Source organism: Massilia genomosp. 1 (genome assembly GCF_011682185.1).
Classification (GTDB): Bacteria; Pseudomonadota; Gammaproteobacteria; order Burkholderiales; family Burkholderiaceae_D; genus Telluria_A; species Telluria_A rubra.
The window spans coordinates 1-55242 of record NZ_WHJF01000023.1; the positions used below are offsets into that span (position 1 = coordinate 1).

General features: G+C 65.0%; 58 protein-coding genes and 1 pseudogene (1 of these 59 only partly in view). 18 read left to right on the top strand and 41 right to left on the bottom strand.

The genetic code is table 11. The features are described 5' to 3' along the window. Both F1735_RS35665 and F1735_RS10955 read left to right on the top strand, forming a co-directional pair. Positions 1-203, top strand: a pseudogene (locus tag F1735_RS35665) (IS630 family transposase); the annotation flags it as partial. A 31-nt stretch (positions 204-234) separates the two neighbouring features. Beyond that, positions 235-981 (top strand): hypothetical protein, encoded by a 747-nt coding sequence (locus F1735_RS10955; protein ID WP_167236954.1) that lies wholly within the window; start codon positions 235-237, stop codon positions 979-981. An 89-nt stretch (positions 982-1070) separates the two neighbouring features. Here the strand turns inward: F1735_RS10955 and F1735_RS10960 are convergent, their stop codons facing one another. Further along, on the bottom strand, positions 1071-1394 hold the full coding sequence (locus tag F1735_RS10960) for a suppressor of fused domain protein (protein ID WP_229505717.1): 324 nt from the start codon (positions 1392-1394) through the stop codon (positions 1071-1073). A gap of 274 nt (positions 1395-1668) precedes the next feature. Between F1735_RS10960 and typA the strand changes: the two genes are divergently transcribed. After that, positions 1669-3504 carry a translational GTPase TypA gene (gene typA, locus F1735_RS10965; protein WP_166894942.1) on the top strand — a complete coding sequence of 612 codons (1836 nt, stop codon included), beginning with the start codon at positions 1669-1671 and terminating at the stop codon, positions 3502-3504. 149 nt (positions 3505-3653) lie between these two features. Continuing rightward, a complete protein-coding gene (locus F1735_RS10970) occupies positions 3654-4583 on the top strand; it encodes a prolipoprotein diacylglyceryl transferase (protein ID WP_167236956.1) in 930 nt (309 codons plus the stop codon). Positions 4584-4668: 85 nt separating this feature from the next. On the opposite strand, the gene F1735_RS10975 is transcribed toward F1735_RS10970, so the two are convergent. The 13 genes from F1735_RS10975 to flgB all read right to left on the bottom strand — a co-directional run bounded on the left by F1735_RS10975 (position 4669) and on the right by flgB (position 15362). Next, a complete protein-coding gene (locus tag F1735_RS10975) occupies positions 4669-4977 on the bottom strand; it encodes a hypothetical protein (RefSeq protein WP_167236957.1) in 309 nt (102 codons plus the stop codon). 451 nt (positions 4978-5428) lie between these two features. Then, positions 5429-6448 carry a hypothetical protein gene (locus F1735_RS10980; protein ID WP_229505718.1) on the bottom strand — a complete coding sequence of 340 codons (1020 nt, stop codon included), beginning with the start codon at positions 6446-6448 and terminating at the stop codon, positions 5429-5431. Between the two features lie 4 nt (positions 6449-6452). Next, entirely contained in the window at positions 6453-7364 is a 912-nt protein-coding gene (flgL, locus tag F1735_RS10985; RefSeq protein WP_167236958.1) for a flagellar hook-associated protein FlgL, read from the bottom strand. Positions 7365-7374: 10 nt separating this feature from the next. After that, positions 7375-8745, bottom strand: a complete 1371-nt coding sequence (gene flgK / locus F1735_RS10990) for a flagellar hook-associated protein FlgK (protein ID WP_167236959.1) — start codon at positions 8743-8745, stop codon at positions 7375-7377. A gap of 84 nt (positions 8746-8829) precedes the next feature. Beyond that, positions 8830-9222 (bottom strand): rod-binding protein, encoded by a 393-nt coding sequence (locus tag F1735_RS10995; protein WP_167236960.1) that lies wholly within the window; start codon positions 9220-9222, stop codon positions 8830-8832. Positions 9223-9233: 11 nt separating this feature from the next. Next, positions 9234-10319, bottom strand: coding sequence for a flagellar basal body P-ring protein FlgI (locus F1735_RS11000; protein ID WP_187364218.1), 1086 nt, complete (start codon positions 10317-10319; stop codon positions 9234-9236). Positions 10320-10408: 89 nt separating this feature from the next. Next, positions 10409-11065, bottom strand: coding sequence for a flagellar basal body L-ring protein FlgH (gene flgH, locus F1735_RS11005; protein WP_167236962.1), 657 nt, complete (start codon positions 11063-11065; stop codon positions 10409-10411). Next, a complete protein-coding gene (gene flgG, locus F1735_RS11010) occupies positions 11065-11853 on the bottom strand; it encodes a flagellar basal-body rod protein FlgG (protein WP_187362720.1) in 789 nt (262 codons plus the stop codon). The genes flgH and flgG overlap by 1 nt, the downstream gene beginning before the upstream one ends. Before the next feature lie 42 nt (positions 11854-11895). Further along, on the bottom strand, positions 11896-12621 hold the full coding sequence (locus tag F1735_RS11015; RefSeq protein ID WP_167236963.1) for a flagellar basal body rod protein FlgF: 726 nt from the start codon (positions 12619-12621) through the stop codon (positions 11896-11898). A gap of 53 nt (positions 12622-12674) precedes the next feature. Next, on the bottom strand, positions 12675-13865 hold the full coding sequence (locus tag F1735_RS11020) for a flagellar hook protein FlgE (protein WP_167236964.1): 1191 nt from the start codon (positions 13863-13865) through the stop codon (positions 12675-12677). Positions 13866-13877: 12 nt separating this feature from the next. Beyond that, positions 13878-14573 (bottom strand): flagellar hook capping FlgD N-terminal domain-containing protein, encoded by a 696-nt coding sequence (locus F1735_RS11025; RefSeq protein WP_167236965.1) that lies wholly within the window; start codon positions 14571-14573, stop codon positions 13878-13880. 4 nt (positions 14574-14577) lie between these two features. Continuing rightward, positions 14578-14997, bottom strand: coding sequence for a flagellar basal body rod protein FlgC (flgC, locus tag F1735_RS11030; protein WP_167236966.1), 420 nt, complete (start codon positions 14995-14997; stop codon positions 14578-14580). Positions 14998-14999: 2 nt separating this feature from the next. Then, positions 15000-15362, bottom strand: a complete 363-nt coding sequence (flgB, locus tag F1735_RS11035) for a flagellar basal body rod protein FlgB (RefSeq protein ID WP_167236967.1) — start codon at positions 15360-15362, stop codon at positions 15000-15002. A gap of 98 nt (positions 15363-15460) precedes the next feature. On the opposite strand from flgB, the gene flgA reads away from it, so the two are divergent. Continuing rightward, positions 15461-16201 (top strand): flagellar basal body P-ring formation chaperone FlgA, encoded by a 741-nt coding sequence (flgA, locus tag F1735_RS11040; protein WP_167236968.1) that lies wholly within the window; start codon positions 15461-15463, stop codon positions 16199-16201. Positions 16202-16214: 13 nt separating this feature from the next. Here the strand turns inward: flgA and F1735_RS11045 are convergent, their stop codons facing one another. The 17 genes from F1735_RS11045 to F1735_RS11125 all read right to left on the bottom strand — a co-directional run bounded on the left by F1735_RS11045 (position 16215) and on the right by F1735_RS11125 (position 29968). Beyond that, complete coding sequence (locus F1735_RS11045) at positions 16215-16943, bottom strand: glycoside hydrolase family 73 protein (RefSeq protein ID WP_167236969.1); 729 nt, start codon at positions 16941-16943, stop codon at positions 16215-16217. Beyond that, positions 16930-17358, bottom strand: coding sequence for a flagellar export chaperone FlgN (gene flgN / locus F1735_RS11050; RefSeq protein WP_167236970.1), 429 nt, complete (start codon positions 17356-17358; stop codon positions 16930-16932). Before flgN ends, F1735_RS11045 begins: the two co-directional genes overlap by 14 nt. Further along, positions 17355-17645 (bottom strand): flagellar biosynthesis anti-sigma factor FlgM, encoded by a 291-nt coding sequence (flgM, locus tag F1735_RS11055; RefSeq protein WP_167236971.1) that lies wholly within the window; start codon positions 17643-17645, stop codon positions 17355-17357. The genes flgN and flgM overlap by 4 nt, the downstream gene beginning before the upstream one ends. Positions 17646-17680: 35 nt before the next feature. Beyond that, entirely contained in the window at positions 17681-18646 is a 966-nt protein-coding gene (locus F1735_RS11060) for a flagellar motor protein MotB (protein WP_167236972.1), read from the bottom strand. After that, complete coding sequence (motA, locus tag F1735_RS11065) at positions 18630-19562, bottom strand: flagellar motor stator protein MotA (protein WP_167236973.1); 933 nt, start codon at positions 19560-19562, stop codon at positions 18630-18632. The genes F1735_RS11060 and motA overlap by 17 nt, the downstream gene beginning before the upstream one ends. Before the next feature lie 57 nt (positions 19563-19619). After that, positions 19620-20318, bottom strand: coding sequence for a FliA/WhiG family RNA polymerase sigma factor (locus F1735_RS11070; protein WP_167237022.1), 699 nt, complete (start codon positions 20316-20318; stop codon positions 19620-19622). Positions 20319-20447: 129 nt separating this feature from the next. Beyond that, complete coding sequence (locus F1735_RS11075) at positions 20448-20909, bottom strand: flagellar basal body-associated FliL family protein (RefSeq protein WP_167236974.1); 462 nt, start codon at positions 20907-20909, stop codon at positions 20448-20450. Next, positions 20906-22306 carry a flagellar hook-length control protein FliK gene (locus F1735_RS11080; protein WP_167236975.1) on the bottom strand — a complete coding sequence of 467 codons (1401 nt, stop codon included), beginning with the start codon at positions 22304-22306 and terminating at the stop codon, positions 20906-20908. The genes F1735_RS11075 and F1735_RS11080 overlap by 4 nt, the downstream gene beginning before the upstream one ends. Further along, complete coding sequence (locus F1735_RS11085; protein ID WP_167236976.1) at positions 22306-22629, bottom strand: hypothetical protein; 324 nt, start codon at positions 22627-22629, stop codon at positions 22306-22308. Before F1735_RS11085 ends, F1735_RS11080 begins: the two co-directional genes overlap by 1 nt. After that, positions 22622-23011: a flagellar export chaperone FliS gene (fliS, locus tag F1735_RS11090; RefSeq protein WP_167236977.1), complete on the bottom strand. Its 390-nt coding sequence runs from the start codon at positions 23009-23011 to the stop codon at positions 22622-22624. Before fliS ends, F1735_RS11085 begins: the two co-directional genes overlap by 8 nt. A gap of 15 nt (positions 23012-23026) precedes the next feature. Next, complete coding sequence (gene fliD / locus F1735_RS11095) at positions 23027-24406, bottom strand: flagellar filament capping protein FliD (RefSeq protein WP_167236978.1); 1380 nt, start codon at positions 24404-24406, stop codon at positions 23027-23029. A 28-nt stretch (positions 24407-24434) separates the two neighbouring features. Next, positions 24435-24869, bottom strand: a complete 435-nt coding sequence (locus F1735_RS11100; RefSeq protein ID WP_166894990.1) for a flagellar export protein FliJ — start codon at positions 24867-24869, stop codon at positions 24435-24437. Beyond that, the gene (gene fliI, locus F1735_RS11105) at positions 24866-26182 is read right to left on the bottom strand and encodes a flagellar protein export ATPase FliI (protein ID WP_167236979.1); all 1317 of its coding nucleotides are present in this window, start codon (positions 26180-26182) and stop codon (positions 24866-24868) included. The genes F1735_RS11100 and fliI overlap by 4 nt, the downstream gene beginning before the upstream one ends. Continuing rightward, entirely contained in the window at positions 26179-26865 is a 687-nt protein-coding gene (fliH, locus tag F1735_RS11110; protein ID WP_166894994.1) for a flagellar assembly protein FliH, read from the bottom strand. Before fliH ends, fliI begins: the two co-directional genes overlap by 4 nt. After that, positions 26862-27890, bottom strand: coding sequence for a flagellar motor switch protein FliG (locus tag F1735_RS11115; protein ID WP_167236980.1), 1029 nt, complete (start codon positions 27888-27890; stop codon positions 26862-26864). The genes fliH and F1735_RS11115 overlap by 4 nt, the downstream gene beginning before the upstream one ends. Continuing rightward, complete coding sequence (fliF, locus tag F1735_RS11120) at positions 27871-29568, bottom strand: flagellar basal-body MS-ring/collar protein FliF (RefSeq protein WP_373888501.1); 1698 nt, start codon at positions 29566-29568, stop codon at positions 27871-27873. Before fliF ends, F1735_RS11115 begins: the two co-directional genes overlap by 20 nt. Before the next feature lie 43 nt (positions 29569-29611). Then, positions 29612-29968, bottom strand: a complete 357-nt coding sequence (locus F1735_RS11125) for a flagellar hook-basal body complex protein FliE (RefSeq protein WP_187364216.1) — start codon at positions 29966-29968, stop codon at positions 29612-29614. 438 nt (positions 29969-30406) lie between these two features. Here F1735_RS11125 and F1735_RS11130 point away from each other — a divergent pair, with 438 nt between their 5' ends. The 7 genes from F1735_RS11130 to F1735_RS11160 all read left to right on the top strand — a co-directional run bounded on the left by F1735_RS11130 (position 30407) and on the right by F1735_RS11160 (position 36735). Continuing rightward, complete coding sequence (locus tag F1735_RS11130; protein ID WP_308627217.1) at positions 30407-31279, top strand: hypothetical protein; 873 nt, start codon at positions 30407-30409, stop codon at positions 31277-31279. Positions 31280-31359: 80 nt separating this feature from the next. Then, positions 31360-31671: a FliM/FliN family flagellar motor switch protein gene (locus tag F1735_RS11135; RefSeq protein WP_166895022.1), complete on the top strand. Its 312-nt coding sequence runs from the start codon at positions 31360-31362 to the stop codon at positions 31669-31671. Continuing rightward, complete coding sequence (gene fliP, locus F1735_RS11140; RefSeq protein WP_167236982.1) at positions 31668-32435, top strand: flagellar type III secretion system pore protein FliP; 768 nt, start codon at positions 31668-31670, stop codon at positions 32433-32435. Before F1735_RS11135 ends, fliP begins: the two co-directional genes overlap by 4 nt. 28 nt (positions 32436-32463) lie before the next feature. Further along, the gene (locus F1735_RS11145) at positions 32464-32733 is read left to right on the top strand and encodes a flagellar biosynthetic protein FliQ (RefSeq protein WP_167236983.1); all 270 of its coding nucleotides are present in this window, start codon (positions 32464-32466) and stop codon (positions 32731-32733) included. Positions 32734-32739: 6 nt separating this feature from the next. After that, on the top strand, positions 32740-33516 hold the full coding sequence (gene fliR, locus F1735_RS11150; RefSeq protein ID WP_167236984.1) for a flagellar biosynthetic protein FliR: 777 nt from the start codon (positions 32740-32742) through the stop codon (positions 33514-33516). Next, the gene (gene flhB / locus F1735_RS11155) at positions 33509-34651 is read left to right on the top strand and encodes a flagellar type III secretion system protein FlhB (RefSeq protein WP_167236985.1); all 1143 of its coding nucleotides are present in this window, start codon (positions 33509-33511) and stop codon (positions 34649-34651) included. Before fliR ends, flhB begins: the two co-directional genes overlap by 8 nt. After that, the gene (locus F1735_RS11160) at positions 34648-36735 is read left to right on the top strand and encodes a flagellar biosynthesis protein FlhA (protein WP_167236986.1); all 2088 of its coding nucleotides are present in this window, start codon (positions 34648-34650) and stop codon (positions 36733-36735) included. Before flhB ends, F1735_RS11160 begins: the two co-directional genes overlap by 4 nt. 265 nt (positions 36736-37000) lie before the next feature. On the opposite strand, the gene F1735_RS11165 is transcribed toward F1735_RS11160, so the two are convergent. The 7 genes from F1735_RS11165 to F1735_RS11195 all read right to left on the bottom strand — a co-directional run bounded on the left by F1735_RS11165 (position 37001) and on the right by F1735_RS11195 (position 44263). Next, positions 37001-37903 (bottom strand): flagellar hook-length control protein FliK, encoded by a 903-nt coding sequence (locus F1735_RS11165; RefSeq protein ID WP_167236987.1) that lies wholly within the window; start codon positions 37901-37903, stop codon positions 37001-37003. A 93-nt stretch (positions 37904-37996) separates the two neighbouring features. Then, complete coding sequence (locus F1735_RS11170) at positions 37997-38851, bottom strand: flagellin N-terminal helical domain-containing protein (protein WP_167236988.1); 855 nt, start codon at positions 38849-38851, stop codon at positions 37997-37999. A 207-nt stretch (positions 38852-39058) separates the two neighbouring features. Then, positions 39059-39913: a flagellin N-terminal helical domain-containing protein gene (locus F1735_RS11175; protein WP_167236989.1), complete on the bottom strand. Its 855-nt coding sequence runs from the start codon at positions 39911-39913 to the stop codon at positions 39059-39061. A 228-nt stretch (positions 39914-40141) separates the two neighbouring features. Then, entirely contained in the window at positions 40142-41002 is an 861-nt protein-coding gene (locus tag F1735_RS11180; protein ID WP_167236990.1) for a flagellin N-terminal helical domain-containing protein, read from the bottom strand. 225 nt (positions 41003-41227) lie between these two features. Beyond that, on the bottom strand, positions 41228-42085 hold the full coding sequence (locus F1735_RS11185) for a flagellin N-terminal helical domain-containing protein (RefSeq protein WP_167236991.1): 858 nt from the start codon (positions 42083-42085) through the stop codon (positions 41228-41230). 225 nt (positions 42086-42310) lie between these two features. Further along, positions 42311-43171 (bottom strand): flagellin N-terminal helical domain-containing protein, encoded by an 861-nt coding sequence (locus F1735_RS11190; RefSeq protein WP_167236992.1) that lies wholly within the window; start codon positions 43169-43171, stop codon positions 42311-42313. 231 nt (positions 43172-43402) lie between these two features. Then, positions 43403-44263 (bottom strand): flagellin N-terminal helical domain-containing protein, encoded by an 861-nt coding sequence (locus tag F1735_RS11195; protein ID WP_167236993.1) that lies wholly within the window; start codon positions 44261-44263, stop codon positions 43403-43405. A 291-nt stretch (positions 44264-44554) separates the two neighbouring features. Between F1735_RS11195 and F1735_RS11200 the strand changes: the two genes are divergently transcribed. The 6 genes from F1735_RS11200 (at position 44555) to F1735_RS11225 (ending at position 51334) form a co-directional block, all read left to right on the top strand. After that, the gene (locus tag F1735_RS11200; RefSeq protein WP_167236994.1) at positions 44555-45415 is read left to right on the top strand and encodes an RHS repeat domain-containing protein; all 861 of its coding nucleotides are present in this window, start codon (positions 44555-44557) and stop codon (positions 45413-45415) included. Positions 45416-45438: 23 nt separating this feature from the next. Further along, the gene (locus F1735_RS11205) at positions 45439-45888 is read left to right on the top strand and encodes a hypothetical protein (protein WP_167236995.1); all 450 of its coding nucleotides are present in this window, start codon (positions 45439-45441) and stop codon (positions 45886-45888) included. Between the two features lie 258 nt (positions 45889-46146). After that, positions 46147-47145, top strand: a complete 999-nt coding sequence (gene dusA, locus F1735_RS11210; protein ID WP_267876660.1) for a tRNA dihydrouridine(20/20a) synthase DusA — start codon at positions 46147-46149, stop codon at positions 47143-47145. A gap of 438 nt (positions 47146-47583) precedes the next feature. Next, positions 47584-49329 (top strand): methyl-accepting chemotaxis protein, encoded by a 1746-nt coding sequence (locus tag F1735_RS11215; protein WP_229505719.1) that lies wholly within the window; start codon positions 47584-47586, stop codon positions 49327-49329. 108 nt (positions 49330-49437) lie between these two features. Then, entirely contained in the window at positions 49438-49779 is a 342-nt protein-coding gene (locus F1735_RS11220) for an energy transducer TonB (protein WP_167236996.1), read from the top strand. Between the two features lie 331 nt (positions 49780-50110). Continuing rightward, on the top strand, positions 50111-51334 hold the full coding sequence (locus F1735_RS11225; protein ID WP_167236997.1) for an MFS transporter: 1224 nt from the start codon (positions 50111-50113) through the stop codon (positions 51332-51334). Between the two features lie 24 nt (positions 51335-51358). Here F1735_RS11225 and F1735_RS11230 read toward each other — a convergent pair whose 3' ends face one another. From F1735_RS11230 to F1735_RS11240, 3 genes are all read right to left on the bottom strand, one after another. Then, the gene (locus tag F1735_RS11230) at positions 51359-53434 is read right to left on the bottom strand and encodes an acyltransferase family protein (protein ID WP_167236998.1); all 2076 of its coding nucleotides are present in this window, start codon (positions 53432-53434) and stop codon (positions 51359-51361) included. Between the two features lie 217 nt (positions 53435-53651). Next, on the bottom strand, positions 53652-54143 hold the full coding sequence (soxR, locus tag F1735_RS11235; RefSeq protein WP_167236999.1) for a redox-sensitive transcriptional activator SoxR: 492 nt from the start codon (positions 54141-54143) through the stop codon (positions 53652-53654). Positions 54144-54376: 233 nt separating this feature from the next. Further along, positions 54377-55242, bottom strand: partial view of a DUF4349 domain-containing protein gene (locus F1735_RS11240; protein WP_167237000.1) — the 3' portion only. 133 nt of this gene lie beyond the right edge of the window; 866 of the gene's 999 nt are visible here — the last part of the coding sequence; the start codon falls outside the window, past its right edge; the stop codon is at positions 54377-54379.

Below are 55242 nucleotides of genomic sequence, written 5' to 3' on the forward strand. Positions count from 1 at the left end.
TCCGCGATATTTCTGAGAACCGTCTCCGGCGTGGCGTGTTCAAAAGCGTACCGGAACTGACAACCGCAATCGAACAATATGTCGCGCACCACAATGCCAATCCGAAGCCATTTATTTGGACAGCAACTGCGCGCGATATCCTGCAAAAGGTAATTCGCGCCAACAGCCGCTTAAGCGGCAAACAGAATGCAACACTACACTAGAATGACGCTCCCACTCTCTGTATTGCCGCTCATGAAAACGCTGACGAAATTGCTCTTGCTTGCCGCTTGCCTGCCTGCCCTCGCACCGGCCGCCGCGCCGGTTGCCGATACGGATACGATCACCACCGTGGAAGTGAACGCGCAGCGCGACCCGGAATGGATCGGCTACCGGCGCGCCTACAAGGCCGCTGCCTTCTTCGGCCCGTTCGTGCGCACGCGCCCCCTGATCCAGGCGCATCTGCAAGTGCGCCCGCTGCGCCCCGACCTGTCGCTCGACGGCCTGCGCCTGTCGGTGGCCGGCGCGCGCACCCGCTTCGAGGTGCCGGTCGACGCCATGGGACGGGCGGTGCTGCCGATGGAAAAGCAGGCCTACGAGGATGACGCTGTCATCACCCTGAACCGGCAAAAGGGCCACTACTACTTCAGCGGCCGCTACAGCATCCGCGAGCGCGACGACGGCTTGTACGACGCCAGCCTGTTGCGCGAAGCCTGCGAGCAATTGCTGGCGGCGCAGCGCGCCTCGGGTTACCGCATGCGCTTGCTGGGCAAGCAGTGCGCCGGCGTGACGATCGTGTATCCGGCCGGATCAACGCCCGAGGTCGCGCTGGAAAACGGCGCGCAGGCGCCGCGCGCGCTCGCGCCGCAGGCCGCGCATCCGTTCGAAGATGGCTCGATGGGCCTGTACCAGGTGGTCACGGTGCGTTTTGCCGACCTGCCGGCCGGGGCCAGGGTGAACGCCGTGACGCGTCCGCTGGCGATCGGCACGGTATACGAATAGGCGGACAGGATTAGCCGATGCTCTGCACCACCAGCCCGTTGGCATCCCTGATCAGGGTCTTCTTGACCGGCCACGCGACTTGCGCCAGCCTAGCCAGGTGGTAGTCGCCTTCGCGCGGCGCCAGGGTCGAGGCGAAGGCGGAAAGTCAGTTCCAGGCCATAGCCGCTGTCGTCCGGATCGTCGGATTCCTTGCCGTACAGTTCGGACAGGCCGTAGCTGACGTAGTGCCAGTGCGGCCATCCCTGCGTGCTGAAATAGGCGCTGATGCCGTCCAGCGGATCGCCGCCGCCCAGGCTCGCTGGCAGTACCGGCGCCGCGTGGCGTGGCTGCTGGCCGGGATACAGCTGCGCCAGGCTGGCGCTGATGGCGTCCCAGCCACCGGTGCCGCTATCGTTGTCCACTCGATCGTTCATCATGATTTCCAATTTATAAAGACAGGCGAGTATGCTGCGCCGGGGCGGGTGTGGCAATCGCGGCGCCGGTCATGCCGCGGACACGAAAAGCCGTCACAATTGCACCGGGCCGTTGCATCACTGTGGTGAAAAAAGCAGCAAGCCATTGAAATTGCAGGGCTTTTCAAATTGGTGGTGCGCAATACGCCGCTTTAGCGTGCTATACTAGTCGGTTCCTGATTTAAGCAGCACCGTACACCTTCGTACACCACGTACATTTCCGTTCCTTACGACCATGTCAAATCCAAAACGCGCAATTCGTAACATCGCTATCATCGCCCACGTTGACCACGGCAAAACCACGCTCGTGGACAAGCTGCTGCGCCAATCCGGTACCTTCCGTGAAAACCAGGCAGTCGAAACCCGCGTAATGGATTCGAACGACCTCGAAAAAGAACGTGGCATCACGATTCTGTCGAAGAACTGCGCGGTTGAATACGAAGGCACCCACATCAACATCGTCGACACCCCAGGTCACGCCGACTTCGGTGGCGAAGTCGAGCGCGTGCTGTCGATGGTCGACTCGGTCCTGCTGCTGGTCGATGCGCAAGAAGGCCCGATGCCGCAGACCCGCTTCGTGACGCGTAAAGCGCTGGCGCTGGGCTTGAAGCCGATCGTCGTCGTCAACAAGATCGACCGTCCGGGCGCACGCGCCGAATGGGCGATCAACCAGACCTTCGAACTGTTCGACAAACTGGGCGCCACCGACGAACAGCTCGACTTCCCGGTCGTGTTCGCATCGGCACTGAACGGCTACGCCAGCCTGGACTCGGAAGTGCGCGAAGGCGACATGACCCCGCTGTTCGAAGCCATCCTCAAGCACGTTCCTGTGCGTGACGACAATCCGGACGGCCCGCTGCAGATGCAAGTGACCTCGCTCGATTACTCCTCGTACGTCGGCAAGATCGGCATTGGCCGCATCTCGCGCGGCCGTATCAAGTCCGGCCAGGACGTGATCGTCCTGAACGGTCCTGATTCGACCCCGATCAAGGGCCGCATCAACCAGGTGCTGAACTTCAAGGGCCTCGAGCGCGTGCTGGTCGACGAAGCGGTTGCCGGCGACATCGTGCTGATCAACGGTATCGACGAAATCGGCATCGGTTCGACCATCTGCCAGCCGGACACCCCGGAAGCGCTGCCGATGCTGACCGTCGACGAGCCGACCCTGACCATGAACTTCATGGTCAACAACTCGCCACTGGCCGGCCGCGAAGGCAAGTTCGTCACCAGCCGCCAGCTGCGCGACCGTCTCGACCGCGAACTGAAAGCCAACGTTGCCCTGCGCGTTGCGCCAACCGACGACGACACGATTTTCGAAGTCTCGGGCCGTGGTGAATTGCACCTGACGATTCTGATCGAAAACATGCGTCGCGAAGGCTTCGAGCTGGCCGTATCGCGTCCGCGCGTGGTCTTCAAGATGGTCGATGGCGTGCGTCACGAGCCGTTCGAGCAACTGTCGGTCGACGTTGAAGAAGCCAACCAGGGCGGCGTCATGGAAGAACTGGGCCGTCGTCGTGGCGACCTGCAAAACATGGAATCGGATGGCAAGGGCCGTGTTCGCCTGGAATACAAGATTCCTGCGCGTGGCCTGATCGGCTTCCAGGGCGAATTCATGACCCTGACCCGCGGCACCGGCTTGATGAGCCACGTGTTCGACGAGTACGCACCGGTCGACAACTCGAAAGGCGAAATGGCTGGCCGTCGCAACGGCGTGCTGATCTCGCAAGACGACGGCGCCGCTGTTGCTTACGCCATCTGGAAACTGCAGGATCGCGGCCGTATGTTCGTGGTCCACAACGACCCGGTCTACGAAGGCATGATCATCGGCATTCACTCGCGTGACAACGACCTGGTCGTCAACCCGATCAAGGGCAAGCAGCTGACCAACGTGCGCTCCTCGGGTACCGACGAAGCGGTGCGCCTGGTACCGCCGATCCAGATGTCGCTCGAATACGCGGTCGAATTCATCGCCGACGACGAACTGGTCGAAATCACGCCAAAATCGATCCGCCTGCGCAAGCGCTACCTGAAAGAGCACGAGCGTAAAAAAGCTGGCCGCGATTCCGCGTAATTGACTAACGCCAACGGAATGCACCGCATTCCGTCGCGATGACGCCTTCCCCTGGACCTGTCCGGCGGAAGGCGTTTTGTATTCCACAAGCTATTTCTTAATTGGGTCAGCGGGCTGACCCGACACTTTCTGCTGACGAAGGAAAACGTATGTCTTACCCGTATCTCAGCGATGTCATCAACGATTTGACCGGCATCGACCTGCCGTTGCCGATCGCCACCTTCGGCCTGCTGGTCGCGTTCGCCATCCTGGCCGGCGCCGCCTGCCTCAAGCGTGAACTGGCGCGCCTGCATGCCGATGGCCGGGTCGGGCCGGCATACAAGCGCGTCAAGGGCGACGATGGTGTCGTGGCCGAGGTGGCGGTGGCGCCGCAGGACATCGTCAGCGACCTCGCCTTCATCGTGGTGATGGTCGGCATTGTCGGGGCGCGCCTGTTCCATATCCTGGAGCATACCGACCAGTTTCTTCTCAATCCGTGGAGCATGATTTTCAGCCGCTCGGGCCTGAGCGTGTTTGGCGGGCTGATCCTCGGCACGGTAGCCGGCGTGGTGTGCCTGCGGCGCTGGAAATTGCCGATCCGCCCACTGCTCGACGCGGTGGCGCCGGCCATGATGCTCGGCTACGCGCTCGGCCGGGTCGGCTGCCAGGTGTCCGGTGACGGCGACTGGGGCACGGTCGCCAACATGGCGCTGAAACCCGAGTGGCTGCCGACCTGGTTCTGGGCGCAAACCTACGACAACAATATCTTCGGCGAAGTGATCGCCGCGCCCGGCGTGTATCCGACCTCGGTGTACGAGACGGTGATGGCGCTGGCCTGCTTCGCGCTGCTGTGGGCGCTGCGCAAGCACCGCTTCCGGAGCGGCTGGCTGTTCTCGGTGTACCTGGTGCTGGCCGGTATCGAGCGCTTCGCAATCGAGCAAATCCGGGTCAACCCGGTGATGACCATTGGCGGCGTGCATGCGAGCCAGGCGGAGATCATCGCCGTGGTGCTTGCGCTGGCCGGGCTGATCGGGATGGGGCTACTAAGCCGTCGCGCGGCACCAGCGTCAGGTGCGACGCCGGCGCTGCCGATGCCATAGCCGATGCCGGCCTTGCCGGTTTCGTACCGCAAAAACCACACCGGGGTCTGAGCTGCGGTGGCGTTGTGGCATACGACCCAGGATCTTATTCGACTTTCACATCGCCCCGGTACCAATCGTTTCCTACCTGCCTCAGATCCGGTGCCTGCGCCGAGCCCAAGGCGCCCGAGCCGCTGCGGCTGTCGTCGATATAGCTCACTTTGCCGATATCGACCGTATGGTCGCGATCGTAGGTGGTGCTGTGAAGCACCATGGTGCCGTTCGCCCAATCGATGCTTTTGAGCGTGCCCTGTTCGATCGTCGCATTGATGGACCCGCCAAAGTGGCCGTGGGCCATGAGGTAAGTCCCGATCGGGGTGTTTTGAAGTTGCTGCTTGATGCTGTCCGTGCTCATGTTCATGCTCTCCAGTTAATTAAGGTACCGGGCATATTCCTGCGCAGCGAAGCGCAGGCGCTTTCCTTACACGGGCTTCTTCTCGTCGATATAGCGCCAGTCTGCTTCAGGACGGCGTCCATAGCTACACGGCCAGCCCGCTCGAACATGGGCGGCTCTGCGAATCTGTTTGATACGTGGATTTGCATTACAGGCAAGATTACCCGGAGGCTAACAGCGGAATCACTATCTTTCTTGATAGTTATCTTATAGTCAATTCGATGCTCATCGGACGACGGACGGTGGCAAGTGCGGCGGCATGCCGCCCGAGTAGGGTGCCGCAAAACCGGGGTCAGAGCTTTAACTCGAAACATTTCAAGTTAAAGCTCTGACCCCGGTTGTAGGTGGAATCGCGCTGGAAGCAGAGTAATCGCGAAAATTGCGAATCAGAGGTCAGACCCCGGTGGCGGGATTAATGCAGGCCGAGCAGGGCGAGGACGCGCTCGCGGCTGATGCCGACCAGCGCCGAGGTGATCGCCAGCAAGGATTCGTAGTTCGGCGTGCTGGCGGTGTCGGCAAAATCCTGCGCCATCACTTCGATGTCGGCCGCCGGCGGCTGGTTGGCCGCGGCCCGGCTGGCCGCCGCACTGAGCGCCTGGCTGGCCGCGTCCTGCGATCGCTGCACTTGCGAGAGCGCTTGCACGACTTCATGCAAACTCTGGCGCAGGGCGTCGCTGTCGTCGGCGCGCCATTGCTGCGGCGCGACGATGTCGGTGTCGGCTTCCACCGCTACCCGTCCCACCCCTTGGATCGAGAGCGAGTCGCGTACCATCGGCCAGGCGTTTTCGGGCGTGGAAAACACCAGCGCGCCGCTGCCGTCGGCGCTCACGCGCATGTTGGCGGGCGCCAGCGCGCGGTCGAAGCGCACCACGATTTCGTCGCGCGTGAGGGTCGGGTCGACCATCACCGTCAGCGGCTGGGTGTTGCTGCCGACCGAGAACGACAGGGTCTGGCCGGCCCCGGCGGTGAGCATGTCGAGGGTCAGGCCCTTGATCCGGAAACGCTGGCTGGCCGGTTGGGGGCTGGAAAAGCTCAGGCGCGCGTCGACGCTGCCGCCGCTGGCCTGGCGCCGCTTGTCCATGGTCGCGCCAAGCTGGCGCAGATGGGCTTCGATGGCGCCGCCGTCGCCGCGCCGCGAACTGAGCCGGGCGCTGATTTCACCCTTGAGCGCTTGCAGCTGGCCGGCCACTTGTTCGAGGAAGTCGAGCGCTTGCTGGGCGCTGGCGACGTCGCCCTGGATCTGGTGGTCGACGCTGGCCAGGCCGCGCCGCAAGGGCGGGGCCGCGCCCGGCACCGGCTGGGCCGGATTGAGTTGGGGAGGACGCGCCTGGCCGGCGCCCGGGGCGGCCTCGCTGCGCACGCCGGCGCCGTTGACGCTGTTGGCGCCGGCCGGGCCGCTGGTGGCGCTGGTGGTGGGTCGGATCGCTTCCATGACCTTAGAGCGCCGCAAACAGGGACAGGTTGCCGATCTTCGCGTACGCCTTGTAGGTCGCTTCCAGCGCGCTGGTGTAGCCGCTCAGCTCGGTCGCGGCGAGGCCGTAGTCGAGCTGGCCGATGTCGGTCAGCGCCATCTGGTTCGACAGGCTCACGTTGCTGTGGTTTTCGTCGAGCGTGCTGAGGATGTTCTGGGCGCCGCCCAGCACGGCGATCTTGCCGGAGATCAGTTCGAGCGCGCTGTCGAAGCCGTCGAGGTTGGCCGCCAGCACCGCGCGCACGGTCGGGTCGTTGGCCGTCGCGCCCGGGGTGCCGAGGGTGGCGATGGTCAGGTCGAGCTGGTTGAGCATGCTTTCGATGCCGTTCATGTTGCCGTTCGCAACCTGGGTGATGCCGTTGCCGACCACCACCGTCTGGTCGTTGGTGTTGCCGGCGTAGCTGTAGCGCGAGCCGGCCGGGGCCGCCGCGTTGTAGGCAATCGGCACGGTGCCGGTCTGGGTGCCGGAAAACACGTAGCGCCCTTCCTGGTCGATCGAGTTGGCGGTGTAGAGCAGGCTTTCGCGCAGCGCGGTCAGGGGCGAGACCATGGCGGCCAGGTCGGCCGGGGCGTTGCCGCCGTCGGACGACCAGACCAGCAGGTCGCGGCCGGCCATCATGTCGTTGACCATGCTGCCGAGGTAGGCTTCGTTCTTGGTCAGGCGGATCTTGAGCGCGCCGATGTTGGCGCGGTACTGGGTGACGTCCGACTCTTCGCGGTGCAGGCGCGACATGCGCACCGTGTCGACCGGGTCGTCCGACGGCAGCAGGATGCGGGTGCGGCTCGACATCTGCTGGTTCACGTAGCTGATGCGCTCCTGGTTCAGCTGGAGCGAGATGTTCATCGTCGATTGGTACTGGCTGGTGGCAATCCGCATACGTTTCTCCTTAACCCATCATGGCCAACGTCGCATCGAACAGCGAGTTGGCAACTGACATTACTTTCATGTTCGCCTGGTACATATTCTGGTACTCGACCAGGTTGACCGCTTCTTCATCCTTGTTCACGCCGCTGGTCGAGGTCCAGTCGTCCATCGCATGGTTGCGCATGGTCTCGGCGGTGGCCAGGGCGATCCGGTTTTGCTGGCTGTCGACGGCCAGCTTGCCGACCAGCTGGGAATCGGCGTCGCTGACCAGGACCGGGCCGATCCCGGACAGGGTGACCGGCTGCTTCTTGATGTTGATCAGTTTTTGCAGGTTGCCGCTGTCGCCCGGGGTATTATCGCCCGAAAAGGCGAGGTCGGCGGTCTGGTAGCCGGCCGTGACCTGCAGCATGTTCGACGGGCTGCCCGGGGTGAACACGAACAGCGGGCCGCCATTGCTGCCGTTGATGGTGTAGCCGGCCGCCAGTTGGGTATTGACCTTTTGGGCCAGCTGCTGGGCCAGGTCGGAGACGTCTTTCTGCATCGGCAGCAAGATATCGCGTTCGAACAGGCCGAGGCCGCCGAGCTGGGCGCCGACGGCGGCTTTGTCGAGCTGGAACGAGGAGCCGGCGAAATCGACCCGCATGTTTTGCGTGGCGCCGCCTTCGGCCACCAGGGTCGCCCCGATGTCGCCGATCACCAGCGCCTGGCCGGTCTTGAGCGAGATGCTGCGCGTGCCGTCGGGCTGGTCGGTCACTTCCAGGCCAACCTGGGTGGAGAGGGCGTCGATGGCCATGTCGCGCGCGTCGACCAGGGTCGAGGTGCTGCTGCCGGAGGCGCTGGCCAGGCCGATCTGGCGGTTCAGGTCGGCGATGGTCTGGATCGAGGCGTTGGCCGAGGACACGATCGCGCTGCGCTGGTCGCGCAAGGATTGCAGCTGGCCGTTGTACAGGTTGTTCATGCTGTTGAAGCGCTGCGCCATGGCGCCGGCGGCGGTCAGCACTTGCTGGCGCAGCGGGGTCGAGGTGGGATCGACGCCGGCCACCGCGTTGAGGGCCTGGAAGAATTTGTCGACGCCGCTGCTCAGGCTGGCATCGTTGTCGCCCATCACGCGCTCGAGCTGGGTCAGGTACGGCTGGGTCTGGGAATACTGGCCGACCCCGGAAGCGGCGCGCCACAGTTGCTGGTTCTTGTAGCCATCGGAAAAACGCAGCAGCGTATTGACCGCCACCCCGTTGCCGGCCGAGCGCGGGCCGGACTGGGGACCGACCGCGGTCAGCAGGGCCGACTGGCGCGTGTAACCCTTCGTTTGCAGGTTAGCAATGTTCTGGCTGGTGGCCTGCAGGGCGAGTTGGGAAGCAAGGGCGCCGCTCAGGGCGTTGTTCATGATGCTCATGGGTCAGTTCTTTCTCGATGCTTACGCGATGGGCCGGCAAGGTTGGGTCGTCATACTGACAAGGCGACCAAATACTTGCCGCCATTAAATCTTTTGTGGCGGAGTGTGGAGCGGGATGGCGGACGAGGCCGCCGGCGCGGCGGGCGCGGCGGCGGCGGATGGCAGCAACTGGCGCAAGATGGCGTCGGCCACGCCGAAGGCGCGCTGGTGCGCCATCTGGCCGGCCATCATGTTGTCGGCCATGTCTTGCATGTCGCGGTTGACCGGGTCCTTGAAGACGCTGTCGTCGTCGGCCATGGCGCGGGTGCCGCTGCGCATTTGCTGCAGCATATTGCCGATAAAGAAACTTTCGAATTCGATGGCGGCCTTGGTGGCCTTGGCCACGAACACCGGGTCGGCGGCCGGGGCGATGGCCGCTTCATGGCCGGGGCCCATGCCGGCGCGGTTGAGCGTGGTGGTCAGGTCGAGCGGGTTCATGGCGAAACTCCTTAAATGACGACCAGTTCGCCTTCGATGGCGCCGGCCTGGTCGAGCGCTTGCAGGATCGCCATGATGTCGTCGGGCGAGGCGCCCAGGCTGTTGACGATGTCGACAATGGTTTGCAGCTTGGCGCCGGCCGGCCACTTGAACATGCGTCCCGAGCCCTGGTCGACCGACAGCTTCGATTGCGGGGTGACGGCGGTGCGCCCATTCGAAAACGCGCCGGGCTGGCTCACGGCCGAGCTTTCGGCGATCACCACCTTGAGCGCGCCGTGGGTGACGGCGGCGGCCTTGACGCGCACGCCCTCGGCGATCACGACGGTCCCGGTGCGCGAATTGAACACCACTTTCGGCACGTCTGTGCCGACCTCGACCGTCAGCGCCTGCAGCTTGGCCATGAAGGCCACGCGCTCGGTCGGGTTGGCCGGGGCGATCACTTCGATGCTGGCGCCGTCGGCCGTGGTGGCGAGCGGCCCGAAGCGGCGGTTGATGGCTTCGACGACATTCGTGGCGGTCTGGAAGTGCGGCGTTTTCAGGCGCAGCATGACCTCCGCGCGGGTCGAGAAATCGCTGCCGATTTCGCGTTCGATGTTGGCGCCGTTGGGAATGCGCCCGCCAGTCGGGGTGTTGACAGTGACGCTCGAACCGCTGGCGCCGCTCGCGTTCAGGCCGCCGACCACCACATTGCCTTGCGCCAGGGCGTAGACTTCATTGTCGGCCGCGCGCAACTGGGTGAGCAGCAGCACGCCGCCGCGCAAGCTCTTCGAGTCGCCCAGCGAGGAGACGGTGACGTCGATCGGCTGGCCGCGCCGGTAGCCGGGCGGGAACACCGCGCTGACCATGACCGCGGCCACGTTCTTGTTCTTCGCTTCAGCGCCGTCGGGCAGCTTGACGCCGAACTGCTTGAGCATGTTGACCACCGACTGGCTGGCGAACTTGACCTGGGTGCTGTCGCCGCTGCCGTTCAGGCCCACTACGAGGCCGTAGCCGACCAGGGGATTGTCGCGCACGCCTTCCACGCTGACCAGGTTGCGCAGGGTTTGCGCGGCCGAGGCCATGCCCGGCACGGCCAGGCAGGACAGCATGGCCAGCATCGACAGGGGGAAGGCGAGGGTACGGAGAAAAGCGCGTGAGGGCATGGTGTTTCCTTAGAGCGGCACAGAGCGGCAAGAACGGGGCGCGTTTAAAACGGCATCCACGGGCCGAGGAAGAAGCGGGTCAGCCAGCCTGGCTGGTTGGCGTTGGCGAGCGCGCCCTTGCCGGAGTAGCTGATCTGCGCATTGGCCACGCGCAGCGACGAGACCTGGTTGTCGGCGTCGATGTCGGCGGCGCGCAGGAAGCCCTTGAGGCGCACGAATTCTTCGCCCTGGTTCAGGGTCAGGCTTTTTTCGCCGGCCACGCGCAACAGGCCGTTGGGCAGCACTTCCTGCACGATCACGGTCAGCGCGCCGGACAGGGCGTTCTGCTGGGTGCTGGTGGCGTCGCCTTCGAAGCCGCGCTCGGCCGCGAGGTCGATCGCCGCTTTCGGGAATTTCTTGCCGAGCAGGCCGGGCGCGGTCACGCCCACGCTCGACTGCTTGCTCACGCTGGTGCCGGCGCGCTTGCTGGCCTGGGTGGTCTCTTGCAGGATCACGGTGACCACGTCGCCGGTGCGAAAGGCGCGGCTGTCGGAGGTCAGGGGAACCGCCTCGGCATTGAACACGCCGCCCGACACGCCGCCGCGCACCGCCGCGCGCGGCAGCGGGGCGGTGTCGTCGGCCATCGCGCGCGCTGGCGGCTGCACGCTGCTGGCGCAACCGCCCAGCAGGGCCAGCACAAGCAAAGCGGCGACGGCGTTCATCAGCGGGCCGCCTGGGCCAGGTACTGCAACATATTGTCGGCGGCCGAGAGCACCTTGGTGTTCATCTCGTAGGTGCGCTGGGCGGCGATCATGTCGACCATTTCTTCGACCACCTGCACGTTCGAGCCTTCCAGCGCGCCTTGCTTGAGTTTACCGAAAGCGCCATCGCCCGGACGCCCTTCGGCGGCGGCGCCGCTGGCCGGGGTTTCCGAGAACAGGTTTTCGCCGAGCGCCAACAGGCCGGTCGGGTTGACGAAGTTCGACAAGGTCAGCTGGCCCAGCTCGGACGGCGTGGTGCTGCCGGCAATCGTGGCCGAGACCATGCCGTTTTCACCGATGGTGATCGCGGTGGCGTTGTTCGGCACGGTAATTTGCGGCACCAGCGGCAAGCCCTGGGCGTTGACCAGGGTGCCGGTGGCGTCCACCTGCAACTGGCCGGCGCGGGTGTAGGCCGGGTCGCCGTTGGGACGGCGCACCTGCAAGAAGCCGTTGCCGGAAATGGCCACGTCGAGCGGCTGGCTGGTCGTTTGCAGGCTGCCGTTGGTGAACACTTTCTGGGTGCCCAGCAGGTGGGTGCCGTTACCGAGCTGCACGCCGGACGGCGAGAGGGTATTGTCGGCACGCTGCGCGCCCGGCTGCTGGTCGATCTGGTAGAACAGGTCTTCGAACACCACGCGGTCGCGCTTGAAGCCGACGGTGTTGACGTTGGCCAGGTTGTTGGCGATCGCCTGCAGTTTGGCGTCCTGGGCTTGCACCCCGGTTTTGCTGATCCACATTGCTGGATTCATGATTTTTTCCTTTAACGTTGACTGGGTGCTGCGTCAGGTGTTTCAGCTGCCGAGCAGGCGGTTGCCGACTTCATTCATGTTGTCGCTGGCCTTGAGCAGCTTCATCTGCATCTCGAAGCTGCGGTTCAGGCTCATGGTGGCGACCATTTCTTCGACCGCCGACACATTGCTGCCTTCCAGGTGGCGCCCGCGCACGGTCACTTTTTCATCGGCCGCGAGCGGCTGGCCGCTGCGCGAGACGATCAGGCCGCCTTCGTTCTTGGTCACTTCGCCGGCTTCGGCGTTGACCAGGCGCAGCTTGTCGATCACCTGCATGGCGGCCGTTCCGGGCGCGAGCACCGAGACCGAACCGTCCGAGCCGATCGTGACCGCGTTATGCGGCGGCAGCACCACCGGGCCGCCTTCGCCCAGCAGCGGATGGCCGTTGACCGAGAGCGCGCCATCGGCGTCGATATTGATGGCGCCGGCGCGGGTGTAGGCTTCGCCGCCCTGCCACTGCACCGTCAGGTAACCGTTGCCGGTGATCGCCACATCGAGGTCGCGCCCGGTTTCCTTGACCGGACCGGAGCGGGCCGAGACGGAATCGGACTGCATCCGCACATAGTGGCGGTCGTCGAAGCCCGAGCCGCCCAGCGCTTGCGTGGCCGCCATGTCGAGGTTGGCGCGAAAGCCCGTCGTGTCCATGTTCGCCAGATTGTTGGCGTGGACTTGCTGGGCCTTCAGCGCGCGCTCGGCGCCGCTCAGTGCTGTAAAGATCAATTTATCCATGTTGCTCCCTCAATGAACCAGTGTTTCCCTAAACCGTATTTCCGTGCAGACACTTATAGTGCCTGCATTAAGGACTGGATCATCTGATTTTCTGTTGAAATCACCTTGGAATTGGCTTGATAGTTGCGCTGTGACGTCATCAGGCCCACCAACTCTGACGTAATGTCAACATTCGAGCGTTCCAGCGCGCCGGTATTGAGCTTGCCGGCCAGGCCGCTGCCCGGGTTGCCGTACAGGGGCGTGCCGGACAAGGAATTGGCGGTCCAGCTGGTGTCGCTCACCGCGGTCAGCGAGCCTTCGTCGGCGAAGGTGGCCAGCGCCACCGTGGCGACGACCTGGGCCTGCTCGTTGCTGTACTTGGCCATGACCGAGCCGTCCGCCGCCATTTCGACGCCGATGAAGGTGCCCGAGGTGTAGCCGTCGGCGCTGTTGGTGGTGGTGATGGCTTCACCGGCGTTCAGGGTGCTGCCGGCGTAGTTGACGTCGAGCACGACCGGCGCCGAGCCGTTGGTGGTGGTGATGTTCAGGGTGGTGGTCGGCGGCACCGGCGGCAGCGCGCCCAGGTTGGAAAACGCCAGGGCGGTGGTGGTGCCCAGCGGGGTGCCGCCATCGACTGCGTAATGCACCGTCACGGCGGTGCCGGTACCCTTGACGAAGTACTGCGACAGGGTGTGCTGGCTGCCCAGCGAATCGTAGAACACCGATTGCTTGGCCATGTTGTAGCTGCCGGCGACGGCCGGATCGAACGTCGGGACCGGCGGCACCACCCAGTCGTTGGACAGGTTGCCGACGTAGTTGACCTTGGTGCTGGCGACGGCCGGGATCTGGCCGGTCGGCACGTTGATATTGCCCATCACGCCGAGCGCGGTGCTGCCCTTGATGGCGGCGTAGCCTTGTACGGCGCGGCCGTTGCTGTCGACCAGCAAGCCATCCTTGTTGGCCGAGAAAATGCCGACCCGGCTGTAGTTCATCACGCCCTGGCTGTCGCGGCTGACAAAAAAGCCGCGCCCGTCGATGGCGGCGTCCAGGCTGCGGCCGGTGGTGGTCACGCCGCCATTCAAGCCGATGCTCTGGGTCATCGAACCGACTTCCACGCCGGTGGCCTGGGAACCGGCGTACATGGCCGAAAAGTTGGCGCGGGTGCTCTTGAAACCGTAGGTGCCGGCGTTGGCGATGTTGTTACTGACCGCTTCGAGCTGGGTGTTGATCGACTGGATGCCCGACAGGGCGATTTCGAAACTCATGATGGTATTCCTTTAATTTGCGGTGGAGGAGTTGGCGGCCGCCAGCGATGCGCCGGACTTGCCGTTAAAGCCAGTGACGGACGACGGCGCAACATCGCCGACTCCTGCCACCTTGAGGACCACGCCGCCACCGGCCGACATGCGCACGCTGTCCAGGCGGCCGATGACTTCGATGGCGCCCTGCGCGCCGGCACTCGTTTGTACCTTGATATCGTATTTGCCCGGCGCCAGACCGAGCGCGACCGGATCGATCGAAAACGTTTGCGGACCCGCGCCGCGCGAACCGAGCTGCACCTCGTGCTTGACGCCGTCCGCGCCGGTCAGGGTCACCGTATTGGCGGCGCTGGCGCCCGGCAGGGTGATGCTGGCCTTGATCGCCTTGCCGTCCAGGCGTACGCTGGTGGTGTTGACGGTGATGTCCGAGCCCACCTGGGCGCCCAGGGCCAGGGTCTGGATGCTCTCGAGCACGCTGGCGCTGGTGCTGTTGAGCTTGGCCAGGCTTTGCATCGCTTCGGTCTGGCTCAACTGCGAGAGCTGGTTGACGAACTGCGACGGATCGCTCGGCTCCAACGGGTCCTGGTTGCGGATCTGCGCCACCAGCAACTTGGTGAACATGTCTTGCGTTTCGCTGGCGGGCGCCTGGCCGATCACGGTGTTGGCATTGCCGGGCGCCTGGTTGTTGGCGCCGTTGAGGTTATTGGTCAGCATAAGATCAGCCTTCGCCGAGTCGCAGCAGGCCCGCTTGCATCGACTTGATGCGTCCCAGGACTTCCACATTGGTTTCAAAGGCGCGCGACGCCGACATCATGTCGGTCATCTCGGCCACCTGGTTGACGTTCGGGTAGAACACCATGCCGTCGGCGTTGGCCACCGGATTGCCCGGCTCGTAAGCCTTGCGCAGCGGTTCGGCCGATTCGACCACGTCGAGCACCTGCACCCGGCTGCCGGCGCCGAGCTTGCCCGAGCCATTGTCGAGCATGGCCGCGAACACGGGTTTGCGGGCACGGTAGGTTTCGCCTTCCGAGCCGGAGACCGAATCGGCGTTGGCCAGGTTGCTGGCGATGGTATTCAAGCGCACCGACTGCGCCGCCATGGCCGAACCGGCAATCTGGGAAATGTCTTTAAAGCTCATGATTATTGTCCTGCGATAGCTTTGGCCAAACCCTTGAGCCGCATGTTCACGAACGTCAGGCTGGTCTGGAAATCGGATGCGTTTTGCGAGAACGCGGCTTGTTCGACGCCGATTTCGACGGTATTGCCGTCGGCGCTAGGGTGGTACGGGACGCGGTACAGCGCATCCTGGTCATCGGCGAGACCCGGCATCTCGGATTCGGTCTCGATTCGCTGCTGCAGCATGGCGCCGAAGTCGACGTCGCGTGCCGTGAATCCCGGCGTGTTTTCGTTGGCGATATTGGCCGCCAGTACGCGCGTGCGGTCGGCGCGCAGGTGCAGCGCGTCGGCGTGCACGCCAAGTGCCTTTTGGAAATCAATCGACATGAAGCTTCCTCCGTGAATGAACTGCAGTGTGAATCTGGTTAAAATGACGCTGTACGGCGTTCCTTGCGTCGTGCGCAACGATTGCCAAGGTGCTATTTATGCTTGATGTCCGCCGCGCCAACAAGGCGTTGTTACTGCCATTAACGGCCGCTGCGCTGATTTCATTAGCCTGGGGCAACACAAATGCTGCTGAAATCTCGCTCACGGCCAGGCTGGAGCAGGCCGCGCGCGAGCAGCTGATGCGCCAGGCCGAGAGCGCCGGGCTGGCCGAACCGCAGTTCACTGTCAATGTGGCAACGCCGCGCGCCGCGCCGCCGTGCGCCAAGGCGGTCGAGATCGAAGCGGTCGACACGCGCACGCCGGCGCGCATGCGCTTTGCCGTACTCTGTCCCGACGCCGGCGGCTGGCGATACGAATACGTTTTGCGCGGATCGGTCAGCGCGCTGGTGGCGGTCAGCGCCGCGCCGGTGGCGGCCGGGCAAATGCTGACGGCGCAGGATGTCACCTTGGAACGGCGCGATGTCACCACCGTCAGCGATGCGCTCGGCTCGGCCGAGGCGGCCACCGGGCAAGCGTCGCGCCGTTCGCTGCGGGCCGGCGAAGTGCTGCGCCAGGCGCAGTTGAGCGCGCCGCTGCTGGTCAAGCGCGGCGAAGCGGTGCTCATGCTGGCGCGTTTCGAGGCGCTCGACATCAGCACCGCCGGCGAAGCGCTCGACGCCGGCGCCATGAACGCGCTGGTGCGGGTGCGCAACCTGGCCAACGGCCGGGTGGTGCGCATGCGCGTGATCGCGCCCGGCACAGTCGAGCCGGCCGACATTCCCCGTTCGGCGCAACCCTGAGGCAGCGTCAAGCTCATTCCGACGCTCCCTGCAGACGCGCGGCCAGCTTGGTCAGCTTGGCGGCGTAGGCCGGATCGGTGGCGTAGCCGCCCTTGGCCAGGCCCTGGGCAAAGGCGCCGGCATCGCTGCCGGTGCCGATGGCGGCGGCGTAGCGTGGATTGTCCAGCAACATCTGGGCGTAGTCGCGGAACGCGGCGGCCTGGTCTGGATAGCTGCGGAAACGTTCGGTTTTCTTCACTGCCGTGCCGTGTTCGAATTCGGTGGTGGCGTTGTCCGAGACCTCGCCCTGCCAGCTGGCCCCGGCCTTGATGCCGAACAGGTTGTGGGTGCTGGCGCCTTCGGCCTGGCGCAGCGGACGCTGGCCCCAGCCCGATTCCAGCGCGGCATGGGCCGACACCAGTTGCGGCGCCACGCCGAGGCGTTCGCCGGCTTCGCGCGCCCACGGCGCGATCTGGTCGAGAAACGCTTTTTGCCCGGAACCGTCGGCAAAGGCGGCGCCGACCGTGGCGCCGGGCGCGACCTCATTGTCTTGCAGGCGCGCCTGCAGCATGCGGCCCTGCGGGCTCAGGCTGGACATGCCGGACTCGGCGCTGCCCTGGCTGATGAAATCGGCGATCTCGTTTTGCATCGACTGGTAGACGCCTTTGAAACCGGCGCCGCCGCCGACGGCCGCCATCGGACGGGTGGACTGGGTCGGTGCGGTCGGGCTGATCGCGGCCGTATGGAATTCAGCGTGCTTCATACAGGGTCTCCTCGCCGTGCAGCACACGCTGCATGATGGAAAATTGTTCGGTCAGCAAGGCGCTGTTGCGAACATTCAAACGTTTGCATTCCAGTACCAACTGCCCCAGCGCCTGCCAGTCGGCGTCCATGGCGTCGCGTTGCGGCGCGGCCAGGGTGGCCATCAGGGTCGCCATGTCGGCGCTCTGGCCGCACAGGGCGCGCACCAGGGTGACGCGCTGCACGCGCCGCTGTTCCATGGCCTCGAGCAGGGGCGCCAGTTGTCCGGCCAGTTCGGACAATTCGGCGCTGTGGTGGCGCAGGGCGGCCTCGAACTGGCGGCCCAGCAGCGCCAGGATGGCCTGGCAGGCCGCCAGGTCGGCGCCCAGGCCGGCGGTGAGCTTGCCGATGGCTTGCTCGCGCGTCATGCGGCTCATCCCTGGCCTGCGTGAAAGCGGGTGATCAGGCTGGCCAGGCGGGCCGCATCGAACGGCAGCTCGCCCTTGGCCAGCGCGTCGCGCAGTTGCGCCACGCGCTCGTGGTCGATCTCGGGCATGGCGCCGAGCGCGGCCATGGCCGGTTGCAGCAGGTCCGATTGCAGGGCGCCCGGGGCGGCGGCCACGCCGGCGCCGGCGCCCGTGCTTTTGGGCTCGGAGACCACGGCGGCGCCGCTGCGCTGCACCGCCGAGGCGTCGGCGGAGGCACCGCCCGAAGAGATTTTCATGCGTGGACCTCGGCTTTTGGATTGGATCGTCATGATTAATTGGCCCGGGCGTCGGCGCCCTTGATGTGCTTGACGTTGCCCAGCTTTTCGCGCAGTTGTTCGACCGAGCCCTTGGCGCCGACGTCCGCTTCGGCGCCGATCTCGTTCTTGCCCGGCACGCCGAACATGGCGGCCACGGTGTCGGCCTGGGTGCGGGTCAGGATCAGCATTTCGATGCGGCGGTTCACGGCCGCGCCCGAATCGTCCGGGTCGAACGGGGCGCGGTCGGCCATCCCGACCACTTGCAGCACGCTGTCCGGATTCATCGACCCTTGCAGTAACTGGGAACGGGCGGCCATGGCGCGCGCGTTCGACAGGCTCCAGTTCGAGTTGCCATCCTGGTCGCCGGCATATTTGCGGGCGTCGGTATGGCCGATGATGAGCATCTGGTTGGCCATTTTCGCGAATAGCGGACCCATCTGGCGCATCAGGCGCGCGAAGCGGTCGGTCGGCATCGCGCTACCGAGCAAAAACATGCCCTGGCGGTCGGTGTCGTGCAGGGTGACGCGCAAGCCGTACGGGGTGACCACCGCTTCGAGGTTGTTGGCCAGGCCCGCTTCCACGCTCATGGTGCCCAGCTTGCGCGAGAGTACCGCCAGTTCGGCCGGCGAGTCGTAGCGCACTTTCGGGCCTTCGCCGCCGTTCTCCTTGTGCGGCGAGGTGCCGTTGTGGGGCATCGCGAAGCGCTCGATCAGGCTGCCGCGCGGGCCGCCGCCGATTTCCGGCTTGTTGCCCTGGCCGTCGGCGTAGCTGCCGTTTTGCTCGCGCACCATCGCTTTCATGGTTTGCTGGTCGCGCGCCGCCATCAGCCACAGCACCAGGAACAGGGCCAGCAGCGCCAGGCAAAAATCGGCGAAGGCGACTTTCCAGGCGCCGCCGTGGTCGTCCTCGTGCGCCTTGCCACGGCCGCGGACGATGATCGCCGCGTCGTGCTTGTCATGTTTATCATGCTGCTTTTGCACGCTGCTCTCCTGCCTTGTCGGTGGCGCGCCGTTTCGGCGATGCCGTATCGTCGCCTTCGCCGCCCATGGCGTTGATCCAGCTTTCCAGTTGCGCGAAGGTCGGCTTGATGTTCAGCTGCACCAGGCGGCGCCCGGCATCGATCGCCAGCAGGGCCGGTTTGCCGGCCACGTGGGTCACCAGCACGACTTTGACGCATTCCATGTTCGACGCTTCCTGGTTCACAAGCTGTTTCATCATGTTGCTGATCGGGTCAAGAATGCCGTAGCAAAAGAAAATCCCGAGGAAGGTGCCGACCATCGCCGCGCCGACCTTGGCCGAAATCGCCCCCGCGTCGGCGCCGTCCGCCACCGAGTTCATGGCCAGCACGATCCCGAGCACCGCCGCCAGGATGCCGAATCCCGGCATCGCTTCGGCAATCTTGTGCAGCGACTTGGACGGCTGCACCAGCTCTTCGTGAATGGCTTCCAGTTCCTGCTCCAGCACGCCTTCAAGCTCGTGGGCGTTGATTTTGCCCATGGCCATCAAACGGAAATTATCGACAATAAACGCCAATAGTTTAGGCTCTTCCAGCACCAGGGGATAACGCTGGAACAGCGGGCTCGAGGCCGGGTCTTCCACGTGCGCATCGAGCGCTTTCAGGCCGCCGGCGGCGGTTTGCAGCAATTCATACATCAACAACAACAACTGGCGCTGGAATTCGGAACCCTGCTTCTTGCGCGTGATGATCTTGCGCAACTGGGTGCTCAATTCCTTCAGCACGTGGTTCGGGTTGCCTAGCACCAGCGCCCCGGCGCCGCCGCCGGCGATAATCAGGATCTCGACCGGGTGCCAGATGGCGGCGAAGGTGCCGCCCATCAGCACAAAGCCGCCGAAGATACAGCCGAGAACGATGGCAATGCCGACTATTGGCTGCATAGTAAATTCCTTTGGTAAGTCTTGTTATGCTTAGGTAAGAGGGAAAACACGGTCTGTTCAGCCTTTGAGGGCTGCTTTCATCTTGGCCAGGGCCGCTTTATTGAGCTGGCAGACGCGCGCATCCGACAAATCGAGCACGGCGGCCACTTCCTTGTAGCTCAGTTCGAATTCGTAAATCATCTGGATCACGCGCTGCTCGCGCTCGTCCAGGGCCAGCAAGGCTTGTTCCAGGCTGCGCTTGACGATGAACTGATCTTCCGGGCCGGGGGCGCTGTGGGCGCGCTCGGCGGCCTCTTGCAGCACCTCGTCGAAGCTGAGCAACAGTTCGGCGCCATCGTCGAGCTGGTACTGGGCATACGCTTCGGGCGACAGGCCCAGGGCGGCGCCGGCTTCCTGGTCGCTCGGTTCCCGTCCCAGCGAACGGGTCAGGGCGCGCACCTGGTCGCGCATCTTGTGGCTGTCCTGGCGCACCGCGCGCGGACGCCAGTCCTGGCGCCGCAGTTCGTCCAGGATCGCGCCGCGGATGCGCAGGGAGGCGAAGCTGCCGAAGCCGGCGTCGGGCATGCCGTAACGGCGCAGCGCTTCGAGCAAACCCATCAGGCCGATCTGCTCCATGTCCTCGCGCCCCATCACGGACGATACCTGGGCGTTCAACTGGCGCACGATGCGCTTGACCAGCGGCGCGTAGGCCACCAGCTGGCGCTGCTCTTCGCGGGCGTCGAGCACGGGGGCGTACTCGGCAACCTGCGCGGCCACCTGCGCGCCGGCATAGTCGCCGCCGTAGTCGGCGTGCCCGGCGTGCCCGGCGGCGCCATGCCCGCCCGGGTAGCTGGCGGCGCTGCCGCTGTCGGTGTAATCGGCGTGATAGGCCACGAGATCCTCAGGCTATTCGATGATCAGTTTGCCGATCATGACTTCGGAGAACGGCTTTTCGAGCTTGTCCTTGTCATAAGTGGCGGCGAAAGTGCTGTTGAGCTGCTCGGCGTACTGCTCGACCGTCAGGTCCTGCGCCGCGCTCATGGTGTGCGCCGAGAGGGCGCGCACGGCCACGCTGCGCAGCATCGGCAGGTCATCCTTGGCTTTCTTTTCCTGCTCGACCGTGGTCGAGAGCACCAGGTCGGTCGAGATGTAGTGCGCCTGGGTTTCGCCGGGGCTGCGGCGCAGCATGACGATGACCTTGTCGAGCGAGACATACCTGGCCGGTTTTTTCTTTGGCGCTTCCGCTTCGGCGTGCTTGCCTTCCTTGCCCGGCATTGCTTGCTTGAAGTACAAGGCGGCGCCGGCGCCGGCCGCGCCCAGCACGCCCAGCACCACAAACACAATGATCAGCTTGGTCGATTTTTTCATGCCACGACCTCACGCCCGGACAGGGAGAAGGTGGCGGACGGCTGGCCCGCTTCGGACAGGGCGCGCCCGGGATCGTTCTCGTTCGTATCACGCTCCGGCTGGCGGCCACGGCCCTGCTGTTCGCCGAAGGCGGCGCCGCTGCGCGGGGTTGCCGTAATGGTCACGGCGACATCGCTGAACTGGCGCGAGGCCAGGTCGGAGCGCATGGCGTCGCTCACGTTGTTGAGCTGGCGCCGCACTTCGCTGTGGGTGGCGCTGATGTTTACTTCCAGCACGCCGCCGGCGGCGTGGCGGATCGCGATCTCGATGCGGCCCAGCTGCGGCGGATCGAGGCGGATCACGGCCTGGTCCAGGTTGCGGCCCAGTTGCAGTTGCAGGCGCTCGCCCAGCGCGTCGCGCAGCGGCTGCTGCCAGTCGGCCGGATTGGCCGGCAGTTTCACGTCGAGCGGGCCGGCCACGGTGCTGGTGTGGGCCGCCAGCGCATTCGCGCCAGCCATGATGTTGGCCGCGCCGGTCACCGGAACGTCGCTGCGCAGCATGCTGTCGGCGGCGGCGAACGGCTGGGCGGCGCTGGCGACCGTTGTTTTCTGGGCGGCCGGCGCGCCGGCCGGGGCGCCCTCGCTGGCGCGCAGCGGCGCGCGCGGCGCCGGGGCGGCGGCGGCCAGGGCGGGCGCAGGCACGGCTACTGGCGCTGCGGCGGGCGCGCGCAGCTCGGCCGCGCCACTGTCGGCGCGGGCCTCGGTGGCGGCGGCCTCGCCGCTGTTGGCGGTGGCGACGGGCGGCGGCGGCGCCTTGAAGGTGAACGAGACGATGCTGGCTGGAACCGCCGCCTGGACCGGGGCGAACGGCGCGGCTGGCAGCGCTGGCGCGGGCGCGGCCGGCGCTGCAAAGCTGAGCGCTGCGGTGACGCCGGCGGTGGCGCCAGCGCTGGCGGTGGCGAGCGGCGCGGCGCCCACCAGCGCGGCGCCTTCCAGCGGCGCCGGCGTGCCAGTCATGGATGCCGGCAGCGAGGCCGGCATCGCTGCCGGCATCGTTGGCGGCAAAACCATGCCGAGCGGCAGGTTCAGGCCGAACAGCGAGCTCATCGTCATGGCCGGCGTGCTGGCGCTATCGGGTTCGGGCGCCGCCAGGGCGGGCGCGTCGGCCAGGGCCGGCAGCTCGGCCAGGCCGTCCACGGCGGCATCTTCACCGCTGGTGTCGCCGTCGGCATTGAACTGGCCGGCCGGGGCGTCGAACGCGAGCCAGCTGGCAAACAGGGGCACGGCCGGGGCTTGCGCGGCGGCGGCTGCGGTGCCCGCTGCGACTGGCACGGCCACAGCCGGCGAGGTCGCCGGCGCTGGCGCGGCGGCGCCGCTGGCGGCCGGCGCAGCCGGGGAAGGGGTCAGGTTAGCGAGCATTATGGGTATGCCTGGTTACGTTCTGTGTCGGTGTCATTGTCGAGGGCGTAGGCGATAAACCCGGCTTTGTTCGTGTGCATGTGGTTCATTTGCGCTTCCAGCGCGTCCAGCTCGGCGGCGCACAGTTCGGCCGCCTTGTCGTGCTGCGCGCGCAGCGCTGCGAGCGCGCGCGTTTCCGGCGCGCTCCAGGGGCCGCTGGCCGCCAGCACGCGCAAGTCGGTGCCGAGGGCGCCGACGGCGCGGTCCAGCGCGACCCAGTCGCGCGCATCGCCGGCGGCGGCCAGGGCCACCGTCAGGGCGTTCAGGGCGGCGCGCCTAGGCATTGCGCGCCTGTACGCCAAGCCAGCCCTGGCGGATCGTGCCGAGAATCTCGACCACTTCGTCCAGCATGGCCGGGTCCATCTTGATGCCGGCGCCATGCAGGCGCGCGGCGCAAAAGTCGTACAGTCGTGCCAGGTTTTCCACCACGTCGCCACCTTGCTCGAAGTCCAGCGAGCTGGACAATCCATTGATGATTTCGACACATTTGTCAATGCTGACCGCCTTTTGCTCGTAGCGCTTGCCGATGATGTGGCCGCGCGCGCGGGCCAGTTCGTCGAGCAAGCCATCGGTCAGCAGCAGTACCAGCTCGACCGGTGATGCACGCGCCGTCTGAGCATCGAGGTTAACCGAGTGGTAGTCGCTGTAAGCGTCGGAATAGGACATCTTTTCCTCTCTTGATTAGGATTTATCGCCGAACAGTGCCTCGAACATCGAGGTGTTGGACGCCATCCGGCTTTGCAGTGTCTGCAATTGTGTAAATTGCGTCAGATAGCGCTTGTAGGCGCTGTCGTACTGCTTGTCGAGCTGGTCCTGGCGCTTGGTCAGGCTGGTCTGCAATTTGGTGTTCTGTTCCAGGCGCTGCTTGAGCTGGCCGTCGGTGCTGCTGCTCCATTCCTTCAGGTAGCTGTCGAGGCTGCCTGCGATGCCGCTGCTGCTGCCGTTGACGCTGCTGCCGATCAGGGTGTCGAGCCCTTTCGGCGAGACCGCCAGCTGGCTGGTCAGGCGCGTCGCGTTCAGCGACAGGCTGCCGTCGCGGGTGGCCACGATGCCGTAGGCGGCCAGGCTGTCGGCGCCGTTTGCGCCGCGCAGCATGCTCACCATGCGCCCTTGCAGCACGCGCACGCCGCCATCGTTGGCGAACACGCCGGGGGTGGCGCCCTTGGACGGGTCGCCCGGCGCGACCATGGCGTCGATCACGGTCTTGAGCTTGTTGTAATCGTCGACGAATTTCTGCACCTTGGCCACGGTGCCGGCGTTGTCGCTGGCCACCGTCAGGGTGACCGGCGTGTCGCCCGGGGCCTGGGCCTTGGTGAAGGTCATGGTCACGCCGTCGACGTTGGTAAACACGTTCGAGGCCTGGGCGATCGGGGTGCCGGTGCCTTGCGCGCCGAGCCAGACCAGGGCGTCCTGGCCGGTGGTGACCTGGGTGGGCGGCGCGGACAGGGCCGCTTTCAGGCCGGCATTGCCCACCGCCGCCGTGTTGAGCGAGATGTTGCCGGCCGCGCCAGTCGTTTTCGAGGTCAGCATCAGCTGGGTGACGCCGTTGACGGTGACGATCGAGGCCGACACGCGCCCGTTGTTGGTCGGCTCGGCATTGATGGCGGCCGCCATTTCGCGCGGGGTCAGGGTGGCGTTGCCATCGCTGTTGGCCGTGGCCAGGTTGACCGTGAAGCCGGGTACGCCGCCGAATTCGATGCCGAGGTTGCCGCCGTCGGCGGGGCTGTCGGCCAGCCCGGCGTAGGAGACCTGGTTGGCGGTGGCGAGCTGTTCGACGAAAAAGCTGTAGCTGCCGGCGGTCGCGTTCACGCCCGCGCTGGCGCTGCCGATGGCGGGGTTGCTGAAGGTCGCGGACTGGCTCAGCATGGTCTTGCCGGAGGTCAGCGACAGCAACGAGCTCTGGTAGCCCGAAATGGCCGAGCGCAGCGAGGTGAGGGCGGCGGCGGCGCTGCCGGCCTGCTTGGTCTGGGCCGTCAGGATGCTCTGGCGCGCCGAGGTGTAGTTGGTCGCCAGGCCCGCTGCGGTGGTGGCCGGATCGTAGGTGTTGCCAATGGTCGCCATCAGGTTTCTCCAGGGATGTCAGTTGAAATTACTTGCGGCCGGCCAGCCACGATTGCGTGGCCAGGTCGTCTTCGCGCTTGCGTTCGGTGCGGTTGCGGGCCAGCTCGGCCACGCCTTTTTTCTGTTCCAGTACCTGGCCCAGCAGTTCGCGCTCGCTCCAGGCGTCGTTCAGGGCGCGCTGCGAGACCGCCATGGTCGCTTCGTGCAGGGAGAGGTCGGTGCGATGGTTGTCGGCCAGCGCGATCACGGCCAGCTTGTACTGGCCGCAGTTCAGGGCCAGCGCCAGCGGCAGCGCGCCGCTGGCGCCGCTGCCGGCCGCCAGGCTGTCCAGGCGCGCCAGGTTGGCCTGGTAACGGGCCTTGGTCGCGTGCTGGGCGGCCATGTCGGCCTGCAACTGTTCCACCTTGGTGCTGCGCAGGCGGACCAGGGTGCCCAGGCTGTCGATCGTGTTCTTGGTGCTCATGACATCATCGCTTCAAGTTGGGTAATGCATTCAGGCAAAGGCGCCGCTTCACGCGTTCCCTGGCACAGGTAGGCGTCGATATGGGGCTCCAGGCGCACCGCGTGGTCGGTCACCGGATCGGCGCCCGGCACGTAGGCGCCCAGGGGAATCAGGTCGCGCACTCTGGCGTGGCGCGCCAGCGCGGCTTTCAGCTTGCGCGCGGCCAGCGCGTGCGCGGCCGGCACCACCTGCGCCATGCAGCGGCTGATCGAGGCGGCCACGTCGATGGCCGGGTAGTGGCCGCGTTCGGCCAGTTCGCGCGTGAGCACGATGTGGCCGTCGAGAATCGCGCGGGCGGTGTCGACCACCGGGTCCTGCTGGTCGTCGCCTTCGGCCAGCACGGTGTAGATGGCGCTCATGCTGCCGTGTTCATGCTCGCCGTTGCCGGCGCTTTCGACCAGTTGCGGCAGGGCCGAGAAGACCGAGGGCGGATAGCCCTTGGTGGCCGGCGGCTCGCCCAGCGCCAGCGCCACTTCGCGCAGCGCCATCGCGTAGCGGGTGAGCGAGTCGACCAGCAGCAGCACGTTCAAGCCCTGGTCGCGGTAATGGGCGGCGATCGCGTGGCACAGTTCGGTCGCGCGGATGCGCATCAGCGGCGATTCGTCGGCCGGGGCGATCACCAGCACGGCTTTTTTCAAGCCCTCGGGGCCGAGCGACATGTCGACGAATTCGCGCACCTCGCGCGAGCGTTCGCCGATCAGGCCGACCACGACCACGTCGGCCACGGTCTGGCGCGTGATCAGGCCGAGCAGCACGGACTTGCCGACCCCGCTGCCGGCCATCAGGCCGACCCGTTGGCCCTTGCCGATGGTCAGCATGGAATTGATGGCGCGCACGCCGACGTCGAGCGGCTCGAGCACCGGTTGTTTTTTCAGCGGATTGATTCTGGGCGGCGTCATCTCCAGGCGATGCTCGCCGCCCAGGCGCCCCAGGCCGTCGATCGGCTCGCCCAGGCCGTTGACCATGCGCCCCAGCCACGAGGGGCCGATCTGCAGGGTCGCGGCGGTCGGGCTCGGCAACACGCGGGCGCCGGTGGTCAGGCCGATCGCTTGCTTGAACGGCATCAGGAACGACAGGCGTTCGCGAAAACCGACCACCTGGGCGTCCAGCCACTCGCCGCCCACCGTTTCGATGCGGCAGCGCTGGCCCGTGTGCAGGCGGCAGCCGGCCGACTCCAGCAGCAAGCCCGAGGCGCCGACCAGGCGTCCGGTCGGAATCGCGACCGGGACGTCGTCGAGCTCGACGGTGCGCAGGGAATCGGCCAGCTTGCTCATGCGTCGACCTCGTCGAGCACGCGTTCGGCGCTCGGCATCAGTTGCGTGCTGACCTGCGACATGCAGTTGGCCAGGCGGCCCTGGCAACCGGCGTCGACTTCATTGTCGCCGGCGCGCACGCGGCATTCGCCCGCTTCCAGCGAGGGATCGGGCAGCAGCGACCATTTGGCGGCGCGCACCGGATCGAGTTCGGTGATGCGCTTGAGTTCTTCCGGGTTGAGGCACACTTCGATGCGCTCGCGCGTGGGCGGCATGGCGGCCAGCGCTTCGTCCACCAGCGCCAGCAACTGCACCGGCTGCAAGGCCAGTTCGGCGCGGATCACCTGGCGCGCCACCTTGCCGACCAGGTCGACGACTTCCTTGCGCTGGGCCGAACGGAATTCTTCCACCATCTGGCCGAGCTGGGCGAACATGCCGTCCAGCGGACCGGCCAGTTGGTCGAAGCGCTCCTGCACCTGGCGCATGGCTTGCTGGCGGCCGGCCGCCAGCCCCTCGGCCAGGCCGGTCGCGTAGCCGTCGTCGCGGCCGTTCGACAAGCCGGTCTCGTATCCTTCGCGCTGCCCCTGCTGGTAGCCTTCTTCGACCGCGTTCTGCCACTCTCCGGCGGCCTCGGAGGAACGGGCGGCGCCGAGCGCGTCGAGCTGCGACAGCGGCGGGAAATGGTAGGGGCGGAATTGTTTCATTCTACGACTGCCTCGGCGAACAGTTGGACTTCGATTTCGCCGTTGTCGGCCAGTTGCTTGACGGTTGCCATGATGTCCTTGCGGGTCTGTTCGATGCGCGACATCGGCACCGGACCGGCGCGGCGCAGCAGGTCGTCGAAGTTCTGGGCCTGGCGGCGCGGCATGGTGGTCAGGATCGCATCGCGGATCGCCGGTTCGGCGCCCTTGAGCGCGATCGCCCATTGCTCGAGCGGCACGTCGTCGAGGATGCGGGTGATCGTGGCCTCGGTCTGGCGCGACAGGATCAGGAAGTCGTACATGCTCATTTCGATTTCGCTCACCACGTCCGGATCGTGGGCGCGCAGCAGTTCGACCATGCCGGCGCGGTTGCCTGGCAGCCGGTTGAGGATCTCGGCCACCTGGCGGATTCCTTCCACGCTGGCGCTCTGGGTATCGAGCGCGCCCAGGCAGCGGGTCACCAGCTCTTCGAGTTCGGTCAAGAGGTCGCGGTCGATTTCATCGAGGCGCGCCAGGTTCAGCAGGACCAGGTCGCGGCCTTCCAGCGGCAGGGCGTCGAGGATCTGGCCGGCCAGCGCCGGCGGCACGAAGGCCAGGAACACCGCTTGCATCTGCACGTGCTCGTTGGCGATGTAGTCGGCCAGCCATTTCGGCGAGGCCCACTGCAGGCGCGCCATCATCGGGCGGATGGCGTCGCCGTAGATGTTGTTGAGGACGCTGTTGGCGATGTCGCTGCCGAGCGCCAGGTCGAGCGAGCGCTTCAGGTAGCTGCGCGAGGCGCCATGCACGCCCGACTGCTGGCGGTAATCGTCGAAAAAGGTTTGCATCGCGATGCGCACCGAATCGACCTTGATGCCGCTCATGCGCGACATGACTTGCGTCACTTCGAGCAATTCCTCGCGGTCGAGGCAGCGCAGCACGGCGGCGGCCGGCTCTTCGCCAATGCTGAGCAGGACGATGGCCGCCTGTTCGACAGGGGTCAGTCCAGGCGCCTCTTCGGCTTCCACGTTATTGTCCAGTTCGGCCATTTTTCTGCATCCATTGTTTGACGACTTCGGCGACCCGCTCCGGTTCCTTGGCAGCGAGAACTTTCAAGTGATCGACCATCACATCGACTGCCGATCCGGCAGGGGGGAGATCATAATTTTCGAGCAAAGGCACCATCTGCAGCGGGGCGCCGAGGGCCGGGACCGCGCCGGCGGCGTCGCCCAGGCGGGCGTCGCCGACGCGCATGGCGGGACCGACGACGGCGGTGGCCGGGCCGGCCGGGCCGCCCAGCAACTGGGCGTCGCCGGCCACGGCGGGCGGCGCCAGGCGCACTGTCAAGAGGCGCAGCAGAGGACGGATGATCAGCAGGAAGCCGAGCAGGATGCCCACCGCCCAGGCCGCCCAGCCGCTCATGTCGACCACGTTGTCGCGTTCCTGCCACCACGGCTGGGCGGCGGGCTGAACGGGGAAGGTCATGCTTGATACCGCCAGCACATCGCCGCGCGCGGCGTTGATGCCCAGGCCGCTGCTGAGGGTTTTTTCGATATTCGCCAGTTCGGCCGGGGTCCAGCCGGTTTTGGCGGCCGCCACCCGGTTGTTGAGCACCACCGCCACGCTGAGCTTGCGCAAGCGGCCGCGGCTGCGTTTGATCTGGGTGATGTTGCGGTCGTAGGCAAACTGGCGCGTGCTGGCGTTCTTGCGCGCGCTGCCATCGTCGGCGCCGGGCGCCGCGCCGGCCTGGGCATCGGGCAGGGCCGGCGGGCGGTTCGACAGGGTGCCCGGCACGCCCATCGCCATGCGGTTCTTTTCCTGCTCTTCGCGGGTCGCTTCGCTGGTCACTTTCGGGGCGTCGCCGTATTTTTCGCTGGTTTCCTCGATCTTGTCGTTGTCGATGTCGGCGGTCACGCTGAGCTTGAAGTTGTCGGCGCCCAACACCGGGCCGAGCAGTTCATTCACATTGCCGCGCACCTGGTCCTGGTATTTCTTGGCGTTGCCATCCATCCCCTGGGCGGCGCCGTCGAAGCCTTCCGAGAGGTCGACCCGCGAGGAGAGGTAATTGCCGGCCTGGTCGACCAGGCTGACCCGCGCCGGGGCCAGGCTGGCGACGCTGCCGGAGACCATGTTGATGATCGCGGCGATCTGTTCCGGGGCCAGGGTGCGCCCCGGTTTCACGGCCACCACCACCGAGGCTGAGGATTTTTCGCCGTCGCTGGCCACGAACGAGGTCGAGCGCGCGATCGACAGGTGGACCCGGGCCGAGGCGATGGCGTCGAGCGAGAGGATGCTTTGCGCCAGTTCGCCTTCCAGGCCACGGCGAAAGCGCACGTCCTGCACGAACTGGGACACGCCCAGCGGATCGTTCTTGTCCATCAGTTCCAGGCCGGCCGGCAGCTGGGCGGTGACGCCCTTGGCGGCCAGCAGCATGCGCACCTTGCCCAGTTGCGAGGAAGGCACCAAGAGCTGGCCGGTGTCCGGATGCAGGCGGTACGGCACCTTGTCGGCGTCCAGCACGGCCATCATGTCGCCCGAGGCCACCCGTTCGTTGGCGCCGAAGACCGGCTTGTAGCCGGCCTGGTCGTTCCACATGTACATCATTACGGCTGCCGTGATGGCAATCGCCAGCACCAGCATCGGGGTCAGGTTGTTGCGCAACGCCGGCGGCAGCGAAGGCATGGCGCCCATGCGCCCGGCGAAGGTGGATTTAAGAGAGGCAATCACGCTGGTGGGTTCCCGTGGTGAGGGTGAAGTCGCAAACGGCTGCTTAGACAGGGAGCTTGATCAGCTCGTCCATCGCGCCCATGACCTTGTTCCGCACTTGCATGAGCATCGAGAAGGACAGGCTCGCTTCCTGGCTGGCCAGCATGGCGCCGACCAGGTCGTCGCTCTTGCCGCTGTCGACATCGTTCATTTTCTGGCCGGCTGCGGCGTCTTGCTGGTTCACGCTCTCGAGCGCATCCTTCATGCTCTGGGTGAAGGAAAACCCGGCCGGCAGCGGCTGGCCGCCGGCGGTGCCGATGTTGGCGTGTGCGTTCAGTTGGCCGGCGTCGTTGGCCAGTATCTTCATCTCCGACTGGAGCTCGGTAGCGAGCGTATTGGCTGTTGTGTTTCCGACTTCCATGTTGTCATCCCTGCATAATTTTTTGTTCATAATCAAACAGTTACGACTGATTTTCTGTCGTGACCGGCCTGAACGGTGAAGCGCCCAGTGTGCGCGTTCCGTGCTGCGATTCCAAACGAAAACATGCTCGACGGCAAAATAAATTATTGCTGAGTCGGGTAAAACCAACAAATTTCCCTAAACCTCTTGGAGCAGAAGCAAAGGTGTCGAAATGTCTAACGATATCGCTTACTGTTGGTAACGGGTCGAAGTGTGGGAACTTGAGCCATTTTCCTGAATTAATTGCTTTTGAGAACCAAATGGCCACTTACCGCAAGGCAATTATAGTGCCACTCGGAAATTAAATCCATCAAATAAACGTGCTCTGATATACTGTTTTCCTCAAACAAAACAAAGAGTTGCCCTCTTTGCCACGCACTTGCCGAGTTACTTATGACCATGATAAATAAGACAAACTTGCAGGCCTCATCGCAAGTGCTCGACCCCCGCCTGCTGGGCCGGCCGGTGCATTTGTTGCCCCAGTTCGCCGCCCAGATTGCCGAGGATGTGGCGGCCGCCTTGCGCCAGCCAGCCGTGCGGCGCTACTGGGATGGTTTCCAGCTCGAAGCGGCCGGCTTTGTCGGCGCCCCCGACAGCGCGCAGAGCGGGCGCTGGCTGGCCTTCGAAGGCAGCGCCGGCAGCGTCGCCTTCGCGCTCGAACGCTCGCTGCTGCTGGCGGTGCTCAACCAGCGCTACGGCCGCCGCGGCGCACTGCCCGGACCGGCCGTCGACCCGTCCACAGTACGCGTGACTGCCACCGAAGAACGCCTCGCAGTTGTGTTAGGTCAACAAATAGCCTCGGTGCTTGCGAGACGGGTGGATGCAAACCTTGCGCGGGCGCATAATGAAGCTGGACTGCCTTGCGCCGAGCTGGTGCCGGGCAAGGTGCCGCCGCCGCCGCCCGCGCCCGGCGGCTGGACCCTGGGGATCACCCTGCGGCGCGGCCAGGGCGGCGAATGCGGGCAGCTGTGGCTGGCGCTGGACCAGGAGCTGGTGGCGCGCGTGTTGCTGGGGCTGATGCCCGAGCGCGCGCGCGAGCGCACCCCGCACGCCAGCGTGGCGCTGGGCACGGCGCTGCAAGTGACCCTGGACGGGCGTTTGGTGAGCAAGGAAATCACGCTCGAAGCGCTGTTTGCCCTCAAGCTGGGCGACATCATCCCGGTGACGGTGGGCCGGGCCGATGTCTTGCTGGCCGAGTCGCGTTTGTTTACTGCCGCGGTAACCGAGCATAACGGTTCGCTCTGTTTAACCTCTTTTGAAGATAGCGACTAATGAAAATCAACGAGAACGAACTCCAGGCTCCGGATCTGGCTGCCGGAATCGACGAAGAATTGATCATCGACGAACCTGTCATGGGCGTGCCGTCCGGTGTCGACAGCGCGCGCGCGCTTGAAAAACGGCCCCAGCGCGACTTGCCGCAGATGATGCGCAAGATTCCGGTGACCCTGACCCTGGAAGTGGGCTCGGCCCGCATTTCGCTGCAAGAACTGATGGCGATCGGGCCGGCCAGCGTGATCGCGCTCGACGTGCTGGCGGGCGAGCCGCTCGTCATCAAGGTCAACGGCACCCCGATCGGGCGCGCCGAAGTGGTGGTGGCCGGCGAACAGTACGGCCTGAAGGTCATCGATCTCGATGGCCTCGACCTGGACCTCTTGACCGCATGAGAGGCGGCGCACGCGGGAGCGGCGGCGCGCTGGCGATCGGCGGCGCGGCCTTGCTCGCTGCCGGCCTGCTGTACGCCGCGCCGGCCTCGGCCCAGGACTTGCTGGCCGGGGTCATTCCCGGCGCCAAGACCGACCTGACTGTCAAGTCGCAGGTGCTGGTCCTGATGACCCTGCTTGGGCTGCTGCCCGTCATGGTCATGATGATGACCTGCTTCACCCGCTTCGTGATCGTGCTCTCGCTGCTGCGCCAGGCGCTCGGCCTGCAGCAGGGCTTGCCGAACCGGATCATCACCGGCGTGGCCCTGATCCTCACCCTGCTGGTGATGCGCCCGGTCGGCGACCAGATCTGGCGCGAGGCCTTCGTGCCCTACGACCAGGACAAGATCGGCATGCAGGATGCGCTGAAGGTGGCCGAAGCGCCGCTGTCGCGCTTCATGCTGGCCCAGACCAGCAAGGCCGCGCTGGCCCAGGTGGCCAGGCTGGCGGGCGAACCGTCCGAGATGGCGCCGCAGCAACGCGCCTTCACGGTCAAGCTGGCCGCGTTCGTGCTGAGCGAACTGAAAACCGCGTTCCAGATCGGCGCCATGCTGTTCATTCCCTTCTTGATCATCGACCTGGTGGTGTCCTCGGTGCTGATGGCGATGGGCATGATGATGCTTTCGCCGCTGGTCATTTCCTTGCCCTTCAAGCTGCTGCTGTTCGTGCTGGTCGATGGCTGGACCCTGACCGTCAACACCCTGGTCGGCAGCATACGGCCGTTTTGACGATGGGAGAAGGCATGGGAGAGAGGCGATGACCCCCGACGTGGCAGTCGACCTGATGGTCGGCGCCTTGCAAATCGTCATGGTGATGGTGCTGGTGCTGGTGGTGCCGGGCCTGGTCATGGGCTTGCTGGTGGCGCTGGTGCAGGCCGCCACCCAGATCAACGAGCAGACCCTGAGTTTCTTGCCGCGCCTGCTGGTGACCCTGCTGGCGGTGATGATGGCCGGGCACTGGATGACCGCTTACCTGATGGATTACTGCGTCTCCGTGTTCCAGCGCGCCGCCGCCCTGGTCGGATAACAAGGCATGGAGCTGGCCGGCTACCTGCTGCCGTTCCTGAACGCCCTGTGGTGGCCGTTCGTGCGCAACCTGGCGCTGCTCTCGGCCGCGCCGGTGGTGGGCGACATCCTGGTGCCGCTGCCGGTGCGCGTGCTGCTGGCGCTGGTGCTGGCCTTCATGATGCTGCCGTTTAGTCCCGGCAACGCGGTGGTCGACCCGTTTTCGGTGATGGGCGTCGCCACCACCCTGGAACAGGCCGTGATCGGCGGCGTGCTGGGGCTGGCCATGCACTTTTCGATGTCGGTGATCAATGTGCTGGGCTACCTGGTGTCGAGCCAGATCGGTTTTTCGATGGCGCAGATGAACGATCCGGTCAACGGCACCGCCTCGGACGTGGTCTCGGGCATGCTCTCGCTGCTGGCCATCATCGTGTTTTTCGCCATCGACGGGCACCTGGTGCTGACCGGGGTGCTGGCCACCAGTTTCAAGGCCTGGCCGGTGGGCGCGGGCTACGCCCCGATGCTGCTGGGAACGGTGGCGCTGAAGGCGGCCTGGATCTTCGCCGCCGCCATGCTGCTGGCGCTGCCGATCGTGTTTTCGACCCTGGTGGTGCAGCTCGGCTTCGGCCTGTTGAACCGGGTGGCGCCGTCCCTCAACCTGTTTTCGCTGGGGTTTTCGCTGACCACCTTGTTCGGCCTGATGATGCTGATCCAGATCGTGCGCTTCATTCCCGAACACTATATTGCGATGAGCAACCAGATCCTTGAACTGATCGACCAACAGATGAAGGCGGCCCATGGCTGACGACGCGAGCGGTGGCGACAAGACCGAAAAGGCGTCGCAGCAAAAGCTGCGCAAGGCCCGCGAGGAAGGGCAGGTGGTGCGTTCGCGCGACCTGGCCACCGCGATCGGCATCCTGGTCAGCCTGAAAGTGTTTTCCATGATGCTGCCGAGCTACCTGGACTCCTTCCGCAGCCTGTTCGCGCTGGTCTTCATCCCGCTCGGCGCGGACGGGGCCATGGAAAACCTGAGCTCGACCATCTTCACGAGTGCCATGTGGCTGTTGATCACGATGGTGCTGCCGCTCCTGGGCGTGCCGTTCGCGGTGGTGCTGTCGTCCCTCATTCCGGGCGGCTGGGTGGTCAGCACCAAGAACATGGAGCCGAAAATGGCGCGCCTCTCGCCCATGAAAAACCTGGGCAACCTGTTTACCGCCAAGCACGGCATCGGCGTGGCCACCTCGGTCGGCAAGGCCGCCGTGCTCGGGACGGTGCTGGTGCATGTGAGCCGCGCGAGCATGAACGCCTTTGTCGAATTGCAAAAGATGCCGCTGTCGGCGGCGCTGCCGGCCGGCGCCGCGCTGATGCTCGACGCCCTGATGGCGATGTGCATGGTGTTCGTCATGTTCGCCGTGCTCGACGTGCCGGTGCAGGCGTTCTTGTTCGCGCGCAACCAGCGCATGAGCAAGCACGACCAGAAGGAAGAACACAAGAGCAGCGAAGGCAAGCCCGAAGTGCGCCAGCGCATCCGCCAGTTGCAGCAGCAGATGGCGCGCCGCAGCGTGAGCAAGACCGTGCCCACGGCCGATGTCGTGATCGTCAATCCCGAACATTACGCGGTGGCGCTCAAGTACGAGGCCAGCCGCGCCGAAGCGCCCTTCGTGGTGGCCAAGGGGGTCGACGAGATGGCCCTGTTCATCCGCCAGATTGCAAAGCAGCACAATATCGAGACCCTGGAACTGCCGCCGCTGGCTCGGGCGATCTACAATACCAGCCAGGTCCAGCAACAAATTCCGGCCCAGCTGTACCAGGCCGTGTCGCAGGTGCTCAACTATGTGCTGCAACTGAACGCTTTTCGTGCCGGCCGGCGCACTGCGCCGCCCCGTTTCCCCAACGAGGTGGTCGTGCCATCTCATCTGAGTGAGGTTCCCGCCACATGAGTTTTTTGAACAGCCTGCTGACCGAGTTGAAGCGGCATAAATTCGCCACCCCGGTGTTCTTGCTGGTCATCTTGTCGATGATCATCCTGCCGCTGCCGCCGGTGCTGCTCGACGTGCTGTTTACCTTCAACATCGTGCTGGCCATGATCGTCATCCTGGTGTCGGTCTCGGCCAAGCGGCCGCTCGACTTCTCGGTCTTCCCGAGCGTCATTCTCGGCACCACCATGCTCAGGCTGACCCTGAACGTGGCCTCGACCCGGGTGGTGCTGCTGCACGGCCACACGGGTAGCGACGCGGCCGGTAAAGTGATCGAAGCCTTCGCCAACGTGGTTATCGGCGGCAATTTCGTGGTCGGCTTCGTCGTGTTCATCATTTTGATGATCATTAACTTCGCGGTGGTGACCAAGGGCGCGGAACGCATTTCCGAAGTGTCGGCGCGGTTCACGCTGGACGCGCTGCCCGGCAAGCAGATGGCGATCGACGCCGACCTCAACGCTGGCCTGATCAACCAGGAAAAAGCCCAGGTGCGGCGGCGCGACGTGGCCGCCGAAGCCGACTTCTACGGCGCCATGGACGGCGCCTCGAAGTTCGTGCGCGGCGACGCGGTCGCCAGTATCCTGATTTTGATCATCAACATGGTGGGCGGCGTGGCGATCGGCGCGCTGATGCACGACCTCTCGTTCGGCGACGCCTTCCGCCTGTACGCGCTGTTGACCATCGGTGACGGCCTGGTGGCGCAGATCCCGGCGCTGCTGCTGTCGGCCGCCGCCGCCATCCTGGTGACCCGGATCAGCGATGCGGGCGACTTCGAGCAGCAGGTCGGCGGGCAGTTGCTGGCCTCGCCGGCGGTGCTCTACAGCGCCTCCGGCATGATGCTGGTGCTGGCCATGGTGCCGGGCATGCCGTGGCTGATGTTCGGCATCTTCGCGGTCGTGCTCGGCTACGTCGGCTGGCGCCTGGCGCGCATGGTCAAGGCGCCCGACCTGGCCGGGGTGGCGGCAATCGAAGCGGCCCTGCGCGACGAGCGCGCCCCCGACCTCGAGTGGCAGCACTTGCCGGCGGTGCAAGCCTTGACGGTGGCGGTCGGCTACAAGCTGGTCGGGCTGGTCGACGCCGCCCAGGGCGAGCCGCTGACCAAGCGCATCAAGGGCGTGCGCCAGAGCTTGTCCGAAGCGATGGGCTTGCTGCTGCCGCCGATCCATGTGCGCGACGACTTGTCGCTGCGCCCGACCCAGTATTCGATCATGCTCAGCGGCACCGTGGTGGCCGAGGCCGAAGTGGTGCCGGAATGCCTGATGGCGATTGCCTCGCCCTCGGTGTACGGCCAGCTCGACGGAATTCCCGGGATCGAACCGGCCTACGGCATGGCCATTACCTGGATCGCGCCGGCCGAGAAGGCCCATGCGCTCGGGCTCGGCTACCAGGTGGTCGAGGTGCCGAGCGCGATCGCCACCCATTGTTCCAAGGTGGTGCGCGATTACCTGCCGGACCTGTTCCGCCATGAAGACGTGGCGGCCATCCTGGAACGGATGACGGCGCTCTCGCCCAAGCTGGCCTCGGCGCTGGACAAGGCGATGACGCACACCCAGTTGCTGCGCGTATTCCGCGTGCTGCTGACAGAAAATGTCTCGCTCAAGGATATCGTGGTGATCGGCACCACCTTGCTCGACAGTTCGGAAACCACCAAGGATCCGATCTTGCTGGCGGCCGAAGTGCGCTGCGCGCTGCGCCGGCAGATTGTGACGGCCTTGTTCGGCAAGAAGAAGGAGATGCCGGCGTTCAATTTGTCGGCCGAGCTTGAGAATATGTTGCTGGGGTCCTTGAACCAGGCGCGCCAGGGCGGCAAGGTGGCGCTGGACAACTTCCCGATCGATCCGCAGTTGCTTTCGCAACTACAGTTGAACATGCCGGTGGCGCGCGAGCAGATGAAGCAACAGCAGAGCGCGCCGCTGCTGCTGGTGCTGCCGCAGATCAGGCCGCTACTGGCGCGCTATGCGCGCCTGTTCGCGCCGGGGCTGCATGTGCTGTCCTACAACGAGATTCCCGAAAACCGCGATGTGAGCATTGTCGGCACCGTGGGATAAGCCGCGCTAGTCGTCGTCCCCGCGCAGGCGGGGACCCAAGTTTTCCGCTTGGTCGATAGCCGCGGCGAACTTGGATCCCCGCCTGCGCGGGGATGACGCGCTAGGAGTCTGCGCGGCAGAAGGAGTCGAGGCGAAACGGGTGGGAAAAGAACCCAATTCACGCCCACTTTTGAGGTCTGTAGCCGTAGCTACAGACCGAGAAATGGGTGGGAAGTGGGACTTTTCTCCACTCGTTTCGACCGACGAGCTTCTGCCGCGCAGACTCCTAGGGCTCGCCATACGGCCTCATTCCCGGCAACGACCTCTCGGTAAACCGCACCGTGGTCGCCGCCTCGCTCCTGGTGGTGCGCGCCAGCAGCAGCGCCACCTCGGCCATGGCCCGGAACAGGGGCGGGGGCAGGGCGGCGCTGACCTGCGGCGAATACTGCTGCAAGGGTTTGCCCGGCCAGATACCCTGCCTGACGCTGGCGCGCGCCAGGCGCAAGCCGGCCGTTTCGATGGCTTCCTTGAGTGCCGGCAGCGAATGGCGCAACAGCGCCACCGCGCGCGGATGCTCGGCCGCCAGTTCCATCATCACCCCATCGAGCAGTTCCAGTTGCACCGTGGCATGGCTGCCGTCGGACAGCACCACGTCCAGCCGCAGCGCCGCCTTGGCGCGCTGGCGCCGGCTGGGCGGCGGGTCGGGCAGCCCGGTCAGCAGGCGCAGCGCCAGTTGCTGCCCGCCCGCGCCCGGCAGCACGAAACGCCAGGCTTCCGGATGCCATAACAAGGTGGCCTGCTGCTGCACGGTACTGGCCTGCATGGCTTGCTGCACGCCCGACATCAACAGCTTGCCCGGCATGAACTGGGCGCGCCCCTGCTGCTGCAAGGTAGCCAGCTGGGCCGCGTAGGTGCGCACCATGGTGCGCCAGGCGCTGGCCAGGGCGGCGCCGTCGAGCACCGGCCAGGCCATCTGGCGCGCCATGAACACCTGGTCGGCCCGCATCGAAGCGCTCTCGTTCAGGTTGGCCGGCAGGCCGGCGGCCGGCGCCGGCGCCGCTACCGTTTCCGCAGCCGGCAGCGGCAGGCCGGGGGCGGCGCCGCCCGCCAGCGGCGCCGGCAACAGCGCCAGCGGCGCCAGCGGGCCAATCGTCGATGCACCGAGCTGCTGCGAAGAGATAGTAGACATGGCGTTCACGCAAGGTCAGGATAAAAAAGAGCCAGCCGGGGGCCGGCTGGCTCGGTCAATGCCCGGCGCCAGCGCCGGCGGCCCAGCCGTTGATTATTGCAGCAGCGACATGACCATCGAAGACATGCTGTTGCTCTGTTTCAGCATGGCGGTGCCGGCTTGCAGCAGCATCTGGCTGGTGGTCATTTTCGAGCTTTCGCTGGCGAAGTCGACGTCCATGATGCGCCCGGTGGCGGCCTTGCTGTTGGTGCTGATGTTCGACAGGTTGTTGTACACGTGTTCGAGGCGGTTGGCCGAGGCGCCCAGGGCCGAGCGCACGGTGCCGATCGAGGCCAGCGCGGTCGAGAGCAGGTCGATGGTGGCGTTGGCGCTGGCGGTCAGTTCGGTGCCAGGGGTGCCCGGCACGGTGTAGGTGCCGCTGGTGGCGCCGATGGCGGTGTCCAGGGCGGTCACGTCGGTGGCCAGGTTGACCGTCATTTTTTCGCTGGTGCTCGAACCGATCTGGAAAGTCATCGAGGAGGCGATGGTGCCGCCGATCAGCAGCTTGGCGCCGCCGAAGGTGGTGTTGCTCATCACGTTGCTCAATTCCTTGCCGAGCGCGTCGTATTCCGACTGCATGGCGGTCTTGTCGGCCGTGGTCGAGGAGGCATCGGCCGCTTGGGTGGCCAGGTCTTTCATGCGCACCACCATATTGCTCACTTCGTCGAGCGCGCCTTCGGCCGTTTGCAGCATCGAGGTCGAGTTCTGGGTGTTGCGCATCGCCACGGCCATGCCGCTGGTCTGGGCTTTCAGGCGGGTGGCGATCTGCAGGCCGGCGGCGTCGTCCATCGAGGAATTGATGCGGTAGCCGGTCGACAGGCGGGTCATCGAGGTCGACAACGAGCCCTGGGTGCGGTTGATCGAATTTTGTGCGGACAGGGCGGCGTTGTTGGTGTGAAGGCTCAGCATGGTCAAGCTCCGGGGTAGGGGTGGGGGCTGTCGGAGCCGCAGTCGGTCGCGCTCTTACCAATACAAGACGACCGTTTCGCCGGCCGCGTTAAGTGCTGCATGGAAATTAGCCGAACTATTTTCCGGGCATAAAAAAAGCCAGCCGGTGAGGGCTGGCTGGAACGGCGCCCGGCTGCGTGAGCCGGGCCGCCTTGCTGACGCGGGAAATTATTGCAGCAGCGACATGACCATCGAGGACATGCTGTTGCTCTGTTTCAGCATGGCGGTGCCGGCTTGCAGCAACATCTGGCTGGTGGTCATTTTCGAGCTTTCGCTGGCGAAGTCGACGTCCATGATGCGCCCGGTGGCGGCCTTGCTGTTGGTGCTGATGTTCGACAGGTTGTTGTACACGTGTTCCAGGCGGTTGGCCGAGGCGCCCAGGGACGAGCGCACGGTGCCGATCGAGGCCAGCGCGGTCGAGAGCAGGTCGATGGTGGCGTTGGCGCTGGCGGTCAGCTCGGTGCCCGGGGTGCCCGGCACGGTGTAGGTGCCGCTGGTGGCGCCGATGGCGGTGTTCATGGCGGTCACGTCGGTGGCCAGGTTGACCGTCATTTTCTCGCTGGTGCTCGAACCGATCTGGAAGGTCATCGACGAAGCGATGGTGCCGCCGATGAGCAGCTTGGCGCCGCCGAAGGTGGTGTTGGTCATCACGTTGCTCAGTTCCTTGCCGAGCGCGTCGTATTCCGACTGCATGGCGGTCTTGTCGGCCGTGGTCGAGGAGGCATCGGCCGCTTGGGTGGCCAGGTCTTTCATGCGCACTACCATGTTGCTCACTTCGTCGAGCGCGCCTTCAGCCGTTTGCAGCATCGAGGTCGAATTCTGGGTGTTGCGCATGGCCACGGCCATGCCGCTGGTTTGCGCTTTCAGGCGGGTGGCGATCTGCAGGCCGGCGGCGTCATCCATCGACGAATTGATGCGGTAGCCGGTCGACAGGCGGGTCATCGAGGTCGACAGCGAGCCCTGGGTGCGGTTGATCGAATTTTGCGCGGACAGGGCAGCGTTGTTGGTGTGAAGGCTCAGCATGGTCAAACTCCTGGATGTTGGGGGTGGAAACTGTTCGGAGCCGCGCTGGTGTCGCGCTCTCATCAATACAAGGCGACACTTTGATCTGGATCATTAAGTGCCACATGGAAATATATTTCCCCCTTGTCAATCCGATCACGCGGCGGCGCGCGTGGGCGTCAAAAAGCCAGCCGGGTGAGCGGCTGGCTTTGCGGGGGAGACCCGGCTTGCGGCCGGGCGGGCCGATGATTACTGCAGCAGCGACATGACCATCGAGGACATGCTGTTGCTCTGTTTCAGCATGGCGGTGCCGGCTTGCAGCAGCATCTGGCTGGTGGTCATTTTCGAGCTTTCGCTGGCGAAGTCGACGTCCATGATGCGCCCGGTGGCGGCCTTGCTGTTGGTGCTGATGTTCGACAGGTTGTTGTACACGTGTTCGAGGCGGTTGGCCGAGGCGCCCAGCGCCGAGCGCACGGTGCCGATCGAGGCGATCGCGGTCGAGAGCTTGTCGATCGTGGTCGAGGCGGTGCCGGCGGCGGTCAGTTCGGTGCCGAGCACGGGCGCGGCGGCGTAGTTGGCGGTGGTGGCGAGAACATCGGTACCCAGGGTGGTCATGCTGGCCGACATGTCGACGGTCATTTTTTCGCTGGTGCTCGACCCGATCTGGAACGTCATGGCCGAGGCGATGGTGCCGCCGGCGAGCAGCTTGGCGCCGCCAAAGGTGGTGTTGTTCATCACGTTGTACAGTTCGGTGCCGAGGGCGTCGTACTCCGACTGCATGGCGGTCTTGTCGGCGCCGGTCGAGGAAGCGTCGGCCGCTTGGGTGGCCAGGTCTTTCATGCGCACCAGCATGTTGCTCACTTCGTCGAGCGCGCCTTCGGCCGTTTGCAGCATCGAGGTCGAATTCTGGGTGTTGCGCATCGCAACGGCCATGCCGCTGGTCTGGGCTTTCAGGCGGGTGGCGATCTGCAGGCCGGCGGCGTCATCCATCGACGAATTGATGCGGTAGCCGGTCGACAGGCGGGTCATCGAGGTCGACAGCGAACCCTGGGTGCGGTTGATCGAATTTTGTGCGGACAGGGAAGCGTTGTTGGTGTGAAGGCTCAGCATGGTCAAACTCCTGATGGTTGGGGTGGGTGGTGTGTCGGAGTCGCGCTTGGTGCCGCGCTCTTATCACTCCAAGGCGACACCCCGGTCCGGCCCATTAAGTGCCATACGGCAAACCTTTGATCATTGTCAATCCCGTCGCGCGACCGCGTACACGGACGAAAAAAAACCAGCCGGGTGAGCGGCTGGCTTGTCGGGGACCCGGCTTGCGGCCGGGCATGCCCTTGATTACTGCAGCAGCGACATGACCATCGAGGACATGCTGTTGCTCTGTTTCAGCATGGCGGTGCCGGCTTGCAGCAGCATCTGGCTGGTGGTCATTTTCGAGCTTTCGCTGGCGAAGTCGACGTCCATGATGCGCCCGGTGGCGGCCTTGCTGTTGGTGCTGATGTTCGACAGGTTGTTGTACACGTGTTCGAGGCGGTTGGCCGAGGCGCCCAGGGACGAACGCACGGTGCCGATCGAGGCGATCGCGGTCGAAAGCTTGTCGATGGTGGCCGAGGCGCCGCCGCCGGTCAGTTCGGTGCCGACCGTGTTCGGCGCGCCGTAGTTGGCGGTGGTCAGGCCGACGTCGGTGACCAGGGTACCCATGCTGGTCAACATATCGACCGTCATTTTTTCGCTGGTGCTCGAACCGATCTGGAACGTCATGGCCGAAGCGATGGTGCCGCCCACGAGCAGCTTGGCGCCGCCGAAGGAGGTGTTCGTCAGTACGTTGTTCAGTTCGGTGCCGAGGGCGTCGTATTCCGACTGCATCGCGGTCTTGTCGGCCGTGGTCGAGGAGGCATCGGCCGCTTGCGTGGCCAGGTCTTTCATGCGCACCAGCATGTTGCTCACTTCGTCGAGCGCGCCTTCAGCCGTTTGCAGCATCGAGGTCGAATTCTGGGTGTTGCGCATCGCCACGGCCATGCCGCTGGTCTGGGCTTTCAGGCGGGTGGCGATCTGCAGGCCGGCGGCGTCGTCCATCGAGGAATTGATGCGGTAGCCGGTCGACAGGCGGGTCATCGAAGTCGACAGCGAGCCCTGGGTGCGATTGATCGAATTTTGCGCGGACAGGGCGGCGTTGTTGGTGTGAAGGCTCAGCATGGTCAAACTCCTGGGTATTGGGGTGGGGGCTTTCGGAGCCGCGCTGGTGTCGCGCTCTCATAGAATACAAGGCGACACTTTGATCCAGATCATTAAGTGCCGTATGGAAATATATTTCGACCTTGCCAATCCGATCGCTTTACGCCGCGCGCGGACGTAAAAAAAGCCAGCCGGGTGGACGGCTGGCTTGTCGGGGGCCCGGCTTGCGGCCGGGCATGCAGTTGATTACTGCAGCAGCGACATGACCATCGACGACATGCTGTTGCTCTGTTTCAGCATGGCGGTGCCGGCTTGCAGCAGCATCTGGCTGGTGGTCATCTTCGAGCTTTCGCTGGCGAAGTCGACGTCCATGATGCGGCCGGTGGCGGCCTTGCTGTTGGTGCTGATGTTCGACAGGTTGTTGTACACGTGTTCGAGGCGGTTGGCCGAGGCGCCCAGGGACGAACGCACGGTGCCGATCGAGGCGATCGCGGTCGAAAGCTTGTCGATCGTGGTCGAGGCGGTGCCGGCGGCGGTCAGTTCGGTGCCGACCGAGTTCGGGGTGGTGTAGTTGGCGGTGGTGGCGGTCACGTCGGTGACCAGGGTGCCCATGCTGGTGGACATGTCGACCGTCATTTTTTCGCTGGTGCTCGAACCGATCTGGAACGTCATGGCCGAGGCGATGGTGCCGCCCACGAGCAGCTTGGCGCCGCCGAAGGAGGTGTTGGTCAGTACGTTGTTCAGTTCGGTGCCGAGGGCGTCGTATTCCGACTGCATCGCGGTTTTGTCGGCCGAGGTCGAGGAGGCATCGGCCGCTTGCGTGGCCAGGTCTTTCATGCGCACCAGCATGTTGCTCACTTCGTCGAGCGCGCCTTCAGCCGTTTGCAGCATCGAGGTCGAATTCTGGGTGTTGCGCATGGCCACGGCCATGCCGCTGGTCTGGGCTTTCAGGCGGGTGGCGATCTGCAGACCGGCGGCGTCGTCCATCGAGGAATTGATGCGGTAGCCGGTCGACAGGCGGGTCATCGAGGTCGACAGCGAGCCCTGGGTGCGGTTGATCGAGTTTTGCGCGGACAGGGCGGCGTTGTTGGTGTGAAGGCTCAGCATGGTCAAACTCCTGGGTATTGGGGGTGGAAACTGTTCGGAGCCGCGCTCGGTGTCGCGCTCTCATCACTACAAGGCGACACTTTGATCCAGATCATTAAGTGCCATGCGGAAATATATTTCGACCTTGCCAATCCGATCACAGTGTAGCGCGCGTGGACGCACGTAAAAAAACCAGCCGGGTGAGCGGCTGGCTTGTCGGGGGAACCGGCTTGCGGCCGGGCAGGCCGATGATTACTGCAGCAGCGACATGACCATCGAGGACATGCTGTTGCTCTGTTTCAGCATGGCGGTGCCGGCTTGCAGCAGCATCTGGCTGGTGGTCATTTTCGAGCTTTCGCTGGCGAAGTCGACATCCATGATGCGCCCGGTGGCGGCCTTGCTGTTGGTGCTGATGTTCGACAGGTTGTTGTACACGTGTTCCAGGCGGTTGGCCGAGGCGCCCAGGGCCGAGCGCACGGTGCCGATCGAGGCGATCGCGGTCGAGAGCTTGTCGATCGAGGTCGAGGCGGTGCCGGCGCCGGTCAGTTCGGTGCCGGTGACGGCCACGGCGGCGTAGTTGGCGGTGGTCGCCAGAACATCGGTGCCCAGGGTGGTCATGCTGGCCGACATGTCGACGGTCATTTTTTCGCTGGTGCTCGAACCGATCTGGAACGTCATGGACGAAGCGATGGTACCGCCGGCGAGCAGCTTGGCGCCGCCAAAGGTGGTGTTGTTCATCACGTTGTACAGTTCGGTGCCGAGGGCGTCGTATTCCGACTGCATGGCGGTCTTGTCGGCGCCGGTCGAGGAAGCATCGGCCGCTTGCGTGGCCAGGTCTTTCATGCGCACCAGCATGTTGCTTACTTCGTCGAGCGCGCCTTCAGCCGTTTGCAGCATCGAGGTCGAGTTCTGGGTGTTGCGCATGGCCACGGCCATGCCGCTGGTTTGCGCTTTCAGGCGGGTGGCGATCTGCAGGCCGGCGGCGTCATCCATCGAGGAATTGATGCGGTAGCCGGTCGACAGGCGGGTCATCGAGGTCGACAGCGAACCCTGGGTGCGGTTGATCGAATTTTGTGCGGACAGGGCGGCGTTGTTGGTGTGAAGGCTCAGCATGGTCAAACTCCAGTGTAGGGGTGGGAACGTCGGAGCCGCGTTGCTTCGCGCTCTCCCCAGTACAAGACGACCGTTTCAGCGAAGCCGTTAAGTGCTGTACGGAAATAATTTGAATCATGCTCGTCCGGGTGGCCCGGCGCGCCTGGCAGCGGTCGTGGAAATAATCACAGAAATACGCTATTTTCCTTTGTAATTAATGACTTAGCGAATGCGCGACGCGCTTGAGGCACGACAAACCGGCGCTGCCGTGTACGCGCAACATGGTTGTTCTTTCATCAACCGGGACCCATCATGAACCGCAGCTTATCGACTTTATCCGTCTTGTTCGCCACCCTGTTATGCGTGCTCGACTGCGCCATCGCCCAGCCGCCCCAGCATACGCCGCGCTCCGGCAAGGTCTTGCGCGCCGTTCTTGTCAACGGGGCAAGCTTGGTGATGGATGGCGAGCGCCTCGTTGCGCGCCTGGCCGATGACAGCAGCACGCATTACTTCTATACAGAAGGCAGGCTGTCCGCCATCCACCATTCGGATGGCCGCTTCGCCACCTATTACTATGACGACCAGCAGCGGCTCGAGCGCATCGAGCTATCGGACGGGCAGGTGCAGCGGGCGCAGTATCAGGCGGGCGCGCTGGCTTCGCTCGGGAACGAGGCCGGCCAGCGCCTGCATGTCGCGCCGCCGGCGCGCGCGCTTGAGCACACGGTGGCGGCGCTGGCCGGCCGGACGGCGCCGCAGGCCTCGGCCGGCGTCGCCGCCGCTCCGGCAAAGGCTGAGGCAGATTCCCTCAACCACACCCTGATCGCCGTCGCCGGCTGGGAAAAACATAGCTGGGATTGCCGTTTCTCGCCCCAGGAGTTCAACCTGTGCGGCGGCGACGGCGCTGGCGGGCGCGGCCCCTACGACGGCGGCGGCTGGAGCGCGGACGGCGGCGGCGGCCCGTTCCGGGGCGGCGGCTGGGATGGCGGCGACTTCGCTCCTTACCCGACCAATTTACCGACCCGCATGAGTTGCCTGGCGGCGGCGACCTCGACTTTCGAGATCATGCGCGACCAAGTGTGCTCGATGGTCAAGGACAAGGCCATCTGCACCGCGCAAAATCACAAGCTCTTCGATGAACTCTGGAAAGAATGCATGGCCACCTATCCCAATTAACCGTCAACAGAGGAGGACAGACCATGATATCGATCTCTTCCGATGAGCTTGAACGCATGCATCGCGCGATTTTTTCGGTCCAGCGCCTGAAAGGCATGGCCCACGTCCTGTCCGTATGGATGGCGAACGGGACGATGTCGGCCTGGGAGGGCGGGGCGGTCTCGCTGGCCGGCTGCGAAGCGGTGGCGCGGGCCTACTTCGCGGCGCGCCCGGGACGGGCCGCGCTGCCGCAGGCGTATTGCGCGGCGCTCCACGACGCAGGCCAGCTCGAGCAGGCCATGGCCGAGTTCCTGGCGCAAGGGATGCCAGGCGGGCGGGGCGACCTGGCCGCCTTGCTCGAACGCGCGGGCGGGGCGCTCAACGTGCTGGCCGGCCTGCTCGACCAGTTGCCCGACTACCCCGGCGCGGCGGACGATGCGCGCGCCCTGAGAAGCGAAGCGGGCCGCTGCCTGGCGCTGTGCCAGGCGCGCTGAGACGCAAGAGGCGGGCGCGCCTGGCGGTGGGGTCGCTGGCGCCCACAAGCGATGGCGACCGCAGCCGGCGCCCGCAAGCGATGGCGACCGCAGCGGGCGCCATCTTTGCTATCATGCGTCTTTGCGGTGCGAGCGCGCGGCCTTGGTGCGTGCGCGTTTCCGGCGCGGGCGCGCCCCTTGCTTCCCACCGCCATGAGCGGCACCGTTGACATATCCGCAGCCGCGCGGCAGCACGGCTGACATCACAGGTAAAACCACTTGAAATCAACGAATTACCGGGGCAGGAAGCTCTCTGTCGCCCCGATGATGGACTGGACCGACCGCCATTGCCGCAAGTTCCATCGCGAAATCACCCGCCATACCTGGCTGTACACCGAGATGGTGACCACCGGCGCGCTGGTCTACGGCGACGTCGAGCGGCACCTGCGCTTCAACGAGGAAGAGCATCCGGTGGCGCTGCAACTGGGCGGCAGCGATCCGGCCGACCTGGCCACCAGCGCCAAGCTGGGCCAGCAATGGGGCTATGACGAGATCAACCTGAACTGCGGCTGCCCGTCGGAGCGGGTGCAGAAGGGCGCGTTCGGCGCCTGCCTGATGGCCGAACCGCAACTGGTGGCCGATTGCGTGAAAGCCATGCGCGACGCCGTCAGCATCGACGTCACCGTCAAGCACCGCATCGGCATCGACCGCAACGAGGAGTATGGTTTCGTGCGCGATTTCGTCGGCACCATTGCCGACGCCGGCTGCACGACGTTCATCGTGCATGCGCGCAACGCGATCCTGAAAGGCTTGTCGCCCAAGGAAAACCGCGAGATTCCGCCGCTCAAGTACGAGGTGGCGTACCAGCTCAAGCGCGAGTTTCCGGACCTGGAAATCATCATCAACGGCGGCATCAAGACATCCGACGAGATCGCGCTGCACCTCGCGCATGTCGATGGCGTGATGCTGGGGCGCGAGGCGTATCACAATCCCTACGTCATGGCCGAGTACGACGCCCGCTTTTACGGCGACGACGCGGCGGTCAAGACGCGCGACGAAGTGCTGGCGGCGATGATTCCGTATATCCAGGCGCAGCTGGACCTGCACGCGGCGCGCGGCTTGAAGCTCAACAGCATCACGCGCCACATGCTGGGGCTGATGGCCGGGCTGGGCGGGGCGCGCAGTTTTCGCCAGGTGATGTCCGACCCGAAACGGCTGGCCGCAGCCGACCCCCACCTGCTGCTCGACGCGGCGGCGGGCATGCGCCGGGCAGGCTAGCAGCCTGCGCCGCATCGTTCCGCCTTGCACGGAACGATGCGCTTCCGGGCGCCGCACGTGCGCCCTGTTTTCCTCATTTCCCCGCGCTGCGCATGACTGGCTTGACTTGGCATGCGCCGCGATCTTCCCCGCGCTGCATAGTTTTAACAAAGAAACTATATTTCAATTGCTGAAACGTATTTCTGCTTGCTCTAGAGCAAAACATGCCTCTATAATCGATGCATCTCTTGCCCGTTTTTCAAGCAGCGCCAGCGCCGTCCATGCTGTTGTTGTGTTGAAACAATTCGTTCTCAGATCAACCTTTTTTGCATGCGCAGTCACTGTTTTGATCTATCCTAAATGAAACGCAGATGGCCACCCGTTTCTTCAGAGATAGCCCAACAGTACCAGCGCTTACCCTAGCTAATCCGATCAATCGTTCCATAGAAAAGACGCGAAATGAATTTATCCAACATGAAGGTCGGCACCCGTTTAGGTCTCGGATTTGTCCTGGTCCTGTCTTTTCTGGTCGCCGTCACGATCGTCGGCATCATCAGCATGGCCCAGATCCAGACGCGCCTGGATAACGTGGTTGGCGTCAACAACGTGGTCACCCGTCTCGTGATCGATATGCGCACCAATGTCAGCGAGCGCATCGTGTCCTTGCGCATCCTGACCCTGATGACCGATTCGGCCGACATGGAACCGGAAATGAAGCGCATCAAGGAACAGACTGCGCGCTACGACGAAGCCCAGAAAAAGCTGAGCGACAAGTTCGCCAAGTCCGCATCCAACGAGGAAAAGGGCTTGCTGGCCCAGATCAAGGAACACGAAGCGCTGGCCATGCCGGCCGTGGCCAAGGCTTCCGAATTGTGGATGGCCGACAAGGCCGAAGACGCCACCCGCGTCATGATCAAGGAAATCCGCCCGGTCCAGAAAAAATGGATGGATGCGCTGGAACAACTCGCCGCCCTCGAAGACAAGCTCAATAGCGCAGCCCAGAAAGACGCCGAAAGCGGCTTCGAAGCGGCCCGCCTGACCATGCTGATCCTGGGCGGCGTGGCGATCCTGCTGGGCGGCATCGCCGCCGTCTTCATCACCCGCGGCTTGCTCAAGCAGCTCGGCGGCGAACCGGACTACACCGCCAAGATCGCCAGCAGCATCGCCCACGGCGACCTGTCGGTGCATATCGACACCAGCCACGCCGACCAGGGCAGCCTGCTGATGGAAGTGCGCGAAATGCGCAACAGCCTGAAAGATATCGTCGGCCAGGTGCGCGGCGGCACGGAAACCATCGGCACCGCCTCGCGTGAGATCGCGGCCGGCAATATCGACCTGTCCTCGCGTACCGAAATGCAAGCGAGCGCCCTGGAAAAAACCGCCTCGGCCATGGAAGAGCTGACCTCGACCGTGAAACAGAACGCCGACAACGCCCGTGAAGCCAACCAGCTCGCGGCCAGCGCCTCGGACGTGGCGCGCAAGGGGGGCGAGGTGGTCTCGCAAGTGGTCGACACGATGGGCTCGATCAATGCCTCGGCCAACAAGATTGTCGACATCATCGGCGTGATCGACGGGATCGCCTTCCAGACCAATATTTTGGCGCTGAACGCGGCGGTGGAAGCGGCCCGTGCCGGCGAACAGGGCCGCGGTTTCGCGGTCGTGGCCTCGGAAGTGCGCAACCTGGCGCAGCGCTCGGCGGCGGCGGCGAAAGAAATCAAGACCCTGATCGGCGATTCGGTCGAGAAGGTCGAGCGCGGCAGCAAGCTGGTCGGCCAGGCCGGCGTGACGATGGATGAAGTCGTCGCCAGCGTCAAGCGCGTCACCGACATCATGGGCGAGATCGCCAACGCCAGCCAGGAGCAGAGCGCCGGCATCGAGCAAGTGAACATGTCGATCATCGAGATGGACAGCATGACCCAGCAGAACGCCGCCCTGGTCGAGCAAGCCGCCGCCGCCGCGCAGAGCCTGCAAGACCAGGCCAGCGAACTGGCGCACGTGGTCAGCATCTTCAAGTTGATCGAAGGCGAAGAGACGCAGCTTGCCGCCGCGCCGTCCGCGATGGCGGCGGCGGCGCCGGCCCGTCCGGCCAAGGCAGTCCCGCTGCGCGTGGCCAAGCCGGCCCTGAAGCGCCCGGCGCCGGCCGCCGCCGCCAAGCCGAAAAAGGCAGCCGCCACGACCAGCAACGACGAATGGGAAGAATTCTGATCCGCATCCCGGGCCGGTAAGGACGGGGCGGGCAGTGCGGTTGCCAGCCGCAGCGTCAGCGTCGACGTAACACAGACGCGCGATTGAACGTTACATTAGGGAAATTGTATGTGGACCTCTACGCGTTGTACCAGTGTGTTCGCCGGCTTGCTGATGTGTGGCGCCGCTGCGGCGGCCGAAGTGCCGGCCAGTTTCGATGCCGCCAAGTGCAAGGCCGAGTATCCGAAAGCGTCGCTGATGAACGAGGAGCAAGGCACGGTATCGATGTCCTTCCTGGTCGGTCCGGACGGTTCGGTGGTCGAATCGAAGCTGGAAAAAACCAGCGGCTTCAAGAATCTGGACAAGGCCGCGATCAAGTCGATCAGCGCCTGCAAGTTCAAGCCGGGCACCAAGGATGGCGCCCCGGCCCAGACCTGGACCAAGGTCGACTACGCCTGGAAACTCGACTAAGCGCTCCTTGCCTCACGCCCACCGCCGGTGCGCCCCACCGCCGGTGTCAACCGCCGGTGTCAGGTCTGACATTCGGACACGAGCTCCGCCATAAGCTTGCATCTTTACCGCCGGTGTCAGGTCTGACATTCGGACACGAGCTCCGCCATAAGCTTGCATCTTTGGTGAATCGCTATGCCTCTGCAAGGCCGAGGCCGTGTCCGAATGTCAGACCTGACACCAGTTGTTGACCGGTGAATCGCTATGCCTCTGCAAGGCCGAGGCCGTGTCCGAATGTCAGACCTGACACCAGCTGTTGACCTATTGCTAGTGCGCATGTATGTTCGCGCGCATGCACATCAAACTCCTTATTGCCGCCGCTTGCCTGCTGGGACTGTTCTCGACCATCGGCGCCTCGCTGCCGTATCCGATCCTGCCGCCGCTGTTCGCGTCGGGCGTGGGCAACGGCCTCAATTCCTTTCTCGGGCTGCCGCCCAAAATGCTGTTCGGCCTGGCCCTGACCATCAATCCGCTCGGCTTGTTGATCGGTAATACCTTGCTCGGCCCGCTCTCGGACCGTTACGGCCGCCGCCCTGTGCTGATGCTGACCACCATCGGCGCCGCCCTCGGCCACATGCTTACGGCGCTCGCGCTGCTGCTCGAATCGTATCCGCTGTTTATCGTGGCGCGCTTCGGTACCGGCTTGTTGGAAGGTAATGGCGCCGTCGTGCGCGCCATGCTGGCCGACCGCCTCGAAGGCGACCTGCGCGTGCGCGCCTTGTCGTGGCTGAACGGCGCGTTTTACCTTGGCTGGCTGGCCGGGCCGCTGTTGGCCGGCGCCACGGTGGTGTGGGGCATCACGGTGCCGTTCTGGATCGCGGCCGGCGCCCTGCTCATGACCGCCGCGCTGGTGGCGCTGGTGCTGCCGCGCGAGGCGCCTTCGCTGGCGACCACCTCGTGGAGGCATGTGGCGCGCCACCAGCACGCGTTTCACTTGCTGCGCCACGCCGACCTGCGCAAACTCTTCATCGTCCAGTTCGCCTATACCTGCGGCGTGACCGCTTTTTACGAGTTCTATCCCTTGTGGCTGGTGGAGTATCCCGGCTACGGCGCGCCCGGCATCGCCTGGGTCACGGCCGCCCTGTGCGCGGTGATGACTTGCACCGCCGTGTTCGCCGGCCGGCCGAGCCACGTCGCCCCCTTGCAACGGGCGACGTGGAGCGCGTTCGCCTGCGCCACGGCGATTGCGGCGGTGGCGCTCGGCCATGTGTGGCTGGGACTGGTGGCGATCGTGCTGTTCGGGATTCCGAACGCGTTCTATAACGCCATCGTGCCGGGCTGGTGCGCGGAGCGCTTCGGCGCGCTGGGGCAGGGCGCAGTGATGGGCTTGCTGTCGACCACGTTCTGCCTGGCCAACATCATCATGGCCCTGGCCGGCTCGGTGCTGACCCTGCTCGATACGCGCCTGATCCTGCTGCTGGGCGCGCTATTGTCGGCCTGGGCCGCCTGGCGCTTGCGCGGCTGGCGCGTGCAGATGGCCGGTCCGGGCGCGGCCAGCCTGCCCGCCGGGCCATAAGCAAGGACGGGCGGGGCGGCGCCGTCACAGCGCCGGCGCCGGACTCGCCAGCGCGGTCGGCTGCGCACTAGCCGGCGCCGGCCCGCGCAGCATGGTCGGATCGAGGAAGCTGGCGGCGCGCCGGCTGTACGCGGGACGCATGTGGATGGTGTCGGTGTACAGCGGCGCACCGCTCTCGTCGAGCACCGGGCACAGCTGGTCCTGGCACATGTATTGGGCCGGTTCGATGACGATCGCGCCGGCGTCGGCGGCAATCGCGCTCAGGCGCGCCAGCGGCACCGCGTTGCGCTGGCGATACTCGGCCAGGTTGAACGCCGGCACCTTCGGCAGCGGGGCGATGGTGCCGAAACGCGAGCCGGTGACCATCGAGTGCGGATCGTAGGCGGACCCGGACGGCGGTTGCAGCACCAGGAACACGCGCTTGCCGTTCTTGCGCAGATTGGCAATGCTTGCGCGCAAGGATTCATACGCGAGCTCCTGCGCGTCGGCCGCCGGGAAGGCTTTTTGCACGCCATCTTTGTCGAACAGCAGTTCGCGCTGGCCGGCATTGAAGTAACCGTACCAGGCCGCGCCCAGCACTACGGTGTCGACCTCGGCGCTGTTGGCCAGCGCATAGGCCGCTTTCACCGTCTTGGGGCACAGCGGAAAGCGGATCTGCGGCAGGCGTATCGTGTGCTCGATCGGCGGGCAGCCGCCGGCGGTGGCGAAAATCACCGAACTGAAGCGCGCCGGATCGGTGGCCACCGCGTGTTCGATGCGCGGGCCGTACTGCTGCATGACCGAGTCGCCCAAGAACACGGTCAGGCCGGGTCCGCGGCTGGTGGCTTTCTGGAATACCACGCCCTCGTAGCGCAGCGGCGTCAGGGTCGGGCCCGGATACTGGCTGTCGTTCAGCGCCGCCAGGTAGGGCTCGGCGCCATGGGTGTCGATGCGTTCGCGCAAGACGCCGGTGCCGATGGTCAGGCCGAACACGGCAATGGCGACCATGCCCAGGCCCAGCGACCAGGTCACGCGCGCGCGGTTGGCCCGTTCGCGCAGCGGAATTTCGACCAGGCGGTAAGTGAGCCAGGCCAGCACGAAGCCGGAGCCGACTAGCGCCAGCTTGACCGCTATCGGCGGCTTCTGGCCATACACGATGTGGCCGTACGACAGCAGCGGCCAGTGCCACAGGTACAGGGGATAGCTGATCAGGCCGATGGCGACCGGCAGGCGCCGTCCCAGCAGCTGGCGGTTAAGCAGGGCATCCTTGCCGGCCAAAATCAGCAGGCAGGCGCCGCCGACCGGCAACATGGCCCACCAGCCGGGAAACAGCGACTGCTCGTTGGTCAGCCAGAACGCCAGCCCCAGCAGCACCGCGCCGCCCAGCGACAGCGCCGTGCCATGCCGTGTGAAGCGTTGCGCGTGGTGCAGGTGCAGATACGCGACCACGCCGCCGGCCATCAGTTCCCAGAAGCGCGTGAGCGGCGAAAAGAAGGCCGCCACCGGATGGTCGGCCACCAGCAGCACGTTGGCGCTCATGGAAATCACGAAGATCACGCCGGCGACCCACAAGAAGCGCAGCTTGCGCGACAATACCAGCCACAGGATCAGCGGCCACAGGATGTAGAACTGTTCCTCGACCCCGAGCGACCACAGGTGCAGGAAGGGCTTGGTGATGCCGTCGTTGTCGAAGTAGCCGGCCTCGTTCCACAGCACCAGGTTCGACACGAAGGTGGTGCCGGCCACGGCGTGCTTGCCGATCTGCTGGAACTCGCCTTGCAGCAGGGTCACCCAGCCGAAGGCGAGGGTGGCCAGCATGACCACGGTCAGGGCCGGGAAAATGCGGCGGATGCGGCGCACGTAGAAATCGGCGATGCTGAACTTGCCCTTTTCGAGCTGGGACAGGAGGATCGAGGTGATCAGGAAGCCCGAGATGACGAAGAAGATATCGACGCCCACGAAACCGCCGGCAAACCAGGTCGGCCAGGCATGGAAGGCGATCACGGCGATCACCGCCAGCGCGCGCATGCCATCGATATCGGGCCGGTAGGCGAGGGCGCCCGCGTGCGTGCCATGAGTATTGGTGGAAATGACAGCCTCCCGGTGCAAATGATTGAACAAAAAACAATACCAACAACACGCGAAATATAGTGGATGCGTTACAGTTAGTTGCAATTAATTCAATGCAATACTCATGCAACCGTTGTCTGCATTGTCAATGCAAATCATTTGACCGCGCGCCCGTGGCGGCGTTCCCGCTTGGTGGCGACGCGCTGGCCGGCGTCAAACCTTGGCGGCCTGGCTGTCTGTTTACCCCTTACCTTGATTATCCTTGCCGCTATCGGCCATCGTCTTCCTCGGGCGCCGGCTTGCCGATCCAGAGCCGGTGCGGCCCCGGTCCCTTGCCGGCCAGCTTGTCCTGCGGATTGCGCAACGAGCAGCGCTCCAGCGACAGGCAGCCGCAGCCGATGCAATCGTCGAGCGTGTCGCGCAGTTTTTTCAGCTGCGCCATGCGCTGGTCGAGGTCGCGGCGCCAGGCGGCCGACAGGCGCGCCCAGTCGTCGCGGCTGGGCGCGCCGCTGCCGAGGGTGGCCAGCGCGGCCTCGATCTCGGCCAGGCTCACGCCCACACGCTGGGCCACGCGGATGAAGGCGATGCGGCGCAGCACGTCGCGCGCGTAGCGGCGCTGGTTGCCGGCGCTGCGCGTGCTGGCGATCAGGCCGCGCTTTTCGTAAAAATGCAGGGTCGACACGGCTACCCCGCTGCGCCGCGCGACCTCGCCCACCGACAAGCTCGGATGGGTTTCGCGTACCGGATGTTGCTCTGCCATCGATAACTCCTTGACCTCAACTTAACTTGATGTTTTAGACTGGCTTTCGCTGCCCAGGCAAGCATTCTAAAGGAGAATTTCAGATGGCAAGGAACAGACCCAGGAACCCGTCCGACGGGGTATTTCGCATCGATAAATATGTTGTGCCAGCGGCGTCGCTGGCGGCCTTTGTGGCGCAGATGCGCGAGATTGAAGCCATGTTCGAGCGCCTGCCCGGCTGGCGCCAGAAGCATTTATTGACGCAATTTGGCGGCACCGGGGAATTTAATGTGGTGAGCATGGTCGAATGGAAGACGGCCGGCGCAATGGCGGTGGCCCAGGAAATCGTGCAGCGGCATTTTGCCGGGCAGGGCGTGGCGCCAGCCCAGGTGCTCGAGCGCCTTGGCGTGCGCTCGGACCGGGGGTTTTACATCGCCGCTTGAGCGCGGCGCGCCTTGCGTGTACGGTACAGCTTGCGCAAGCACAGGAACAGGGGGATCAACACCAGCAACCACGGCAAGACGGCCACGGCCACGGTGATCAGGATACCCAGGCTCGACATGAGCACATGGCCCGATTCCTTGACCGCCTGCGCTACCGGCGCGACCGAGCTTTGTTCGGCATGCAGCGATTCGGCTACCAGCTTCAGCTCGACCCGCGTCCATCTCGGTCTGGCTGGCCAGTGCCTTGCGCTGGCCGCTGATGCTGTCGAGTTCGGATTGAGTTTGCGACAACTGCTTCTCGGCTTCCAGCACTTCCTTCAGATTGCCGGTGCGCTTGGCCAGCAGGTCGAGGATGCGCGCCTTGAGCGCCGTGAGGTTGGCGATTTTTGCCTCCACATCGATCACCTGGGCGGTCAGGTCTTCGCTGTCGCGTTCATGTTGCAGCAGCTTGCCGTGCTCAAGTATGGTCTTGAGAAAACTGTCGAACGCTTGCGGGGGAATGCGGGCGCTGAGGCTGGCATTGGCCGGGCTGTGCAGGCGCGCCTGCGACTGATCGGCGTTGAGCACCACGCAGGCGAGCTTGAGGCAGGCCGCCTGGATCGCCTCGAAGTGCTTGTGCAGCTCGGCTTCGGGCGCTTCGAGCAGCAGTGTGTGACGCGTGGCGATGTAACGCCGGC

Coding starts and splice junctions, on each gene's coding strand:
- F1735_RS10955 (WP_167236954.1), top strand. CDS start 235: ATGAAAACGCTGACGAAATTGCTCTTGCTTGCCGCTTGCCTGCCTGCC.
- F1735_RS10960 (WP_229505717.1), bottom strand. CDS start 1,394: ATGAACGATCGAGTGGACAACGATAGCGGCACCGGTGGCTGGGACGCC.
- typA (WP_166894942.1), top strand. CDS start 1,669: ATGTCAAATCCAAAACGCGCAATTCGTAACATCGCTATCATCGCCCAC.
- F1735_RS10970 (WP_167236956.1), top strand. CDS start 3,654: ATGTCTTACCCGTATCTCAGCGATGTCATCAACGATTTGACCGGCATC.
- F1735_RS10975 (WP_167236957.1), bottom strand. CDS start 4,977: ATGAGCACGGACAGCATCAAGCAGCAACTTCAAAACACCCCGATCGGG.
- F1735_RS10980 (WP_229505718.1), bottom strand. CDS start 6,448: ATGGAAGCGATCCGACCCACCACCAGCGCCACCAGCGGCCCGGCCGGC.
- flgL (WP_167236958.1), bottom strand. CDS start 7,364: ATGCGGATTGCCACCAGCCAGTACCAATCGACGATGAACATCTCGCTC.
- flgK (WP_167236959.1), bottom strand. CDS start 8,745: ATGAGCATCATGAACAACGCCCTGAGCGGCGCCCTTGCTTCCCAACTC.
- F1735_RS10995 (WP_167236960.1), bottom strand. CDS start 9,222: ATGAACCCGCTCGACCTGACCACCACGCTCAACCGCGCCGGCATGGGC.
- F1735_RS11000 (WP_187364218.1), bottom strand. CDS start 10,319: ATGCTGGCCATGCTGTCCTGCCTGGCCGTGCCGGGCATGGCCTCGGCC.
- flgH (WP_167236962.1), bottom strand. CDS start 11,065: ATGAACGCCGTCGCCGCTTTGCTTGTGCTGGCCCTGCTGGGCGGTTGC.
- flgG (WP_187362720.1), bottom strand. CDS start 11,853: ATGAATCCAGCAATGTGGATCAGCAAAACCGGGGTGCAAGCCCAGGAC.
- F1735_RS11015 (WP_167236963.1), bottom strand. CDS start 12,621: ATGGATAAATTGATCTTTACAGCACTGAGCGGCGCCGAGCGCGCGCTG.
- F1735_RS11020 (WP_167236964.1), bottom strand. CDS start 13,865: ATGAGTTTCGAAATCGCCCTGTCGGGCATCCAGTCGATCAACACCCAG.
- F1735_RS11025 (WP_167236965.1), bottom strand. CDS start 14,573: ATGCTGACCAATAACCTCAACGGCGCCAACAACCAGGCGCCCGGCAAT.
- flgC (WP_167236966.1), bottom strand. CDS start 14,997: ATGAGCTTTAAAGACATTTCCCAGATTGCCGGTTCGGCCATGGCGGCG.
- flgB (WP_167236967.1), bottom strand. CDS start 15,362: ATGTCGATTGATTTCCAAAAGGCACTTGGCGTGCACGCCGACGCGCTG.
- flgA (WP_167236968.1), top strand. CDS start 15,461: ATGCTTGATGTCCGCCGCGCCAACAAGGCGTTGTTACTGCCATTAACG.
- F1735_RS11045 (WP_167236969.1), bottom strand. CDS start 16,943: ATGAAGCACGCTGAATTCCATACGGCCGCGATCAGCCCGACCGCACCG.
- flgN (WP_167236970.1), bottom strand. CDS start 17,358: ATGAGCCGCATGACGCGCGAGCAAGCCATCGGCAAGCTCACCGCCGGC.
- flgM (WP_167236971.1), bottom strand. CDS start 17,645: ATGAAAATCTCTTCGGGCGGTGCCTCCGCCGACGCCTCGGCGGTGCAG.
- motA (WP_167236973.1), bottom strand. CDS start 19,562: ATGCAGCCAATAGTCGGCATTGCCATCGTTCTCGGCTGTATCTTCGGC.
- F1735_RS11075 (WP_167236974.1), bottom strand. CDS start 20,909: ATGAAAAAATCGACCAAGCTGATCATTGTGTTTGTGGTGCTGGGCGTG.
- F1735_RS11080 (WP_167236975.1), bottom strand. CDS start 22,306: ATGCTCGCTAACCTGACCCCTTCCCCGGCTGCGCCGGCCGCCAGCGGC.
- F1735_RS11085 (WP_167236976.1), bottom strand. CDS start 22,629: ATGCCTAGGCGCGCCGCCCTGAACGCCCTGACGGTGGCCCTGGCCGCC.
- fliS (WP_167236977.1), bottom strand. CDS start 23,011: ATGTCCTATTCCGACGCTTACAGCGACTACCACTCGGTTAACCTCGAT.
- fliD (WP_167236978.1), bottom strand. CDS start 24,406: ATGGCGACCATTGGCAACACCTACGATCCGGCCACCACCGCAGCGGGC.
- F1735_RS11100 (WP_166894990.1), bottom strand. CDS start 24,869: ATGAGCACCAAGAACACGATCGACAGCCTGGGCACCCTGGTCCGCCTG.
- fliI (WP_167236979.1), bottom strand. CDS start 26,182: ATGAGCAAGCTGGCCGATTCCCTGCGCACCGTCGAGCTCGACGACGTC.
- fliH (WP_166894994.1), bottom strand. CDS start 26,865: ATGAAACAATTCCGCCCCTACCATTTCCCGCCGCTGTCGCAGCTCGAC.
- F1735_RS11115 (WP_167236980.1), bottom strand. CDS start 27,890: ATGGCCGAACTGGACAATAACGTGGAAGCCGAAGAGGCGCCTGGACTG.
- F1735_RS11125 (WP_187364216.1), bottom strand. CDS start 29,968: ATGGAAGTCGGAAACACAACAGCCAATACGCTCGCTACCGAGCTCCAG.
- F1735_RS11130 (WP_308627217.1), top strand. CDS start 30,407: ATGATAAATAAGACAAACTTGCAGGCCTCATCGCAAGTGCTCGACCCC.
- F1735_RS11135 (WP_166895022.1), top strand. CDS start 31,360: ATGGGCGTGCCGTCCGGTGTCGACAGCGCGCGCGCGCTTGAAAAACGG.
- fliP (WP_167236982.1), top strand. CDS start 31,668: ATGAGAGGCGGCGCACGCGGGAGCGGCGGCGCGCTGGCGATCGGCGGC.
- F1735_RS11145 (WP_167236983.1), top strand. CDS start 32,464: ATGACCCCCGACGTGGCAGTCGACCTGATGGTCGGCGCCTTGCAAATC.
- fliR (WP_167236984.1), top strand. CDS start 32,740: ATGGAGCTGGCCGGCTACCTGCTGCCGTTCCTGAACGCCCTGTGGTGG.
- flhB (WP_167236985.1), top strand. CDS start 33,509: ATGGCTGACGACGCGAGCGGTGGCGACAAGACCGAAAAGGCGTCGCAG.
- F1735_RS11160 (WP_167236986.1), top strand. CDS start 34,648: ATGAGTTTTTTGAACAGCCTGCTGACCGAGTTGAAGCGGCATAAATTC.
- F1735_RS11165 (WP_167236987.1), bottom strand. CDS start 37,903: ATGTCTACTATCTCTTCGCAGCAGCTCGGTGCATCGACGATTGGCCCG.
- F1735_RS11170 (WP_167236988.1), bottom strand. CDS start 38,851: ATGCTGAGCCTTCACACCAACAACGCCGCCCTGTCCGCACAAAATTCG.
- F1735_RS11175 (WP_167236989.1), bottom strand. CDS start 39,913: ATGCTGAGCCTTCACACCAACAACGCTGCCCTGTCCGCGCAAAATTCG.
- F1735_RS11180 (WP_167236990.1), bottom strand. CDS start 41,002: ATGCTGAGCCTTCACACCAACAACGCTTCCCTGTCCGCACAAAATTCG.
- F1735_RS11185 (WP_167236991.1), bottom strand. CDS start 42,085: ATGCTGAGCCTTCACACCAACAACGCCGCCCTGTCCGCGCAAAATTCG.
- F1735_RS11190 (WP_167236992.1), bottom strand. CDS start 43,171: ATGCTGAGCCTTCACACCAACAACGCCGCCCTGTCCGCGCAAAACTCG.
- F1735_RS11195 (WP_167236993.1), bottom strand. CDS start 44,263: ATGCTGAGCCTTCACACCAACAACGCCGCCCTGTCCGCACAAAATTCG.
- F1735_RS11200 (WP_167236994.1), top strand. CDS start 44,555: ATGAACCGCAGCTTATCGACTTTATCCGTCTTGTTCGCCACCCTGTTA.
- F1735_RS11205 (WP_167236995.1), top strand. CDS start 45,439: ATGATATCGATCTCTTCCGATGAGCTTGAACGCATGCATCGCGCGATT.
- F1735_RS11215 (WP_229505719.1), top strand. CDS start 47,584: ATGAATTTATCCAACATGAAGGTCGGCACCCGTTTAGGTCTCGGATTT.
- F1735_RS11220 (WP_167236996.1), top strand. CDS start 49,438: ATGTGGACCTCTACGCGTTGTACCAGTGTGTTCGCCGGCTTGCTGATG.
- F1735_RS11225 (WP_167236997.1), top strand. CDS start 50,111: ATGCACATCAAACTCCTTATTGCCGCCGCTTGCCTGCTGGGACTGTTC.
- soxR (WP_167236999.1), bottom strand. CDS start 54,143: ATGGCAGAGCAACATCCGGTACGCGAAACCCATCCGAGCTTGTCGGTG.